This is a genomic window from Kocuria oxytropis, assembly GCF_040981195.1.
In the GTDB taxonomy this organism is placed as follows: domain Bacteria; phylum Actinomycetota; class Actinomycetes; order Actinomycetales; family Micrococcaceae; genus Kocuria; species Kocuria oxytropis.
The window spans coordinates 1-55,616 of the sequence record NZ_JAVFXA010000006.1; the positions used below are offsets into that span (position 1 = coordinate 1).

The following is a 55,616-nucleotide window of genomic DNA, read 5'->3' on the forward strand; positions in this document are numbered from 1 at the left end:
ACCCATCAACCGAAAATAAAAAATCGGTATCAACAAACATGGCACACTATTGAGTTCTCAAACAACAGACCAGCAACCAGGCACCAACACCCGGAAACCGTGTCGAAAATTTTTTGTCCGCCCCGGCCGGAACGTTCCGTTCCCCGCCTCAGGCAGCTCGATCATCCTACGCAGTCCGTTCTCGGCGTGTCAACTTGCGCTGACCCGGGTCCGGACCGACCGGGACGGTCGATCCCGCATGAACTAGGCAGGACCCGGAGGACCTGCTGCTCTTTGCGGTGGTGTCGTCCGCCGGCCTCTCGGCCCTGCCTGACGACTCGATGAACATTACACCCCCGCCCAGGGGCCTGCAAGCTCGGCTCCCGGACGGGGGTGAGGGGTGCTCGGTCGCGCGGACCGCGCCGGGGTCAGGCCTCCACAGTGACGGCGGCGAGGTGCTTCTTGCCGCGCCGCAGCAGCGCCCACCGCCCGTGCAGCAGCTGGTCGGGTCCGAGCTCGGCGTCCTCGCCGACGACCTTCTCGTTGTTGACGTAGGCCCCGCCCTCCTTGAGGGTCCGGCGCGCGGCGGACTTCGACTCCGACAGCCCGGTGGCTACGAGCAGGTCGGCGACCTGCAGCGATCCGGATCCCACGCTCGCGCCCGGCAGCTCGCGGGCCACCGAGCCGAGGGTCTCGGCGTCGAGTTCCGCGAGCTCGCCGCGGCCGAAGACCGCGGCCGAGGCCGCGATCGCCTTCTCGGTCGCCTCGACCCCGTGCACCAGGGTGTTGACCTCCCAGGCCAGGACCTTCTGGGCCTCCCGCTTGTAGGGCTCCTCCGCCACCGCGCGGGCCAGCTCCTCGATCTCCTCGCGGGTCCGGAAGGTGAAGACCTTCAGCCGGTCGACCACGTCGGCGTCGGCAGTGTTGAGCCAGAACTGGTAGAAGGCGTACGGCGAGGTCAGCTCCGGGTCCAGCCACACGGCGTTGCCCTCGGACTTGCCGAACTTCGTGCCGTCCGAGTTCGTGATCAGCGGGGTGCCGACGGCGTGCACGGACCTGCCCTCCACCTTGCGGATCAGCTCGGTCCCGGAGGTCAGGTTCCCCCACTGGTCGGAGCCACCGGTCTGCAGGGTGCACCCGTGCTCGCGGTAGAGGTTCAGGTAGTCCAGCCCCTGCAGGATCTGGTAGCTGAACTCGGTGTAGGAGATGCCCTCCTCCGAGTGCAGCCGCTTGGCCACGATGTCCTTCTTGATCATCGTGCCGACCCGGAAGTGCTTGCCGATGTCGCGCAGGAAGTCGATGGCGGAGAGCGGGGAGGTCCAGTCCAGGTTGTTGACCATCACGGCCCGGTTCTCGCCCTCGAAGGACAGGAACCGCTCGACCTGGGCCCGCAGCAGCTCCACCCACTGCCCGACGGTCTCCTTCGAGTTCAGGATCCGCTCGGAGGTCTGCCGGGGATCGCCGATCAGTCCGGTGGAACCGCCCACGAGGCCGATGGGGTGGTGGCCGGCCAGCTGGAGCCGGCGCATGAGCAGCAGCTGCACCAGGTGACCGAGGTGCAGGGACGCCGCGGTGGGGTCGAACCCGCAGTAATAGGTGACCGTCTCCTCCGACAGCGCCCGCTCGAGGGCCGCCTCGTCGGTCGACACGTGCACGAGCCCGCGCCACTGCAGCTCCTGCCAGACGTTGGCGAAGGACGGATCGTTGTGCTGGGAGTCCAGGTCTATAGCGTTCGACACGGCTTCCAAGGTACCAGGACGCGGAGACGGATCCGCCTCCGCGGCCCCCGGGGCTCCCGGGGGCCGCGGGCTCAGAACCGGTCGAGGCCGGCGGGGAGCCGGCGGGCGGCGACGACCCGCAGCCGCTGGGTGGGGCGGGTCATGGCGACGTAGAGGTTGCCGACGCCGCCGCCGACCTCCTCGACGAGGGCCTGGGGCTCGAGGACCACGACCGAGTCGAACTCGAGTCCCTTGGCGTCCCACGCGGAGAGCACCACGACCTGCCGGTCCAGCCGGCGGACCCCGGCGCCCACGAGGCCGGGCAGGGCCCCGGCCAGCGCGGTGCCGATCTCCTGCACCCGGTCCTCGGGCACGATCACGGCCACGAGCCCGCCGTTGACGACCTCGAGCTCGGCGCGCACCTGGTCGAGGACGGCCTCGGCCGCGTCCGCCGGGTCGACGCGCTGCACGATGGGCGCCTCCCCCTCGCGGACGGCCCGCGGGGCGGAGAGCTCCAGGCCGGCGGCCCGGGCGACGTCGACGGCGGCCTCCGCGATGGCCGCCGGGGTGCGGTAGTTGACCGTGAGCTCGTCGAGGACGAACCGCTCCCCCACGAAGGGCTCGAGCGCGTCCTGCCAGCTGCGGGCGGCGGTGGCGGAGCCGGCCTGGGCGATGTCGCCGACCACGGTGAACGACTTCATGGGGCACCGGCGCATGAGCACGCGCCACTGCATGGGCGAGAGCTCCTGGGCCTCGTCGACCACGACGTGCCCGTAGGCCCACGTGCGGTCCGCGGTCGCGGCCTCGGCCGCGGTCATCCGGTGCTGGGTCACCGCGTTGAAGTCCGTGAGCTGGGCGGCGGTCACGATGCCGTCCGCGCCGACGTCCTCGAGGCTCTGGTGCATGTTCTGCAGCGCGTGCTCGGCGTTGTCGGTGGCCTTGCGGTGCTCCCGGTCCGCCTCGGCCCGCCGGCGCACCCCCGCCTGGTCGAGGTCGCCCAGCAGCTCGGCCGCCTCGTCCAGCAGCGGGACGTCCGCCACGGTGAAGGGGGCGTCGGCCGGGCGCAGCAGGGCCTCGATCTGCGCGGCGTCCAGGTGCGGGGCGGCGGACTCGAGGTAGTGGCGCTTGCTGAACAGCTGGCCGACGAGCGTCTGCGGCGTCATGGGCATCCACGCGAGGTTGAGCGCGATCCGCACGTCCCGGGCCTGGCGGATGTCCTCCGCCAGGTAGGACCGGTCCATGACGTTGCCGCTCGTCGTGTTGAGGTGCTCGCCGAGCTGCTCGGTGAGCTCGCGCAGCACGATCTTCACGAAGGTGTTGCGCGCCTCGTTGTGGGGCTTGCCGGTGGCGCGAGCCTTGTCCCGGGCGCGCTTGACCGTGCGCGGGGTCAGGGTCACGCGGTGCGTGTCGACGTGCAGGACCTGTTCCCGCGCGGGCACCTTCTGCCGGTCCCGCACGGCGCGGGCGACGACCTCGGCCATGTCCAACCCTGCCTTGAGCCGGGCGGTGCGCGGGTCGCGCTCCGGGACGGCGGCCACACCCGGGAAGAGCTCGGACAGGGAGGACATCACCACCCCGGTCTCCCCCAGCGCCGGCAGCACCCGCTCGATGTACCACATGAACGACGACGACGGACCGACGATGAGCACCCCGGCCTTGCGCAGCCGCTCCCGGTGCTCGTAGAGCAGGTACGCCGCCCGGTGCAGCGCCACGGCGGTCTTGCCGGTGCCGGGCCCGCCCTGCACCACGCGCACGCCGGGCAGAGGGGCGCGGATGATCCGGTCCTGCTCGGCCTGGATCGTCGCGACGATGTCCGACATCCGCCCGGTGCGCTTCTGGTTCAGCGCCGCCAGCAGGGCGCCCTCCCCGTGCAGGACGCCCTCGTCCTCGAGCATGTCGGGGTCCAGGACGTCGTCCTCGAGCGCCGCCACGTCGCGGCCCTCGAGGATCAGGTGGCGGCGGCGCCGGACGCCCATCGGGCTCTGCGCGGTGGCCTGGTAGAAGGCGGCCGCCTCGCGGGCGCGCCAGTCCACCATGAGCCGCTGGTGGTCCGCGGTGGCCAGACCGATGCGTCCCACGTAGCGGCGGTCGCCGTCCTGGCCGTCCAGGCGGCCGAAGACCAGCCGGTGGTTCACCGCCTCGAGCTGGGCGAGGCGGTCCTCGTAGTGGGACGCGAACGCGTCCCGCTCGGCGCGGTTCTGGTGGTTGCCGAAGGACTCGCTCCGGCGCACCGCCGCGAGCTCCGCGGTCTTCTCGGCGCGCAGCTCGTCGAGCCGGTCGTAGAGCATCGCGACGTACGCGCGTTCGACGGCCAGTTGCTCGGCCGCCATCGTGGCAACGGTCTCTGCCATGGGGGGACACCTCGTTCCGGATCGAACAGACCATCGATTCTACCGGTCCGCGGGCGCCGCCACGGCGACCGGGCCGCACCGTGCGTAACAGGCGTTCGCCCCGCGGCGACGCCCCTGGTCAGACGCGGTACAGCGCCCGGACGCGGTGCCCGCCCAGCCGGCTGCGGCCCCGCAGGTCGGTGAGCTCCATGATCAGTCCGAAGCCGGCCACGTGCAGCCCGGCCCGGTGCAGCAGCTGCGCCGTGGCCCCGAGCGTGCCGCCGGTCGCGAGGATGTCGTCGAGCACGAGCACGCGGGCCCCGCGGGGGACGTCGTCGGTGTGGATCTCCAGCACCGCCGAGCCGTACTCCAGGACGTACTCCTCCCGGTAGGTCTCCCGCGGCAGCTTCCCGGCCTTGCGCACCGGGATCAGGCCCACGCCGGAGGTGTAGGCCACGGCCCCGGCCATCAGGAAGCCCCGGGCCTCGATGCCGGCCACGTAGTCGAACTGGCCGCGGAACGCATCGGCCAGCGCGTCGGCGGTCCGCCGGAATCCGGGGCCGTCCGCGAACAGGGGCGTCAGGTCGCGGAAGAGGATCCCCGGCTCCGGGTGGTCGGGGATCTTCACGCACAGGCGCTCGATCATCTGCTCAACGGATTCAGTCACGCCGCTCATGCTAGCCGCCCGGGCTCAGCGGCGGCGCCGCGGGGCCGCGGCACGGTACGGGGAGACGGAGGGCTCACCCGGCAGCCACCAGCGCCAGGGGAACACGGAGGTCCCGCCGGCGCCGGAGACCCCGGTGCGCGGTCCGCTCGCGGCCGCCGCGCACTCGCCCGGCGGGGGCAGGCGCAGGAAGAAGCCCGGCGCCGCGGCGTTCTCCTGCGCCGTGAGCGGGGCGCCGTCGTGGCTCCGGTCGATCCCCAGCGCCTTGGCGAGGTTGCCGGGTCCGCGGGCCAGCGCGGCGTCCGGCACGGGCCCGGACCGGCCCGCCAGACGGCGGGCGCGGGCCAGGTCCGTGCCGCCCACCACCTCGCCGGCCCGGAGCAGGCACCCGCCGGCGGTGCCCTCGGGGCGGCAGACCAGGTTCACGGCGTGGTGCATCCCGTACGTGAAGTAGACGTAGACGTGGCCGGGCGGGCCGAACATCGAGGCGTTGCGCACCGTCCGGCCGCGCCACGTGTGCGCCCCGGGGTCCGGGAGGTCGGAGCCGTCCGGGCCGCCGTAGGCCTCGACCTCCGTGATCCGCAGCGTCACCGTGCCCTCGGGGCTCCGGCGGCCGAACAGGGCCCCGAGCAGCCGGGGCGCCACCTCGGGGGCCGGCCGGGACAGCAGCTCGAGCAGCGCCGGCTCCGGGCCCTGCCCGCCGACCGGCCCGGTGCGGCTCATCCGGCGACGACGGGGGCCCGCCGCGAGAACTCCGCGGCCGCGGCCACCTGGCGCTCGAGCTCACCGATCTGCGCCGCTACGGCCGAGGGGGCCGTGCCGCCCTGGGCGCTGCGGGAGGCCAGCGATCCCTCGACGGTGAGCACCTCGCGCACCCCGGGGGTGAGCCGCGGGGAGATCGCGGCGAAGTCGGCGTCGGAGAGGTCCCACAGCTCGATCCCGCGCTGCTCGCAGACCCGCACCGTGTCCCCGGCGATCTCGTGGGCGTCCCGGAAGGGCACGCCCTGGCGCACGAGCCACTCGGCGACGTCGGTGGCCAGCGCGAAGCCCTGCGGGGCGAGCTCGGCCAGGCGCGCGGTGTGGAACGTCAGCGTCCCGATCATCCCGGCCACGGCGGGCAGCAGCACCTCGAGCTGGTCGATGGCGTCGAAGACGGGCTCCTTGTCCTCCTGCAGGTCCCGGTTGTAGGCCAGCGGCAGGCCCTTGAGCGTGGCCAGCAGTCCCGTGAGATCGCCGATCAGCCGGCCCGCCTTGCCGCGGGCGAGCTCAGCGATGTCCGGGTTCTTCTTCTGCGGCATGATCGAGGATCCGGTCGAGAAGGCGTCGTCGAGGGTGACGAACGAGAACTCCTTCGTGGCCCACGTGGTGATCTCCTCGGAGATCCGGGACATGTCCACGGCGATCATCGCGGTGACCCACGAGAACTCGGCGTAGACATCCCGGGACGCGGTGCCGTCGATGGAGTTGTGCACCGCGGAGTCGAAGCCCAGCTCGGCGGCGACGGCGCGGGGGTCCAGCCCCAGGGAGGACCCCGCGAGCGCGCCGGAGCCGTAGGGCGAGACGGCGGCGCGGGCGTCCCAGTCCACGAGCCGCTGGACGTCGCGCAGCATCGCCCAGGCGTGGGCGAGCAGGTGGTGGGACAGCAGCACCGGCTGGGCGTGCTGGAGGTGCGTGCGCCCGGGCATCGGGGCCTCCGGGTGGGCCTTCGCCTGGTCCAGGAGGGCCTGCACCACGTCGAGGACGTTGCGGGCGATGATCGAGGCGTGGTCGCGCAGGTACATCCGCCCCAGGGTGGCGATCTGGTCGTTGCGGGAGCGGCCCGCGCGCAGCTTGCCGCCCAGCTCGGGCCCGGCGCGCTCGATCAGCCCCCGTTCGAGGGAGCCGTGGACGTCCTCGTCGGAGGGGGCCGGCACGTAGGCCCCGGAGCGGACGTCCGCCTCCAGCCGGTCGAGCGCTGCGAGCATGCCCTCCAGCTCACCGTCGGTGAGCAGCCCGGCGGTGCGCAGCACGCGGGCGTGGGCGCGGGAGCCGGCGATGTCGTAGGGGGCCAGCCGCCAGTCGAAGTGCGTCGACCGGCTCAGCTCCGCGAGGGCGTCGGCCGGTCCCCCGGCGAAGCGCCCGCCCCAGAGCGCGCCCTCGTTGGTCCCGTGCTTGTCCTGCTGCGCCATGTCTCTCCTCGTTCCGTCCTGGCCGTGCGGTCCCGGCCGCACCCGGCCGCCGGGGCCGGGTGCTCCGGCGTGCGCGGAGGGCCCCACCGCCGGGATGGGGCCCTCCGTGGTCGTGCCCGTTCCTGCTCGGCACGAGCCTACGTGCTCCTGGTCTACTTGCCCTCGGCCGCGAGCCGCTGCTCGCGGGACGCGGCGACCTTCGAGGACATGCCGAACAGCTCGATGAACCCGCGGGCCTGGGACTGGTCGAACGCGTCGCCCTCGTCGTAGGTGGCGAGGTTGAAGTCGTACAGGGACGTGGCGGAGCGGCGGCCGGTGACCGTGGCCTGACCCGCGTGCAGGGTCATCCGGATGTCGCCGTCCACGTACTTCTGGGTGTCCTGGATGAAGGCGTCGAGGGACTGCTTGAGCGGGGAGAACCACTGGCCGTCGTAGACCAGCTCGGTCCAGCGCTGGGTGGCGATCCGCTTGAAGCGGGCCTGCTCGCGCTCGACCGTCACGTTCTCGAGCTCCCGGTGCGCGGCGATCAGGGCCATGGCGCCGGGGGCCTCGTAGACCTCGCGGGACTTGATGCCCACGAGCCGGTCCTCCACGATGTCGATCCGGCCCACGCCCTGGGCCCCGGCGCGCCGGTTCATCTCCTGGATCGCCTGCAGCGGGGTGACGGGCTCGCCGTCGAGGGCCACCGGGATGCCGCCCTTGAAGCTGATCACGACCTCGTCCGCCGGCGGCGGGAACGTGGGGTCGTCCGTGTAGTCGTAGACGTCCTTGGTGGGGGCGTTCCAGATGTCCTCGAGGAACCCGGTCTCCACGGCGCGGCCCCAGACGTTCTGGTCGATGGAGAACGGGTTCTTCTTGGTGGTGGCGATCGGCAGGTGGTGCTTCTCGGCGTAGTTGATGGCCTTGTCGCGCGTCAGGGCGAGGTCGCGGACGGGGGCGATGCACTTGAGCTCCGGGCCCAGCGTCTGGATGCCGACCTCGAAGCGGACCTGGTCGTTGCCCTTGCCCGTGCAGCCGTGGGCCACGGTGGAGGCCCCGAAGCGCTTCGCCGCGGCCACGAGGTGCTTGACGATCACGGGCCGGGACAGGGCGGACACCACCGGGTAGGCGTCCATGTACAGGGCGTTCGCCTGCAGAGCGGGCATGCAGTACTCCGCGGCGAACTCGTCGCGGGCGTCGGCCACGTAGGCCTCCACGGCGCCGCAGTCCAGCGCCCGGCGGCGGATGGTCTCGAGGTCCTCCCCGCCCTGCCCGACGTCGACGGCCACGGCGATGACCTCGGCCCCCGTCGCCTCGCCGATCCAGCCGATGGCCACGGAGGTGTCGAGGCCTCCGGAGTAGGCCAGCACAACGCGCTCGGTCACGGTGTTCTCCTTCGTCGGTGGTCCGGGCGCCACGACGTGGCCCCGCCTTCTGTGCATGACTATACACGCTCACTTGTATTTATGCATCACGCCCCCGGGGGCCGGAAGGCCGGCGGCGCCCACCCACGGCCGGCCTGCCACCCTCCGGTCCGGGCGGACGGCCGGGAACGTCCGCCACGGGCCCGGACCGCGGCCCCGCACCGGGCCGGCGCCGCGTCCCCGCACGCCAGAACGCCGCGACCGGCGCGCCACTCCGCAATTATGAGTCGCTAGCAATAGCCGGGAGGTTCCGACATACTGGTCCCGAGGTGTCGTCCTCACCGATGAGCACACCCGGGCAGGACGGAGCGCACGCGCCCCGGCCCTGTCCGACACCCGGTCCCTACCCCGAGAGGAACCCCATGACGAACGTTCCCGACCAGACCCTGACCACGCGCCAGGGCCACCCGGTCCGCGACAACCAGAACACCCGCACGGTCGGCTCGCGAGGCCCCGCGACCCTCGAGAACTACGCCTTCCTCGAGAAGATGAGCCACTTCGACCGCGAGCGCATCCCCGAGCGCGTGGTGCACGCCCGCGGCACCACCGCCTTCGGCTACTTCGAGGCCTACGGCGCGTACGGCGACGAGCCCATCGAGAAGTTCACCCGCGCCAAGGTCTTCTCCGAGGCCGGCAAGCGCACCGACGTGGCCGTGCGCTTCTCCACCGTGGCCGGCGGCCGCGACTCCTCCGAGGTGGCCCGCGATCCCCGCGGCTTCGCCGTGAAGATGTACACCGAGGAGGGCAACTGGGACCTCGTCGGCAACAACCTGGGCGTGTTCTTCATCCGTGACGCCATCAAGTTCCCCGACTTCATCCACTCCCAGAAGCCGGACCCCGTGAACTTCGAGGCGTCGGTGGCCAACCGCGCCTTCGACTTCTTCAGCCAGTCGCCCGAGGCGATGCACATGATCACGATCCTCTTCTCCCCGCGGGGGATCCCGGCGGACTACCGCCACCAGCAGGGCTTCGGCGTCAACACCTACAAGTGGGTCAACGCCGCCGGGGAGTCCCTCCTGGTGAAGTACCACTGGATCCCGAAGCAGGGCGTGAAGTCCCTGACCTCGGCCGACGCCGCCAACATCCAGGCCCAGACCCTGGGCTCCCACACCAAGGACCTCTACGACGCGATCGAGGCCGGCGACTACCCCGAGTGGGAGCTGCAGGTCCAGGTCATGGAGGACCACGACCACCCCGAGCTGGACTTCGACCCGCTGGACGACACCAAGGTCTGGCCGGAGGAGATCTTCCCGCCCCGGCCGGTCGGGCGGATGGTCCTCAACCGCAACGCCGAGAACTTCTTCGCCGAGAACGAGCAGATCGCCTTCGGCACCGGCGTGCTGGTGGACGGCCTGGACTTCTCCGACGACAAGATGCTCGTGGGGCGGACCTTCTCCTACTCGGACACCCAGCGCTACCGGGTGGGCCCGAACTACCTGCAGCTGCCGGTCAACGCGCCGAAGGCCCCCGTGGCCACCAACCAGCGCGACGGCTCGATGGCCTACGGCGTGGACCACGCCCCGGGCCAGAACCCGCACGTGAACTACGAGCCCACCATCACGGGCGGTGTCCAGGAGGCCCCGAAGGGCGAGGACTACCACCCCGAGGTCGGCCCGGAGATCACCGGCCGCGTGACCCGCGCCCGGATCGAGCGGACCAACGACTACCAGCAGGCCGGTGAGCGCTTCCAGCTCCAGGAGGAGTGGGAGAAGGAGGAGCTCATCGCCAACCTGGTCGACGCGCTCTCGCAGTGCGACCGCCCGATCCAGGAGCGCATGGTCTGGCACTTCTACATGGTGGAGGACGAGATGGGCCGCCGCGTGGGCGACGGCATCGGCGTCTCCCTCGAGGACGTCAAGGACCTGGGCCCGCTGCCCACCCAGCGCCTGTCCGAGGCCGAGCTGCAGCGCGTGGCGAACCTGGGCAACAACGGCCCGCGCAGCGTGGAGGGGCTCACCATGACCCACTGCGTGCCCAACGAGCGCGTCGTCGTCGAGCGGGAGCCCCAGCAGAGCCCCGCGATGATGTCCAGCTGACCCGGTGACGGGAGGCGCCCCGCCGGGGCGCCTCCCCGGGGTCCGAGGGACCCGCGCACGAGAGAAGGGGCCGGCCGCTGACCAGCGGCCGGCCCCCTCTCTCACGCGCTGCGGGCGGGCTCAGCCGCGGCGCCCGGCGCCCTCGAGGTCGAGGGAGCGCTTGAGGATCTTGCCCGTGGGGCCCTTCGGCAGCTCGTCGACCACCTTGTAGTAGCGCGGGTGCTTGTACTTGGCCACCCGCTCGCGGACGAAGGCGTCCAGCTCGTCGACCGTGGCGTCCCGCTCCTCCTCGGGCACGTCGCGGAAGGCGACGACGGCGGCGACCTCCTCGCCCATCGCCTCGTCCGGGACCCCGACGACCGCGGCCTCGGCGATGCCCGGGAACTGGTAGATGACCTCCTCCACCTCGCGCGGGTACACGTTGTAGCCCCCGCGCAGGACCATGTCCTTCTTGCGGTCCACGATGTAGTAGAAGCCGTCCTCGTCCACCCGGGCGAGGTCCCCCGTGTGGAACCAGCCGTCGCGGATCGCGGCCGCGGTGGCCTCGGGATTGCGCCAGTAGCCGGCCATCACGTACTCCCCGGCCACGACGAGCTCGCCGACCTCCCCGGCCGGGAGCTCCTCGCCGAGGTCGTCCACGATCCTCAGCTGCGCCCCGCGCACCACCGTGCCGATCGAGCCCGGCCTGCGGCCGTGCTCCTTCTGGTTGAAGCACACCACCGGGGAGGTCTCGGAGAGCCCGTACCCCTCGTAGATGGGCGCCCCGAAAACCTGCTCGAAGCGCTCCAGCACCTCGACCGGCAGGGGGGACCCGCCCGAGACCCCGGCCCGCAGGTGCGGGAGCTCCACGGGGCCCTCGCCCGCCGCGGAGAGCAGGGCCACGTACATGCTCGGCACCCCGGCGAAGACGGTGACCTCGTCCCGCGCCAGGATCTCCAGCGCCCGGGCCGGGTCGAAGCGCGGCAGGAGGGTGACGGCCGCCCCGGCCTGGACCACGCCGTTGAGCGCCACGGTCTGGCCGAAGACGTGGAAGAACGGCAGGGCCCCGAACATGACGTCCCCGGGACGCAGATCGAAGAGGCTCGCGGACAGCTCCGCGTTGGTGCGCAGGTTGTGGTGGGTCAGGACGGCGCCCTTGGGCCGGCCCGTGGTGCCCGAGGTGTAGAGCAGCACGGCGGGCTCGTCGTCGTCCCGGTCGGCCGTCCCGGGCCGGGGCGGGACGTCGCCGAGCGCCTGCAGCGTGCCGGCGGCCGAGATCTCGACGACCGGGACGTCGCGCTCCGAGTCGGCGATCGCGCTCCGGGTGGCCTCGGCCATGGCCTCCCACACGAGCACCAGGGACACCTCGGCGTCCTCGAAGTGGTAGGCGAGCTCGCGGGGGCTGAGCAGGGGGTTCAGGGGCACGACGACGCCGCCCGCGCGCAGGATCCCGTAGTAGGCGATCGGCATGTGCGGGACGTTGGGCAGGATCATGGCCACCCGGTCCCCCTCGCCGATGCCCCGGGCGGCGAGCATCGACGCGACCCGTGCGGAGAGGTCGTCCAGGGCCCCGTAGCTCAGGACCCGGTCGTCGAGGACCACGGCCGGGGCTTCCGGCCGGGCCGCGGCCGTGTCGGTGAGCAGGGTGGCGAGATTCGTCATGGGGGAACTCCGGATCCCCGGTGCCCGGGCACCGGCGCGAGGAAGGGACGGGTGGTGAGCTGTGTCACACGAGCGTGCCAGCCGGTTACTGCGACGTCAAGACCCGGATATCCGGAGCGGGGCGCGCCGCGGGGCCCGTCCCCGTTAAACTGCCCTGCAGGCCATCATCCGATCCAGCGCGAAGGACCACCGTGAGCGAGCACCCTCAGCACCCCCAGCACCCCCAGCAGCCGCAGCAGCCGCAGGCGTCCCCCGAGGGGGCGGCGCCGCAGCTGACCGAGGACGAGATGGCCTACGTGCTGTCCCTGTTCGAGATGGCCCGCACGGGCGACGCCGAGAACCTGCTGCCGGCCGTGCGCGCGGGCGTGCCGGTCAACCTGACGAACAGCAAGGGCGACACCCTGCTGATCCTCGCCGCCTACCACCAGCGCGAGGAGACCGTCACCGCCCTCCTCGAGGCCGGTGCCGACCCGGACCGGGTCAACGACAACGGTCAGACGGCGCTGATGAGCGCCGTCTTCCGGGGCAACGAGCCGATCGTCCGGGCCCTGCTGGCGGCCGGCGCCTCCCAGACGGCCGGCGCCCACTCCGCCCTGGACTTCGCCCGGGTCTTCGAGCGCACGGAGCTCGTCCCCGTCCTGGAGGAGCACACGGCGCGCTGAGGCCGCCGCCCGTCCCTGCCCGGACGGCCCCGGCTCACTCCGCGAGCTCGAGAAAGCGGCGGGCCACCGCGGGCCCGCCGTCGGCGTCCCGGCACACGACCATGATCGTGTCGTCGCCGGCGATGGTCCCGAGCACCGCGGGCAGCACCGACGTGTCGATGGCGGACGCGAAGTACTGGGCCGCCCCCGGCGGGGTGCGCAGCACCACGAGGTTCGCGCTCGCCTCGGCCGTGACCAGCAGCTCCCGGCACAGCGCCGCCAGGCGGGCGTCGAGGATCTCCTGGGTGATCCCCGAGGCCGGCGAGCGGTCCGCCCCGGCCTGCGGGACGGCGTAGACGAGGGCGCCGGAGCCGTCGCGGACCCGGGCCGCGCCGAGCTCCACGAGATCGCGGGAGAGGGTCGCCTGGGTGACCTGGACGCCGTCCTCGGCCAGGCGGGCGGCCAGCTCGGCCTGCGAGTGGATCACCCCGCCGGTCACGAGGGCCACGATCCGGGCCTGCCGCGCGGTCTTGGTGGCGGGGATGCTCATGCCGGGACGGCGGGGGTGTCGGCGGCGTCCAGGTCGTAGCGCCCGGAGCGGGCCATGAGCCACACCAGCAGCGCCTTCTGGGCGTGCAGCCGGTTCTCGGCCTCGTCCCACACCACGGACTGCGGGCCGTCGATGACCTCGGCCGCGACCTCGGAGCCGCGGAACGCGGGCAGGCAGTGCAGGAACAGCGCACCGGGCGCGGCCCGGTCCATCGCCGCCGCGTCCACGGCGTAGGCCCGGAAGATCTCCGCCCGGGCCTCGGTCTCGGCCTCCTGGCCCATCGACACCCAGGTGTCGGTGCACACCACGTCCGCCCCGGCGAGCGCCTCGGCCGGGTCCGCGGTCACGAGGACGGAGCCCCCGGTGCTGCCGGCGCGCTCCTCGGCGGCCCGCACGACCTCCGGGTCCGGCTGGTGGCTCGCCGGGCCGGCCACGCGCACGTGCATCCCGGCGGTGGCCCCGCCCAGGAGGTAGGAGTGGGCCATGTTGTTGGCGGCGTCCCCGAGGTAGGCGAAGCTGAGCCCCGCGAGGTCCCCCCGGTGCTCCCGGACGGTGAGCAGGTCCGCCAGGATCTGGCACGGGTGGTAGGCGTCGGAGAGCCCGTTGACGACCGGCACGGTCGAGACCGCGGCCATCTCCTCCAGGCCGGACTGGGCGTAGGTGCGCCACACGATGGTCGAGACCATCCGGGAGAAGACGCGGGCGGTGTCCGCGATGCTCTCCTTGCCCAGCTGGGACTCCCCCGGGTTGATCACCAGGGGGTGGCCGCCGAGGTCGACGATCCCCGCGGAGAACGAGACGCGGGTGCGGGTCGAGGTCTTGTCGAAGACCACGGCCACGGTCTGCGGCCCCGCGTAGGGGCGGTGGGCCCAGCGGTCGGCCTTGAGGCGGGCGGCGAGCTCGAGCACCTCGGCCTGCTCCTGCTGGGAGAGGTCGGTGTCGACGAGGAAGTGGCGGGGGGCGGTCATGGACGGGTTCATGCTTCTTTCGGCGGGGTCTCGGCCGTGGTCGCGGCGGGGGCCGTGACGGCGGCGGTGGCGGTGCGGAGGATCGCGGGGAGGGCGTCCAGGAAGGAGCGGGCCTGCTCCTCGGTGAGGATCAGGGGCGGGGCGAGGCGCAGGGTGCCGGGCCCGGTCGCGTTGACGATGAACCCGGCCTCCCGGGCGGCGTCGACCACGGCGGGGCCGAACGGGGCGCCGGCGCCCTCGGGGACCTCGAGGTCGGCCCCGATCAGCAGCCCGCGCTGGCGGACCTGCCCGATGCCGGGGACCGAGCGCAGCCCCTCCCCCAGCACGGCGCCCACGGTCCGGGCGTGCTCGAGCAGGCCGTCCTCCTCGATCACCGTCACGGTCGCGAGGCCCGCGGCGGTGGCCGGCGGGTTGCCGCCGAAGGTGGTGCCGTGCTGCCCGGCGCCCAGCAGCGCGGAGACCTCGGCGCCGACGGTCAGCATCGCCCCGATCGGGAAGCCGCCGCCGAGCCCCTTGGCCAGCGTGATCGCGTCCGGCAGGTCGGCGCCGGTGAGCTCCGCGGAGGAGGCGAACCAGCGGCCGGTGCGGCCCATCCCGGTCTGCACCTCGTCCACGACCAGCAGCGCCCCGTGCCGGCGGGTGAGCTCCCGGGCGGCCCGGAGGTAGCCCTCGGGCAGCTCGCGCACACCGGCCTCGCCCTGGACGGGCTCCACGATGAGCGCGGCGACGGTCCCGTCGAGGTGCTCCTCGAGGGCCTCGACCGTCGCCGGGATGTGCTGCACCCCGCCGGGCAGGGGCTCGAAGGGCGCCCGGTACGCCTCCTTGGCGGTCAGGGCGAGCGCGCCCATGGTGCGGCCGTGGAAGGCGGACTCGAGGGCGAGGACGGTGCCGCGGGGCCGGCCGTCCGGGCCGGGGTGCTCCTGGCCGTGGCGGCGGGCCAGCTTGAACGCGGCCTCGTTGGCCTCCGCCCCGGAGTTCGCGAAGAAGACGTGCGAGCCGGCCGGCGCCCCGGCCAGGGCCAGCAGCTTCCCCGCGAGGGCGATCTGCTGCGGGGACGTGAAGAAGTTGGAGACGTGGCCGAGGGTGCCCAGCTGGCGGGAGACGATCTCCACCCAGCGCGGGTGGGCGTGGCCGAGGGCGTTCACGGCGATGCCGGCGAGCAGGTCGAGGTAGTCCCGGCCGTCGGCGTCGGTGACCACGGCGCCCTTGCCGTGGGTGAGCACGAGCGAGGGCTTGCCGAAGACGCCGAGCAGCGAGTCGGCGTACTCGCCGAGCAGGGCCGTCTGGGCCGAGTACCGGGAGGTGGTGTGCTGGGCGGTGGTGTGCTGGGCGGTCATGACGATGCTCCGTGGTCGGGGACGAGCTGGGTGCCGATGCCGGTGTCGGTGAAGATCTCGAGCAGGCAGGAGTGCGGGCTGCGCCCGTCGACGATGGACGCCCGGCGCGCCCCGCCCTCCACGGCCCGCAGGGCCGCCTCCATCTTGGGGATCATCCCGGCCTGCAGGTCCGGGAGCATCGCGCGCAGCTCGGAGGCGGACAGGGACGCGATGAGGGAGTCCCGGTCCGGCCAGTTCGCGTAGAGGCCCTCGACGTCGGTGAGGGCCACGAACTTCTCGGCGCGCAGGGCCACGGCCACGGCGGCCGCGGCGGTGTCCGCGTTGACGTTGAGGATCTCCCCGGTGGGGCGTCCCTGCGCGTCGACCTCCGGCGCCACGGAGGAGATGACGGGGATCCGCCCGGCCTCGAGGAGCTGGGTCACGGGCTCGGCGTTGACGCCCACCACCTCGCCGACGTGGCCGAGGTCCACCTCCTCGCCGTCCACCACCGTGCCCCGGCGGACGGCGCGGAACAGCTCGGCGTCCTCCCCGGAGAGGCCGACGGCGTACGGGCCGGTGGCGTTGAGCAGGGACACCAGCTCCCGCTGGACCTGACCGGTGAGCACCATCCGGATGGCGTCCACGGCCTCCCGGGACGTGACCCGCAGGCCTCCGCGGAACTCGGACTCGATGCCCAGGCGCTCCAGCATGCGGTTGATCTGCGGCCCGCCCCCGTGCACCACGACCGGCTTGATCCCGACGTGGCGCAGGAACACCATGTCCTCCGCGAAGGCCTGCCGCAGCGGTTCGGACACCATGGCGTTGCCGCCGTACTTGAAGACCATCACGGAGCCGGCGTAGCGCTGGATCCACGGCAGGGCCTCCATCAGGGTGCCCGCCTTCAGCCGGGCGGTCTCGTAGCGGGTCGGGTCACTGGGGTCGGTCATGGTTCTCCTGCGCCGGGGTCGGGGGCTGTCCTGGTGGGCCGGTCAGCTCGAGTAGGCGCTGTTCTCCTCGACGTAGTCGTGGGTGAGGTCGTTGGTCCACACGGTGGCGTCCGCGTCCCCGGCCTTGAGGTCCACCAGGACGGTCACCCGGCGCCCGGCCGCGAGGTCCACGCCCTCGCGCGGGTCCCCGATCATGCCGTCGCGGCAGACCATGACGCCGTTGATGGTGACGTCGAGCCGGTCGGGGTCGAACGCGGCGTCGGTGGTGCCGACGGCGGACAGGACGCGCCCCCAGTTGGGGTCGTTGCCGAAGATCGCGGCCTTGAAGAGGTTGGAGCGGGCCACGGAGCGGCTCACGTCCTCCGCCTGCCGTTCGGTCGCGGCGTTGACCGTGGTGATCTCGATGTCGTGGGACGCGCCCTCGGCGTCCGTGATCAGCTGCTGGGCCAGCGAGTGGCACACCGCCGTGACGGCCTGGCTGAACTCGAACTCGTCCGGGGTGACCCCGGAGGCGCCCGAGCCGAGCAGGACCACGGTGTCGTTGGTCGACATGCAGCCGTCGGAGTCGGTGCGGTTGAACGTGACCTTCACCGCGTCCTCGAGCGCCCACTGCAGGGCGTCCGAGGAGAGCTCGGCGTCGGTGGTGAGGACCACGAGCATCGTGGCCAGGCCGGGGGCGAGCATGCCCGCGCCCTTGGCCATGCCGCCGACCGTCCACCCGTCGCGCACGTAGGCGGCCTGCTTCGAGACGGAGTCGGTGGTCATGATGGCCCGGGCCGCGGCGGCCCCGGCGTCGTCGTCGGCCCCGAGCGCCTCCACGACCCCGGGCAGGCCGCGCTCCATGACGTCCATGGGCAGCTGGACGCCGATGAGCCCGGTGGAGCACACCACCACGTCGCCGGCGCCGACGCCGAGCGCCTCGCCGACGAGCTCCGCGGTCCGGTGGGAGGCCTGGAAGCCCTGCGGGCCGGTGCAGGCGTTGGCCCCGCCGGAGTTGAGGACCACGGCGGCGGCCTTCCCGTCCGCGGTCGCGGCCTTCGACCACTGGATGGGGGCGGCGGAGATCCGGTTGGTCGTGTACACGGCCCCCACGTGGTGCTGCGGACCGTCGTTGACCACAAGGGCGAGGTCCGGGCCCCCGGAGTCCTTGAAGCCCGCCGCGGTGCCGGCCGCGCGGAAGCCCTGGGCGGCGGTCACGCCGCGGGTGGTGTCGACCTGCAGGGTGCCGGCCGGCTGCTGGGACGGGTACGTTCTCACGGTGCGACTCCTTGGAGGTTCAGGCCGGTGTCCTCCGGCAGGCCGAGGGCCAGGTTCATGGACTGGACGGCACCGCCGGCGGTGCCCTTGACGAGGTTGTCGATGACGCAGGTGACGACCACCCGGCCCGCCCGTGCGTCGAGGGCGAGCTGGAGCTGGGCGTGGTTGGAGCCGGCCACCGACTTCGTGGCCGGCCACCGGCCCTCGGGCAGGACGGTGACGAACTGCTCGTCCGCGTAGGCGGACTCCCAGGCCTCCCGCAGCTGAGCGGCGCCCACGCCCTGGGCGACGCGCGCGGTGGCGGTGGTGAGGATGCCCCGGGGCATGGGGGCCAGGGTCGGCGTGAAGGAGATCCGCACGCGCCGCCCCGCGGCCTTGGACAGGCCCTGCTCGATCTCGGGGGTGTGCCGGTGGGCTCCGCCGACCCCGTACGGGCTCATCGAGCCCATGACCTCCGAGCCCAGCAGGTGCGCCTTGACGGCCTTGCCGGCCCCGGACGTCCCGGACGCCGCGACGATCACGACGTCCTCGGGCTCCAGCAGCCCGGCGGCGAACCCGGGCCCGAGCGCGAGCAGCGCGCTGGTCGGGTAGCAGCCCGGGACCGCGATGCGCCGGGCGCCGCGCAGCTGTTCGCGCTGGCGGGTCCCGGCGGTGTCGACGACCAGCTCGGGCAGGCCGTACGGCCACGTCCCGGCGTGCGGGGAGCCGTAGAACTGGTCCCACTCCTCGGCGGAGTCCAGCCGGTGGTCGGCGCCGGCGTCGACCACCACCGTCTCCGGCGGCAGCTGCGCGGCGATCGCGGCCGAGGCGCCGTGCGGGAGCGCGAGGAAGACCACGTCGTGCCCGGCGAGGTTCTCCACCGTGGTGTCGACGAGCACCCGGTCGGCGAGCGAGTGCAGGTGCGGCTGCAGCTCCCCCAGCCGCTGGCCCGCGTTGGAATGGGCTCCCACGGCCCCGATCTCGATCTGGGGGTGGCCGGCGAGGATCCTCAGGACCTCGCCGCCGGCGTAGCCGGAGGCCCCCGAAACTGCTGCGCTGAACGTCATACGGCCCACTCTAGCTCAAAGTTATGCATGGTCTTCAATATTTATGCATGCTACGGGGAGGACTGGCGGTGCACGGGAGCGGGTGCGCCCGCCCCGGGGCGCGTCGGAACCCCCTACCCTGCCGGCCACGGCCGCCCTTGCATCCCCCCGGAGCGGCTCTGCCTCCGAATCTACGCTTCCCGTGTGCAAATCTCGATGATGACGGGACGCCCCCGTGCCCCCACTTGTGCTCACGCTACCCCTGTGCCGCCCCCGGAGGGAGGGTGCGGACGGGTGCGCCGCCTACCATGGCAGGAGTTCCCGTCCGCTACTCCAGGAGGTACCCGTCATGGTCCGCAGCGTCATGGTCGAGCGAGCCGGAGGCCCCGAGGTGCTCACCCTCGGCGAGCGCCCGGACCTCGCACCGGGCCCGCGCCAGCTGCTCGTCGAGACCCGCGCCGCGGGGGTGAACTTCATCGAGGTGTACCAGCGCGAGGGCGTCTACCCCGTGGAGCACCCCTTCACGCCGGGCTCGGAGGGCATGGGGGTCGTGACGGGGGTGGGCGCCGAGGTGGAGCACTTCGCCCCGGGCGACCGGATCACCACGTCCCAGGCCTCCCGCACCTACGCCGACGCCTTCGTGGTGGACGCCGAGAAGGCCCTGCGCGTGCCCTCCGGCGTCTCCGACGAGGTCGCCGCGGCCGTCCCGCTGCAGGGTCTGACCGCCCACTACCTGGTCCGCTCGACGTACCCGGTGCGGGAGGGCGACGTCGCCGTGATCACCGCCGGCGCGGGCGGGGTGGGCGGCCTGGCCGTGCAGCTGCTGAGGTCCCTCGGGGCCACCGTGATCGCCCTGGTGGGCTCGCAGGACAAGGCGGAGACCGCGCGCTCGCTGGGCGCCGACCACGCCCTGGTGGGCTACGAGGGCTTCGCCGAGCAGGTCCGGGAGCTCACCGGCGGCCGGGGCGCCGACGTCGTCTACGACTCGGTGGGCAAGGACACCTTCGACGAGTCGCTCCGGGCCCTGCGCACGCGCGGGATGCTGGTGCTCTTCGGCGGCTCCTCCGGGCAGGTGCCCCCGTTCGACCTGCAGCGCCTCGCCCGGCACGGGTCCCTGTACGTCACCCGGCCCACGCTCAACGACTACCTGCTCGGCGAGCGGGAGCGGAGCTGGCGGGCGGGCGAGCTGTTCGACGCGGTGCTCGACGGGTCCCTGACCGTCCGGGTCGCCGGCACGTTCCCGCTCGAGCGGGCACGGGAGGCGCACGAGGTGCTCCAGTCGCGGTCCGCCCAGGGCAAGCTGCTGCTGGTCCCGTGAGCCCGGCACCGATGCACCGCTTCCTCGGCGCGGACGGCGCGCGGGACCCGTACACCCCGTCCGTCGGGTGCTGCGCGGCCACCGTGGAGCACTACGACCTGGACCTCGACTACGACGTCGAGGACAACGGCCTCGAGGCGAGGGCGACCCTGACCTGCCGGGCCCTGCAGGACACGGACCGCATCGAGCTGGACCTCACCGAGCTCGCCGTGACCGACGTCCGGTTCGGCACCGGGGGGCTCGGCGGTCTGCTGGGCGGACGCAAGGTCCGCGCGGAGCACCGCGGCAGCCGCCTCGTGCTGACCCTGCCGCGCAGGGTCCCCGCCGGGGAGGCGTTCACCCTCACGGTGGCCTACGAGGGCTATCCGGAGTCCCTGGACGGCCCCTGGGGCGAGATCGGCTGGGCCGAGCTCGACGACGGCGTGCTCGTGGCGGGCCAGCCCACCGGCTCCTCCACCTGGTTCCCGTGCGTCGACCACCCCTCCCACAAGGCCACCTACCGGGTGGCGGTGCACGCGGACGCGGACTACGAGGTGGTGGTCCACGGCGAGCTGGAGTCCGTGGTGGAGCGGGACGGCGAGCGCCACTGGGTCTACACGTCACGGGTGCCGCTGCCGCCCTACCTGGCGACCGTGCAGATCGGCCCCTACCAACGGCACGAGCTCACCGGCTCGCGGGTCCCCCAGCACCTCGTGTGCTCCAAGAAGCGGCGCAAGAAGGCGGAGCGGACGTTCGCGGAGCAGGGCCGGATGATCGAGGTCTTCAGCGACTGGTTCGGCCCCTACCCGTTCCCGAGCTACACCGTGGTGGTGGTCGACGAGTCGCTCGAGGACCCGTTCGAGTGCTACGCGTGCTCCGTGTTCGGCAAGAACCAGCTCGGCACCGACTGGGAGGAGCAGCGGCTCGTGGCGCACGAGCTGGCCCACCAGTGGTTCGGCAACAGCCTGGTCCTGTCCGCCTGGCAGGACATCTGGCTCAACGAGGGCTTCGCGTCCTACGCGGAGTGGATCTGGTCCGAGGCCTCCGGCGGCCGGCCCGCCCGGTGGCACGCGGAGAAGGCCCACCGGACGCTGTCGAAGATGCGCCAGGACCTCCTCATCGGGGATCCGGGGCAGGTGCGGCTGTTCGACGACGTGGTCTACGTCCGGGGCGCCCTCACCGTGCACGCGATCCGGCAGGCCGTGGGCGAGGAGGCCTTCCGTGCCCTGCTGCGGGGCTGGGCCACCACCCACCGGGACGGGTGGGTGAGCACGGACGGCTTCCGGGAGCACCTGCGGGGCTTCGTGCCCCAGCACCGGTGGGGGGAGGTCGACGGCCTGCTCGACGCGTGGCTGCTCCGGCGGGAGCTGCCCGCCCTGCCGTGACCCGCGTCCGGGAGACGTTGCGCTGCGGCGCCCCCGGGCGCCGGAGCCGCGCCCGGGCCGGTCCCCGCCCGGTGCCGGCCCGCTCCGGGCGGGGACGGGCCGCCGCCCGGAGTCGTGGCCCCGGGCGGCGGACAGCACCCGGCGCTCCGTTGAACTGAGACCACGACAGTCCTACGGTGGTGGGCACGGACCGGCAGCCCCGCGACCGAGGAGACGAACCCGTCATGCTGGAGACCACCGTGCAGCCCGGCACCAACATCGTCACCCTCGACTACCGGGGCGGGCTCTCCGTCGAGGACGAGCAGCGGATGCGCCAGGTGCTCGACGGCGTGATCCGCGACCACGGCAGCATCAGGATGCTGGCCGTCCTGGGCAGGATCGACGTCTCGGACATCTCACCGAGAGCGGCCTGGATGGACCTGAAGGCCGCCGGCTACCTCACGAAGCTGGACCGCCTGGCGGTGGTCACCGACGCCGCCTGGGCGGCGAAGATCTCCGAGTGGACCGCCGAGCTGGTCCACGTCACCGTGCGCACCTTTCCCGCCGACCGGCGGAGCGCCGCACTGGCCTGGCTCGCCCAGCCCTGAGCGCCGGCCCCGGCAGGAGACCGGAGCCGGATCACGGCGGCCCGACGGCCGGGGACGACCCCGGCAGGGCGGATCGCCGGCTCAGTTCTCCCGGCGGTAGAGCCGGCGGGCGAACCAGATCCCGCCCACGGCCGCGCCGAGGCCCGCGATCAGCAGCAGAGCCGCCTGCGTGCGCTGCCACGCGATGGTGCCCGCGGTGACACCGTCCCCGAACTCGCCCGCCTCCGCGGTCTCGACCACCTGGAGGGTGCCGTCCTCCACGGCGAGCAGGGCGTCGGCCTCCTGGTGGAAGTCGTCCTCGGAGGAGCCCGTCTGCGTGCCGCGGAAGACGATCTCCTCCCCCGCCTCCGGGACACGCGGGTCGGCCAGGCCCGAGTCGAAGGGCTGCTCGGTGACGGCCTCGTCGGCGGGCAGCACCCCGCGGTAGATCGGGTTCCAGGTCTTGGTCCGCAGGTCGTTGGTGAGGTCCTGGTACTGCCCGGAGATCACCCAGGACCGGTCCGCGTAGCCGGCCAGCCGCCGGGAGTCGTCCCAGGCGAGGGCGGCGCTGACCACCAGGACCAGACCCAGCAGGAGCCCGAGCAGTCCCACGGCCGTGGGCTTCCAGGCGATGGACCGGCGGGCGCGCCCACCGCGCTCGTCCGGTTCCTCCTGCTCGTCGTCGAAGGCGAAGAAGGTGTCCTGGCGGTCGGTGGTCTCCTCGGTCATGCTGAGCTCCTGGAACGGGGTCGGGGAAGGGGGGTGCGGCCCGGGGCGCCGTGGTCGCGGCCGGTGACCCGGTGCCACAGTACCGAAGTCCATCCCTCCCCTCCCGCGTTCGCAATTGTTACCTCGGCGGCCGGGAGGGACGGACGGCCCGCACCCGTGGGGGCGGGCCGTCCGGGGGCGGACCGGCTCAGCCGCGGAGCACGGCGCCGTGGCGCTCGGCGGCCACGGCGACGGCCGCCTCACGGGCGGCGGAGGCCTCCTCCGCCGTCAGCGTGCGGTCCGGGGCCCGGAAGCGCAGCGCGAAGGCGACCGACTTGCGGCCCTCCTCGATGCCGGGTCCCCGGTAGACGTCGAAGACGCGGACGTCCTCGAGCAGCTCCCCGGCGCCCTCCTCGAGCGCGGCGCGCAGGTCGGCGGCCGGGACGGAGGCCTCGACCACGAGCGCCACGTCCTGGGTGGCGGCCGGGTAGCCGGAGATCGGGCGGGCCTGGACCACCTCGACCTCGGCGTCGACGAGCGAGCTGAGGTTCAGCTCCATCGCCACGGTGCGCTCGGGCAGGTCCTGGGCGGCCACGAGCTGCGGGTGCAGCTCGCCCGCGTAGCCCAGGGGGGTGCCGTCGGCGGTGGCGAGCACGGCGGTGCGGCCGGGGTGGAACGCCTGGTGGGTGCCCTGGCGCACGGTCAGCTCGACCCCCAGCACCTCGGCGGCCAGCCGGGCGGCGTCGAGGGCGTCCTGCCAGTCGAACGCCCGCGGGGCCGTCCACGGGCCCTCGGCGGCGTCCCGGCCGGCCAGGACCGCGGCGAGGTGCCGCGGCTGGGCGGGGATGCCGGCCTCGATCTCCTCGAGCACCGCCGGGCCCGGGTTCGCCCCCAGCGGCGGGATGCTCGCGCTGCCCAGCTGCTCGCCGGGGCGGAACACCCGCCCGATCTCGTAGAGCGCCAGGTCCCGGAAGCCGCGGGACGTGTTGCGCCGCAGCACCTCCAGCAGGCCCGGCAGCAGGGACACGCGCAGCATCCCCTGCGCCTCGCTGATCGGGTTGGCCAGCTCGACCGAGGGCACGGGCACCCCGGGCTCGGGGGCGCCCCAGAGCTCGTTGTCCGCCTGCGCGACGAACGGATAGGCGAGCACCTCGGTCAGCCCGGCGGCGGCGAGCGCGTCGGCGACCCGCTTGCGGGCCTGCTGCTCCGCGGTCAGCCCGCGCCCCGGGGGCGCCACCGGCAGCCGCGACGGGATCGTGTCGTAGCCGACGAGGCGGGCGATCTCCTCGACCAGGTCCTCCTTGGCGACCAGGTCCGGGCGCCAGGACGGGGGCACCACGCGCCACCCGTCGTCGGTGGTCTCGACCCGGGCGCCGAGCTCGGTGAGGGGGCCCACGACCTGCTCCGGGGTGTAGTCCACGCCCACGCGGCGGCTCGGGTGGTCCCACGGCAGCTCGATGGGCTCGGGGGCGGTGGTGCGGTCCACGTCGGTGACGCCCGGGCCGGGCGTGCCGCCGGCCAGCTCCGCGAGCAGCTCCACGGCGCGCTGGGCCGCGATCGGGGCGATCTGCGGGTCCACGCCGCGCTCGAAGCGCTTGGACGCCTCGGAGGGCAGCCTGTGCCGGCGGGTGGTGCGGGCGATCGAGACCTCGTCGAAGCGGGCCGCCTCCACCAGCACGTCGACGGTGCCGTCGGAGACCTCGGTGGCCGCACCGCCCATGACCCCGGCCATCCCGATCGGGCCGGAGCCGTCCGTGATCAGCAGGTCCTCGGGGTCCAGCGCGCGCTGCTTGCCGTCGAGCGTGGTCAGCGTCTCGCCCGGCGCCGCCCGGCGGACCCCGATGCCGCCGGTCAGCCTCCCGAGGTCGTAGAAGTGCAGCGGCTGGCCCAGCTCGAGCATCACGTAGTTGGAGATGTCCACCGGCAGGGAGATCGAGCGGATCCCCGCCAGGCGCAGCCGCGCCGACATCCACGGGGGCGTCGGGGCGGTCGCGTCGATGCCGGTCACGGTGCGGGCGACGAACCGGGTGCACCCGGGGTTGCCGTGGATCGGTGCGTCGTCGTCGAGCGCCACGGGGAAGCCGTCCGCGGTGGGCGCCGGCACGCGGGCGGCCACCGTCCCGGCCGGGTCCGTGAAGGGCGCGTGCACGGCGTGGCAGTACTCGCGGGCCACGCCGCGGATCGAGAACGCGTAGCCGCGGTCCGGGGTCACGTTGATCTCCGCGGCCTCGTCGTGCAGCCCCAGCAGCTCGAGGGCGTCCGCGCCGATCTCCGGGTCCAGGCCCAGGGTCGAGAGCACCAGGATGCCGTCGTGGTCCTCGCCGATGCCGAGCTCGCGCACCGAGGCGATCATCCCGGCCGAGGTGTGGCCGTAGGTCTTGCGCGCCGAGATCCGGAAGTCCCCGGGCAGCACCGCACCGGGCAGGGTCACCACGACCTTGTCCCCGACCTCGAAGTTGTGGGCGCCGCAGATGACGCCCTGCACGCCGGAGGGGTCGATGCCCTTGCCGGTGAGCGTCTGCTCCCGGCCCTCGGGCACCACGCGCACGGTGCACCAGTTCACGGTCTTGCCGTTGGAGTGGGTCTCCGGCTCCTTGGAGAGCACCTGGCCGACCACGACCGGGCCCTTCAGGTGGTCCGCGGGGCGGTGCACGTCCTCCTCCTCGAGGCCGACCCGCACCAGGGTCGCCAGGACGTCCTCGGCGGTGGCCTCCGCCGGGACGGGGGCGTGCTCGCGCAGCCATGACAGGGGTACTCGCATGTCTTAGATCTCCATCCCGAAGTGCTCGCTGAAGCGGACGTCGCCCTCGACCATGTCGTGCATGTCGGGGACGTTGTTGCGGAACATCAGGGTCCGCTCGATGCCCATGCCGAACGCGAACCCCGAGTACACCTCGGGGTCGATGCCGGCCGCGCGCAGCACGTTCGGGTGGACCATGCCGCAGCCGCCCCACTCGATCCACTGCGGACCGCCCTTGGCGTTCGGGTGCCACACGTCCAGCTCGGCGGACGGCTCGGTGAAGGGGAAGTAGTTGGGGCGCAGCCGGATCCTCGCCCCGGGGCCGAACATCTGCCGGGCGAAGTGCTCGAGCGTGCCCTTGAGGTCGGCCATGGACAGGCCCTTGTCGACGGCCAGACCCTCGACCTGGTGGAAGACGGGGGTGTGCGTGGCGTCGAGCTCGTCGGTGCGGTAGGTGCGGCCCGGGACGACGACGTAGACCGGCAGCTCGCGGTTCAGCAGCGTGCGCATCTGCACCGGCGAGGTGTGCGTGCGCAGCACCAGGTGCGCCTCGGGCGGGTCCACGAAGAAGGTGTCCTGCAGCTCCCGGGCGGGGTGGTCCGGCTTGAAGTTCAGGGAGTCGAAGTTGTACCACTCGGACTCGACCTCGGGTCCGTCGGCGACCTCCCAGCCCATCGCCACGAACGTCTCGCCGACGCGCTCCATGAGGTTCGTCAGCGGGTGCCGCCCGCCCAGGCGGCGGCGCCGGCCGGCGGCCGTGACGTCCACGGCCTCCTCGACCAGGATCCGGGCGTCCCGCTCCTGCTCGAGCACCGTGGTGCGGGCGGCGATCGCCTGGTTCACGCGGCCGCGGGCCTGGCCCACCAGCTTGCCGGCGGCGGCCTTCTGCGTCTTGTCGAGCGAGCCGATCCGCCGGTTGGCCAGCGCCAGCGGGGACCGGTCCCCCGCGTGGGCGAGCCGGACCTCCTTGAGCTCGTCCAGGTCCTGGGCGGTTCCGACGGCGTGCAGCGCCGCCTCGACGGCGGCGGCGACCGCGGCCTCGTCGGTCGGGTCGACCGCGCCGCTCGGGGCGGTCTCGGGTGGCAGTTCAGACATCAGCTGGCGACTTCTTCGGCTCGGGGACGGCTTCGTCCGGGCACGCCGTTCCCCGGAACGGGGGCCGTGTGCCACGGGAAAGCCCGGATCGGCACGGATCGCGGGCGGGTCCCAGTCTATGGCACCGGCCCCGGGCGCCGCCCAAGTGGTCGCCACGTCCCTGCTGAAGCTCACCGACGGGTTCACCCGGCTGTGGCCCACCGTGGGGAGCCCGGGCATGTACGGGGTGGCCTTCGCGCTCCTGGCGCAGACGCTCCGCTCGATCCCGGTGGGCGTCGCCTATGCCCTGTGGGCGGGTCTGGGCACCGCAGCGATGGTCGCGACCGGCGCCGTGGTCCTGGGCGAGCCCCTCACCGCGACCACGGTGGCCGGGATCGGCCTGGTGATCGCCGGCGTCGTGGTCCTCAACCTGGGCGGGGCGCACTGAGCGGTCCTAGGCTGGGGGCATGACTCCCCCGCTGAGCCGCGCGGCCCGGGTGCGGCAGGTCTGGAACGTGCTGAACCTGTCCACGCCGCTGGGCCTGCTGGTCGCCGCGGCCACCCGCACCAGGGTGGTCCGCGGCCCCGAGGGGCTGGTCCTGGGCTTCGGCTACCGGCCACGGCTGCCGCGGGCCGGGGCCTTCACGGTGGGCAACGTGGTCCTGTTCCGGGCCGGCGCCGAGGACGTGGCGGCCCGCCCCCGTCTGCTGGCCCACGAGTCGCGCCACGCGAGCCAGTGGGCGCGCTGCCTGGGCCTGCCGTTCCTGCCGGCCTACCTCGTGGCCGCGGGGTGGTCGCTGCTGCGCTGCGGGCATCCCGCCCTGCACAACCCCTTCGAGGTGCGCGCGGGCCTCGCCGACGGCGGCTACCGCCCACTACGGTCGCCCGGGCCGTGACTGACCACGATGGCCTCGACTGACCACGGGATCCCACGGGATCCCGTGGTCAGTCACAGCTTCCGTGGTCAGTCGGCGAGGTGGGCGAGCAGGGCGTGCACGATCGGCAGGTCGGCCGGGATCCAGGGCAGCGCGAGCGCGGCGGCGGGGTCGTCCAGCGGGAGCCACCGCACTGCCAGGTGGTCCTCCCCCACCACCGGCCGGGGGTGGCCGCCGACCGCCACAGCCGTCCAGACGCGCATCGCCGCGGTGTCGGTGAGCGGCCAGCCCTGCGGGTGCGGACCGTGCACCTCCGCGAGGAGCCGCACGTACACGCCGAGCTCCTCGGCGCACTCCCGCACCAGGGCCTGCTCGCAGCGCTCGCCCGGCTCCTGCTTGCCGCCGGGGAACTCCCACAGGCCGCGCAGGGCCTCGGGGTAGGCCCGCTGCGCGGCGAGGAAGGCCGTGGGGCGCTCGGCGTCGTCGAGCAGGGCGGCGCCCACCACCTGGGTGCGGTACGCGGCCGGCAGCGGCACGGTCATCGGTTCGGCTGCCCGGCCCCGGGGCGCCGCTGGGCGCGCGCGGAGGCGTAGAGGCACACGGTGGCGGCGGTGCCCACGTTGAGGGACTCCGCCCGGCCGTGCACCGGCACGGCGACGCGGTGGTCGGCCAGCGCCTTCTCCTCCTCCGACAGCCCCCGGGCCTCGTTGCCGAACAGCCACACGGTGGGCCGGGCCAGATCGTAGCCGCCGGGCACGCCGTCCGCCCCGGCGGCGCGGGCCGCAGAGGCGTCCTGGAGGGCGTCGAGGTCGACGTCCCCGTGGCCGTCGGCGGCGAGCACGCCGCAACCCGCCGCGCGGGCGGCCTCCAGCAGCGACGGCAGGTCGGCGCCGACGACCACCGGCAGGTGGAAGAGGGACCCCGCGGTGGAGCGGACGGTCTTGGGGTTGTAGACGTCCACGCTGCCGGCGCTCAGGACCACGGCGTCCGCGCCCGCGGCGTCCGCGGCGCGCAGCACGGTGCCGGCGTTGCCGGGGTCCTGGACCCGGGCCAGCACGGCCACGAGCCGCGGCCGGGCCGCGAGCACGGCGCCGAGGTCGGCGTCCAGGGGACGGCACACGACGACGACGCCCTGCGGGGTCACCGCGTCGCTCATGGCGGCGAGGACCTCCCGGGTCACGAGGCGGACGAACACGGAGCGGTCCTGGGCCACGCGCTCGAGCAGGGCCGTGATGTCCGGGTGGCGCTCCAGGGCGTCCTCGGTGACGTAGACGGCGTCCACGCACGGGGACTCCAGGTGCCGGGCCAGGGCCTCCCGGGCGTTCTGGGGCCCCTCGGCGAGGAACAGCCCGCGCTTGGAACGCGCGGAGCGCCCGGCCAGTCCCGCGACGTCCCGGACCCGATCGGCTCGGGGGTTGGACATCGGCTGGGCGGCCAGGCGCTCCGTGAGGTTCACTGCTCCGACTGGGCTCAGGCGGCGGCTTCGCGCGGCGCGGAGGTGTCCTCGGGCAGGGCGTTCTTGGCGATCTCGACCAGACCGGCGAAAGCCTTCTCGTCGTTGACGGCCAGCTCGGCCAGCATGCGGCGGTCGACCTCCACCTCGGCGGCCTTCAGGCCCTGGATGAAGCGGTTGTAGGTCAGGCCGTTGGCGCGGGCCGCGGCGTTGATGCGCTGGATCCACAGCCGGCGGAAGTCGCCCTTGCGCTTCCGGCGGTCGTTGTAGCTGTAGACGAACGAGTGGGTGACCTGCTCCTTCGCCTTGCGGTACAGGCGCGAGCGCTGGCCGCGGTAGCCGGAGGCCTGCTCGAGGATTTCCCGGCGCTTCTTGTGGGCGTTGACCGCCCGCTTCACACGTGCCACGTGTGTACTCCTTCACTTCGGTCCCGGCCGCTCGGCCGGGAGGTCAAATCTGTGCGGGGCGGGGAGGCTGGCTCCCCGGAGGATGCGGAGGGGTCTACTTGCCCAGCATCTTCTTGATGACCTTGGCGTCGCCGGGGGCCACGATCTGGTCGGAGGCCAGGCGGCGGGTCAGCCGGGAGGACTTGTGCTCCAGGTAGTGGCGGCGGTTGGCCTGCTGGCGCTTCACCTTGCCGCTGCCGGTGAGCTTGAAGCGCTTCTTCGCCCCGCTGTGGGTCTTCATCTTCGGCATCTGGGCCGCTCTCCTTACGATTCGTCCGGTGGTGGCCACCGGAGGGCACGGCGACGTCCGCCGCACCTCCACGGTGCCCCTGCTGCACGGCCGGGACCGGCCGCTCAGCGCGGGGCGCTGTCAGTTCTGCTCCGCTCGCGCGGAAGGTTTCGTGCTCCGCTCAGGCCTGGGGGCCGGGCTTGGCACCCGGCTTGGGCCCGGGCCGGGGGGCCTTCGGCGCCGCGGCCGGAGCCTGGGGCGCCGGGGCCTTGGGTGCCGGCGGCTTCGGGGCGGCCTTCGGCGCCGGGGTCTCGACGACCTCGGGCTCCGGGGCCGGGGCCTCGGCGACCGCGGGCTCCTCGACGTTCTCGGGGGCCGGCACCGTCTCCTGGACCTCGGGCTCCGGTGCCGGCTGCTGCACCGGCTCCTCGGCCTGTCCGGCCCGCTCCCGCAGCTCGGCCGGGAACGCGTCCCCGATCGACTGGGTCACGGGCTCCGCGGAGGACGTGTCGACCTTGTCCTTGGCCTTGCGCTCGTTCTCGGCCTTCGCCTCGTCGCGCTGCTTCTGGCGGCGCGCCTCGGCCTTGGCCTCGGCCTTGTTCTTGAGCGGGCCCACGACCATCACCATGTTGCGGCCGTCCACCCGGGGGCTGGACTCGACCGCGCCGACCTCCGCGACGTCGTTCGCGAAGCGCTCGAGCAGGCGGACGCCCATCTCGGGGCGCTGCTGCTCGCGACCGCGGAACTGGATCATGGCCTTGACCTTGTCGCCGGCCCCGAGGAACCGCTTGGCGTGGCCGACCTTGGTCTCGTAGTCGTGGGTGTCGATCTTGAGCCGGAACCGGACCTCCTTGAGGACCGTGTTCGTCTGGTTCTTGCGCGACTCCCGGGCCTTGACCGCGGCCTCGTACTTGTACTTGCCGAAGTCCATGAGCTTGGCCACCGGCGGCTTGGCGTTGGGCGCCACCTCGACCAGATCGAGATCCGATTCGCGGGCCAGCCTCAGTGCGTCCTCGACGCGGACGATGCCGACCTGCTCGCCTGCGGGTCCGACGAGACGGACTTCGGGGACTCGGATTCTGTCATTGATACGTGGATCGCTAATGCCGTGCTCCTGATGTTCTGCGTGATCGCCCGGAGGTTTCCGGGGACCTCATGGTCCGGACCGGTCCGCAACGACAAAAGCCCCCGCTGCGGTCGGCAAGCGGAGGCTCATCGGTGCGCCGCCCGGGGGTGGCGCGCTGCGCGGCGGAGCGGACGGGAGGTGTCCCGGCCGTGCCGTCGTGCGGACGATGTCGTCGCGGACCCGGTGGCCGTGCTGCGGTCCGCCGAGGGATCGGGGGCCGTGGCCGGCGCGGGTGGGAGTCTCCTCCACTTGCACACTGCCGACCAGTCTAGCCCATGGGCCGCCGGTTCGGGAAACGGCGGGCGGGCGCGGAGTCACTCGTCCTCGGTGCTGTGCAGGGCCCGGCGGGCCGAGAGCAGCTCGGTCTCCGGCCGGGCGGCGACGAAGCGCTCGACCTCGTCGAGCACCTCGACGAGCCGGGCGGCGTCGGCCGCGACCACGGCGGTGCCCACGAGGGCGCGGCGGTGCAGGTCGAGGTGGCCGACCTCGGCGGCCGTCACCGGGAACCGGCGGCGCAGCTCCGCGACCAGGGGCCGGACCACCGAGCGCTTGCCCTTGAGGGAGTGGACGTCCCCGAGGAGGACGTCGAACTCGATCCAGCCGATCCACACGGTGCCCCACCTCCCGGTCTCCCCTGCAGGATAGTGCGGGGAGCCCGCGGGCGGGTCCGGGCGGCGCCCGGCGGTGTGGCAGAGTTGGGCCATGACTTCCGAGAACACCTTCCGCTTCGACGACGACGCCGCACGGTCCGGCCAGGAGATCCCGCAGGAGACGGTCAGCGCCGTCGACGAGCAGATGCGCGACATCGCGGAGGTCCCCGCCATCGAGGTCATCACGACCGCTGCCGTGCACCTCATGAGCGCGGCCGCCGTGAAGTGCGGGCTCGCCGCGGGCGAGGACGCCGAGGAGCTCAAGGACCTCGACGAGGCGCGCAAGCTCATCACCGCGCTGGCCGGGTTCGTCACGGCCGCGGCCCCGGAGATCGGCTCGCAGCACGCCGCCCCGCTGCGCGACGGCCTGCGCACCCTGCAGCTGGCGTTCCGCGAGGCCTCGGTCTACCCGGACGCCCCCGGCCAGGGGCCCGGCGAGCGGTTCACGGGCCCCGTCAGCTGAGAACCCTCGGCACGCGTGCGGCGGGCTGATCCGGGATCCCCGGGTCAGCCCGCTGTCGTGAGGCGCAGCTGCATCGAGTCCACGTCCTCCGCGAGGGCCGGCTCCACGCTCAGCCGGGCCTGGAAGCGGGCGAGGACGTCGTCCAGCCGCGCCCGGTCGAGGCCGGCCCGCAGGGAGAGCACCACCGCCAGCTCGGGGCCGGTCCCACCACCGCTGACGACCGATCCGTCCGCGGCGCGCGCCGCCACCCCGTCGCCGGGGGCCGTGCCCACCGCGAGGACCCCGGGCAGGTCCTCGGCGCAGCGCAGGACGGCCGCCTCGACCGCCGGGCTGCGGTAGGAGGGCGTCCAGGTCCTGCCCTGGGCCAGCGCCCAGAGCGCCGGGCGGCGCACGACGAACGGCAGGTCCGCGCCCGGGTCGAGCACCAGCAGCTGGGTGCCGTCCTGGACCGCGGCCACGGCGGCCCGGCGGACGTCCGTGGCCACGGGCCGCGCCCGGTCGTGCCAGCGCGCGAGGGCCGCCGTGGAGGAGAAGACGGGCAGCACCGCACGGCCGTCCGCCGACCGCAGGGACACGAGCGCCATGTCGGCCTCCTTGTCGGCCACCAGACCGGCCTCCGTGACGGTCGAGGCCGAGACCTCGGCCACCACGGGCACGAACACCCGGGTCCCGGCGAGCGCGGCGACCACCGCGGCCTCGTCCCCCGTGCCCGCGCGCAGGGCCCGGAGGGCCTCGAGCACGGCCGGGGCGGCGGTGCCGTCGTCGTCGGGGAACCGGTGGGTGTGGCTGGTGCCCTCCCCCAGGTCGCGCCCGGCCCAGGCCTGGCCGCCGGTGTCCTCCGTGCCGCCCGCGCCCGCGAGCTGGGCGGCGATGTGCGCCGGCAGGGGCCGCTCCGTCACCGCGCCCCCGGGCGGCCCGCCACGTCGAGGGCCTCCTCGAGGGTGAACCGGCCCGCGTAGAGGGCCTTGCCCACGATGGCGCCCTCGACGCCCGAGGGCACGAGGGTGCGCAGGGCGGCGAGGTCCTCGAGGGAGGAGATCCCGCCGGAGGCGACCACGGGCTTGTCGGTGCGGGTCGCGACCTGCTGCAGCAGCTCCAGGTTGGGGCCCTTCAGCGTGCCGTCCTTGGTGACGTCGGTGACCACGTAGCGGGCGCAGCCGTGGTCCTCGAGGCGGTCCAGGACCTCCCACAGGTCCCCGCCCTCCTCGGTCCAGCCGCGGGCGGCGAGCACGGTGCCCCGCACGTCCAGGCCCACCGCGATGACGTCCCCGTGCTCGGCGATGACCTTCCGCGTCCACTCGGGGTTCTCGAGGGCCGCGGTGCCCAGGTTGATCCGGGCGGGGTCCAGGGACAGGGCGCGCTCCAGCGAGGCGTCGTCGCGGATGCCGCCGGACATCTCCACCTTCAGCTCGAGCTCGGCGGCGACGCGGCGGAGCACGTCGATGTTGTCGCCGCGGCCGAAGGCGGCGTCGAGGTCCACGAGGTGGATCCACTCGGCGCCGGCCTCCTGCCAGGCGAGGGCCGCCTCGAGCGGGTCGCCGTAGCCGGTCTCGGAGCCGGCCTCGCCCTGGACCAGGCGCACGGCCTGGCCGTCCGCGACGTCGACGGCGGGCAGCAGCTGGAGGCGGGGGGTCTCGCTCAGGGGCATGGGATCTCTCTTCTCGGGGTCGGGGTGTGGGACGGGTGGGCGGTGCTCAGCGGCCCTGGAACCAGGCGTACCAGCCGTAGCCGATCAGGGCGAGAGCCACGGTGGCCAGGAGGACGACGGTCCAGACGGGCTTCTTCTGCTGCTGGAAGGAGATGGCCCCGCCGGCGAAGAACGCCCCGAGCACCATCACGAGGACGGCGGCGGTCACGCCGCGCCGTCCCCGGTCCCCGGGGCCGGCCTGCCGGCCAGGGTGTCCCCGCCGAGGGGGTCGCCGGCCTTGAGGTGGTCGAGCCGTCCGGTGCGCGGCAGGGTGCCGAGCCAGTTGCGCAGCAGCTGGATGCCGGCCGCGGAGGACTTCTCGGGGTGGAACTGGGTGGCGCACAGGGGGCCGTTCTCCACGGCCGCGACGAAGCGCCCGCCGTGGTCGGACCAGGTCACCTGCGGCGGCCGCATCTTCTCGATGCTCTGCGGGAAGTCCCACTCCTGCACGCCGTAGGAGTGCACGAAGTAGAACCGCTCGTCCTCGATCCCCCGGAACAGCACGGAGCCCTCGGGCGGGTCGACCGTGTTCCAGCCCATGTGCGGGACCACGTCCGCCTTGAGCCGTTCGACGACGCCGGGCCACTCGCCCATGCCCTCGGTCTGCCGGCCGTGCTCCACCCCGGACTCGAAGAGGACCTGCAGGCCCACGCAGATGCCGAGCACGGGGCGGCCCCCGGCCAGGCGGCGGCCGATGAGGCGCAGCCCGTCCACGGAGCGCAGCCCCTCCATGACGGCGGCGAACGCCCCGACGCCGGGGACCACGAGGCCGTCGGCGTCGAGCACCGCCTCGGGGTCGGCGCTGAGCACCACGTCCGCCCCGGCGGCCTCGAGGGCGCGCACGGCCGAGCGCACGTTGCCGGCCCCGTAGTCGAGGACCGTGACGGTGGGCCGGGAGCCGCCGGGGCCCGTGGTGTCGTCCTCGGTGCTCACAGGGCTCCCTTCGTGGACGGGATGCCGTGCACCCGGGGGTCGGGCTCCACGGCCTGGCGCAGGGCGCGGGCCAGGGCCTTGAACTGGGCCTCGGCGATGTGGTGCGGGTCCCGGCCGGCCAGCAGGGTCACGTGCAGGCAGATCCCGGCGTGGTGGGCCAGGGACTCGAAGACGTGCTGGACCATGGAGCCGGTGAAGTGCCCGCCGATGAGGTGGTACTGCTGGCCCTCCGGCTCACCGGTGTGCACCACGTAGGGCCGCCCCGAGATGTCGACCACGGCGTGGGCCAGGGCCTCGTCCAGGGGGACCGTGGCCTCGCCGAAGCGGCGGATCCCGGCCTTCTCGCCCAGCGCCTGGCGCAGGGCGTCCCCGAGCACGATCGCGGTGTCCTCGACGGTGTGGTGGACGTCGATGTGGGTGTCGCCGGTGGACCGGATCCGCATGTCGATCAGCGAGTGCTTCGACAGCGCGGTCAGCATGTGGTCGTAGAACGGCACGGAGGTGTCGATGTCGTTCTTGCCGGTGCCGTCGAGGTCGATCTCGACGGACACCGTGGACTCGCTCGTGCGCCGCTCCAGGGCGGCGCGGCGGGACGCCCGGGGGCCGGTGGTGGTCTGGTCGCTCATTCGGTGGGAACTCCTCGCGGGCGCGGCCCGGCCGTCGGCGGGCCGCGGGTGGTCCGGGCCGGGCCGCGCGGCGGCGCCCGGGATCCGGTGGTGGTGGTCTGCTTCCATGCTATCCGGGACGGGAGGGCCCCTGCCCGGGGGCGGTCAGCGGCCGGAGACGATCCGCTCCATGCTGGCCAGGAACGCGGTGGTCTCCTCCTCGGTGCCGGCCGTGACCCGCAGGTGGCCGGGGATCCCGACGTCCCGCACGAGCACCCCGTCCTGGAGCAGCGCCTCCCACATGCCCCGGGAGTCGTCCATGCCGCCGAAGAACACGAAGTTCGAGTCGGACTCGGCCGGCCGCAGACCGAGCCGCACCAGGCCCTCGACGATCCGGTCGCGCTGGCGCTTGATGTCCTCCACGGTGGCCAGCAGCGACCCCGAGTGGCGCAGCGCCGCCAGGGCCGTGGCCTGGGTGACGGCCGAGAGGTGGTAGGGCAGCCGGACGAGGCGCACGGCGTCGGCGACCTCGGGGGCCGCCGCGAAGTAGCCCAGCCGGGCCCCCGCGAGCGCGAAGGCCTTGCTCATGGTGCGGGAGACGATCAGCCGGGGACGGCCCTCGAGCAGCGACAGCGCGGTGGCGGTGCCGCGGTGGGAGAACTCGGCGTACGCCTCGTCGACGACCACGACCGTGCGGAACTCCTCCCCCGCCTCGTACACGGCGGTGACCACGTCCGTGCCCAGCGCCGTGCCGGTCGGGTTGTTGGGCGAGCACAGGAAGACGACGTCCGGGCGGTGCCGGCGCACCTGCTCGGCCGCGGACTCCGCGCTCAGCCCGAAGTCCGCCGCGCGCTCCCCGGCCACGAAGCCGGTGTGCGTGCCGGAGGCCAGCAGCGGGTACATGGAGTAGGTGGGCACGAAGGTCAGCAGGGAGCGCCCGGGGCCGCCGAAGGCCTGGAGGATCTGCTGCAGGATCTCGTTGGAGCCGTTGGCCGCCCACAGGTTCTCGGGTCCGAGGCCGTGGCCGAGGTACGCGGCGAGCTCCTCGCGCAGGGCGGTGAACTCGCGGTCCGGGTACCGGTTGAGGGACCGGGCCGCCTCGGTCACCTCCTGGACGATGGCCGCGTGCACGTCGGCCGGGACCGGGTGGGTGTTCTCGTTGGTGTTCAGCGCCACGGCGACGTCGAGCTGCGGGGCGCCGTACGGGGCGCGGCCGCGCAGGTCGTCGCGGAGCGGGAGGGCGTTGAGTCGGTCCAGGTTCTGCGTCACCCGGACAGTTTAGTGCTCCGCTCAGCCGGCCGGGACCTCGAGGAGCTGACCGGCCACGAGCACGGAGCTGTCCAGGTCGTTGAGCTCCACGATCTCGTCCATGACGTCCCGCGGGTCCCGGTCGGGGTCGGCGGCCACGGCCAGCTCCCACAGGCTCTGCCCGGGGAACACGGTGGCCTGCTCGGTGCCGGCGCCCGGGACCGGCGCGCTCGTGGCGGTGGCCGTGGAGGGGACGAGGAAGACGACCGCGAGCACGACCAGGGCGGCGGAGCCGGCCAGGACGGGCAGCCCCAGGAACACGAGGCGGCCGCGGCGGGTCAGGGTCAGCGGGGTGCGGGGGCGCGCGGGGCGGGCACGGCGGAGCGCGCGGCCGAGACCCCGGGCGGGCCCCGCGGGCTCGCGGCGGCGGGTGACGACGGCGCTGAGGGTGGCACTGGCACTCATGACATGAACTCCTTGACGTTCCCGCACGGGGCGGGCGATCTCGAACACCGGTTCGCTCGACGGCCTCTGCGGGCCTGCATTCGATCGAACATACTTTCGAACACCGATGACCCATGTCTAGCACGTGTCTGCGAACGCTGTCGACACCGGTTCGTACAGATGTTTGAACACCCACGGCGTGTCGCCTAGGCTGAGGGCAGGTTCAGGCCTCCGGCCGGCGCGCGCTGCGGACCCCCGGCGCCTGCCGACCGGGATCCATCGAACCACCCGGGTCCGACATCGGAACCGGGACCGCGCAGACCGGCGGCGGCACCAGCGGCCGGACGGGAAAGGACGACGCCCCCATGGCCCAGCCCCCCACCCCCGAGGAGTCCCCCGCCCGGGGCTCCCGCCCCGGGGCGCGCTCGCGCGGCCGCGGGCTCAGCGTGCGCCAGCGCACGATCCTCGAGGCCATCCAGCGCTCCATCGCCGAGCACGGCTATCCGCCGTCCATGCGGGAGATCGGGGACCTCGTGGGCCTGGCCTCCCTCTCGAGCGTCACTCACCAGCTCTCCCAGCTCGAGAAGCTGGGCTACCTGCGCCGCGACCCCAAGCGCCCGCGGGCGATGGAGGTGCTCACCCCCCTGCGGCTGAGCGGCAGCGGCGCCGAGGAGACCACCGGGGCCGCGGCCGAGCCCTCCGAGCGCACGGCGCGCCCCGCGGTTCGCGACTCCGTGGCGGAGCTGTCCACCTCCGCGGACGTGACGATGGTCCCGCTGGTCGGCCACATCGCCGCCGGCGGGCCGATCACGGCCGAGCAGGCCGTCGAGGACGTCCTCGCGCTGCCCCGCCAGCTGGTCGGGCACGGCGAGCTGTTCATGCTGCGCGTGAAGGGGGACTCCATGATCGACGCCGCGATCTGCGACGGCGACTGGGTGGTGGTGCGCCGGCAGAGCGCGGCCGACAACGGGGACATCGTGGCGGCGCTGCTCGACGACGAGGCCACGGTCAAGACCTTCCGGCAGCGGGACGGGCACACGTGGCTGCTGCCGCAGAACACCCGCTACGAGCCGATCCTCGGAGACCACGCCACCGTCATGGGCAAGGTCGTCTCGGTGCTGCGCAGCCTCTGAGCCGCATCCCGCCCCTGCCGGGCCCCCCGCCGACGGCGGGGGCCCGGCGGCCCGTGGAGAGCCGCTAGCTAGCTAGCCCGTGGCGAGCCGCTGCAGCGCCCCGAGCACCACCGAGCGATCGGTGGTGGTCCACAGCGGCGGCAGGGACCCGCGGAGGAAGCCGCCGTAGCGGGCGGTGGCGATCCGGGAGTCCAGGATCGCCACGACGCCGCGGTCCCCGCCCGCGCGGATGAGCCGCCCGGCCCCCTGGGCCAGCCGCACGGCCGCGTGCGTGGCGGAGACGGACATGAAGCCGTTGCCGCCGGCCCGTTCCGCGGCGCGGGCGCGAGCGCTGGCCAGCGGGTCGTCCGGGCGCGGGAAGGGGATCCGGTCGATCATCACGAGCCGGCACGAGGCGCCGGGGACGTCGACGCCCTGCCACAGGCTCATCGTGCCGAACAGGCTCGTGGACGGGTCCTCGGTGAACTCCTGGACGAGGCCGGCGAGCGAGGACTCCCCCTGGCACAGGATCGGCAGGTCGGTGCGCGCCCGCAGGGCCTCGGCCGCCTCCTCCGCGGCGCGGCGGGAGGAGAAGAGCCCCAGGGCCCCGCCCCGGGAGGCCTCCAGGAGGGCGAGCATCTCGTCCAGCTGGGCCTCCGTGAGCCGGCGGCCGGGCTTCTCCAGGTGCCCGGCGAGGTAGAGGATGCCCTGCCTCGGGTAGTCGAACGGGCTGCCGACGTCCACGCCCTCCCAGCGCGGTGCGCCCTCGCCGCGCAGGCCGAGGGCGCCGGCGGCGGAGTCGAAGGACGAGCCGACGGACAGGGTCGCCGAGGTGAGGACCACGGTGCGGCCGTCGAACAGGCCCTCCCGCAGGGTGCCCGCCACGCTGAGCGGCGCCACGTGCAGGGTCGCCGGGTCGGTGACCTCGGCGGGCACGTAGCCGCGGCTGGGCTCCCAGCCGCCCTGCCGGGAGATCCACAGCACCTCGCGGTGCTCCTCGGCGGCGAGGAGGCGCTCGGCCAGGTCGAGCACGTCGCTCACCCGGGAGCGGGCCATCTGCCGGCCCGCGTCCGCGTCCTTCTCCCCGGGACCGGCCTTGGACTCGGTCATGACGGTGCGGGCGGCGTCCCGGATCTCGGCCACGGCCGCCGCCTGGGCCTCCCCCAGGCCGCGGTGGAGCAGCTCGGCGGGAGCACCGGCGAGGGCCGCCTCGAGACGGGCGGCGCCGGCTGTGAGGGCGTCGGGGCTCGCCGAGGTGTGCTTGCGCACGGACGCGGCGGCCGAGCGGACCGTGGCCGCCGAGAGCTGACCGGTGACGGCGCCCGTCACCCGGTCCTGGAGCTCGTGGGCCTCGTCGATGACCACGACGTCGTGCTCGGGCAGCACGGTGACGCCCTCGAACGCGTTGATCGCGAGCAGGGCGTGGTTGGTGATGACGATGTCGGCCTCGCCCGCCCGCTGCTTGGCGAGCTCGGCGAAGCAGTCCTCGACCAGGGGGCAGCCGCGGCCCAGGCACTCCTTGGCGGTGACCGACACCTGGCGCCAGGCGCGGTCGCTGACGCCCGGGAGCACGTCGTCCCGGTCCCCGGTGGCGGTGTCCCGGGCCCACTCCCGCAGCCGCTGGACCTCCTGGCCCAGGCGTCCCGGGTTCTCGGCGGCCTCCGGCTGCGCCGCGCCGGGGTGCGGGGCGGCGTCCGGCAGGGTGAACAGCGCCCCGGGGTCGTCGTCGGACGGATAGCCACCCTCGATCTTGTGCAGGCACGCGTAGTTGCTGCGCCCCTTGAGCAGGGCCACGTCCACGTCGCGCTCGAGCTCGCCCTCCAGGGCCGCCAGCAGGCGCGGCACGTCCCGGCCCACGATCTGCGACTGCAGCGCGAGCGTGGCCGTGGCCACGACCACCGGCTTGTCCGCGTGCTGGGCGTGCGCCACGAGCGGGGCCAGGTAGGCCAGGGACTTCCCGGTGCCCGTCCCCGCCTGGACCAGCAGGTGCCGGCCGCGGTCCAGGGCCTCGGCGACCTTGGCGGTCATCAGGCGCTGGCCGTCCCGGACCTGCCCGCCCATCGCGGTGACGGCGGTGTCCAGCAGGGTCAGGGCGTCCTGGGCTCCGGGCAGGGTCTCGGGGCGCACGTCCGGCAGATCGTGCCCGGCCCCGTCCACGACGGCGGTGGCCACGCGCTCAGGCGCTCTCGGCGCCGAAGCCGGGAGCGTCCTCGGGGGCGAACTCCGCGAGCTCGGCGGCGAGGTCCTCGCGGACCTTCACGAGCAGGTGGGTGCCCTCGGCCAGGTGCTCGGTGCGCAGGATCTCGGCGTCCCACTCGTGGAGCCGGCTGACCACGTCCCCGCGCCGGTACGGGACCAGCAGCTCCAGCACCGTCTCGGGGCGCGGGATGGACTCGCTGATCCGCTGCCGGAGCTCGTCGATGCCCTCCCCGGTGCGGGCGGAGACCACCACCACATTGCGCTCGCGCTGCTTGATCCGCTCGACCACGAACGGGTCGGCGGCGTCCACCTTGTTCAGCACGATGATCTCGGGGATGTTCTGGGCGTCGATGTCCGCGAAGACCTGGCGCACCGCGCGGATCTGCCCCTCCGGGTCCGGGTGGGAGGCGTCCACCACGTGCAGGATCAGGTCGGAGTCGGCGACCTCCTCCAGGGTGGAGCGGAACGCCTCGACGAGCTGCGTGGGCAGGGAGCGGACGAAGCCCACGGTGTCGGAGAGCGTGTAGCCGATGCCGTCCGGGGTCTGCGCCCGGCGGACCGTGGGGTCCAGGGTGGCGAACAGGGCGTTCTCCACCAGCACCCCCGCGTCCGTGAGCCGGTTCAGGAGCGAGGACTTGCCCGCGTTGGTGTAGCCGGCGATCGCCACGGACGGCACGGAGTGCCGGCGGCGGTTGAGCCGCTTGGTCTCGCGGGCCGGTTTCATGGCGGCGATCTCGCGCCGCAGCTTCGCCATGCGGGTGCGGATCCGGCGGCGGTCCAGCTCGATCTTGGTCTCGCCGGGGCCGCGGGAGCCGATGCCCTCACCGGCCGCGGCCCGGCCACCGGCCTGCCGGGACAGGGACTCGCCCCAGCCGCGCAGGCGCGGGAGCAGGTACTCGAGCTGGGCGAGCTCGACCTGGGCCTTGCCCTCCTTGGACTTGGCGTGCTGGGCGAAGATGTCGAGGATCAGCCCGGTCCGGTCGATGACCTTGACCTTGACGACGTCCTCCAGGGCGCGCCGCTGGGAGGGGGCGAGCTCGGAGTCGACGACGACGGTGTCCGCGCCGGTCGCGGCGACGATGTCCCGCAGCTCCTTGGCCTTGCCCGAGCCCAGGTACGTGGCCGGGTCCGGCTTGGTGCGGCGCTGGACGATGCCGTCGAGCACCTCGGAGCCCGCGGTCTCGGCGAGCGCGGCCAGTTCCCGCAGGGAGTTCTCGGCCTCGGCGAGCGGGCCCTCCGTCCACAGCCCGGCGAGCACCACGCGCTCGAGGCGCAGCTGACGGTACTCGAGCTCGGTGACGTCCTCGAGCTCGGTGGACAGGCCCGCGACGCGGCGCAGGGCGCGCCGCTCCTCGAGGTCCTGCTGGTCGCCGTCGTGGACGGTGTGCCCGTCCTCGGCGTCGGCGAGCTCGCGGGCCCGGCCGGAGAGCCGGCCGGTCGCCGGGGAGCCGTCCTCGGGGGCGGCGTCCTGGCCGGCCTCCTGCCCGGCGGCCTGCTCCCGGGCGCGGGCCCGGGAGAGCACGCGCTCGACGACGTCCTCCAGGTCCTGCCGGCTCAGGCCGTTCTCGGGCTCCGCGGCGGTGCGGGGCTCGGCAGGGGTTTCACGGGGGTGGGTCATGGTTCCTTTCGGACGGGCTGCTGATCGGTCCATTCTAGGGTCGGCGCCGGACATCCCGGCGGCGGAGGCGGAGCGTCCCGCCGGAGCGGGGCGGGACCGGCGGCGGGCGCCGTCGGCGGCACCGGACGCTGTCGGTAGCATGGGACGCTATGGCACCGCCTCCCGACTCCCCCGATCCCCTGGCCGGCCCGGTGAGCCCGAACCCGGCGACCGAGCACTACTTCTCCGAGGACCCCTCGGCCCCCGAGGTCCGGCGCTCCGTGGCCGTGACCCTGCGGGGACGGGAGGTCGTGCTGCAGACCGCGAACGGGGTGTTCAGCCCGCGGGGCCTCGACAAGGGAACGTCCGTGCTGCTGGAAAATGTTCCCGATCCCGCCGGCACGGAGCTCCTGGACATCGGCTGCGGATGGGGTCCGATCGCCCTGAGCCTGGCCGGGGCGGCCCCGGGGGCCCGCGTCACGGCCGTGGACGTCAACGAGCGCTCGCTGCGGCTCACCCGGGACAACGCGGCGGCCCTGGGGCTGAGCGCCGTGGAGGCCCTGCTCCCGGAGCAGGTGCCCGCGGACCGGCGGTTCGACACCATCTGGTCGAACCCGCCCGTGCGGATCGGCAAGCAGCAGCTGCACGAGCTGCTCCTGCGGTGGCTGCCGCGGCTGGCCCCCGGCGGGTCGGCGTGGCTGGTGGTGCAGAAGAACCTCGGTGCCGACTCCCTGCAGCGGTGGCTGGCCACCGCGCTGGGCGGCGGTTTCCGGGTCTCCCGGCACAGCACCGACAAGGGGTTCCGCGTCCTGCTGGTCGAGCGCCCGGCCTGAGCCGGGGCCGGACGCCGTCCGGGCCCCGTGGCCGGGTTCCGGGCACGGGCCCCGGCCGCCGGCGGGGCCGAGCGGACGGGACGCACCGGCCGGTGCGGCCGGTGCGGCCGGTGCGGCCGGGGCCTCAGACGAAGGTGCCGTCGGCCACCAGCACGGCCGGTCCCGCCAGCACCACGTGCTCGGCGCCGTCGGGCGCCGGGACGAACGTCACGGACACGACGCCGCCGGGCACCTGCACCAGCCACTGGTCGGGGGCGGTGGCGCCGCCCCAGAAGCGGGTCGCGGCCGCCGCGGCGCACGCTCCGGTCCCGCAGGACTGGGTCTCGCCCACACCGCGCTCGTGCACGCGCATCCGGACGCGGCCCACTCCGTCGTCGTCGCCGTCGGCGGGGACCACGAACTCGACGTTGGTCCCGTCCGCGGGCTCGGGGCGCACCACCGGGGCGGTGTGCAGTCCGAGCTGGTCGAGCTTCTCCCCCTCCGCGAGCGCCACGACGGTGTGGGGGTTGCCCATGCCGATCGACAGGGCCGGGCGGGGCACCTTCAGCCCCTCGGCGGTCACGACGGCGTCCGAGCCGCGGGACCGGGCCGCCTCGCCGTCGAGGAAGGTCCACGGGCCCATGTCCACGGCGTAGCCGGAGTCGGTGCGGGCCACGGTCTTCACGCCGGCGCGCGTGCCGATGCGCAGGACCTCCCCCTCGGGGACCTCCGCGAGGCCGCGCCGGAGCAGGTAGTGGACGAAGACCCGCACCCCGTTGCCGCACATCTCGGCGACGGAGCCGTCGTTGTTGCGGTAGTCCATGTACCACTCGGCGTCGGGCGCCGTTTCCAGCAGGGCCCGTCCCTCCGGGATGGCCTCGGAGCGCACGGCGCGGATCAGCCCGTCGCCCCCGATGCCGCGGTGGCGGTCGCACACCAGGGTCACCAGCTCGGCGTCCAGGACCAGGTCCGCCCGCGGGTCGGTGAGCAGCACGAAGTCGTTGCCCGTGCCGTGGCCCTTGGTGAAGTCACGGCCCCGGAGCTCCCCCCACGGGCCGGTGTCCGTGGCGGGGTCGGTGTCCGCGGCGGAGACGTGTGCGGGGTCGGTGTCCGTGGCGGGAGCGGGAGCGGTGTCCGTGGCGCGGCCGGTGTCCGCGGCCGGGCCGGAGACCGGTGCGGTGGCGGGGGCGGCGGGGGCGGGGTCGGTGTCCTCGGGCGGTGCGGTGCGGGGCTGGGCGGAAGTCACCCGGCCATGATACGCGGCGCCCGCCGGGCGCCCCGCGGAGCGGGGCGGCTCACCGGTGGTCCGGGTGCTCCTCCACCAGCCGTGCGGCGCGGTCCACGAGCCTTGGCCCGGCCGGGTCCAGCCAGTGCACCCGCGGGTCCGCGCGGAACCACGTCCGCTGGCGGCGGGCGAAGCGGCGGGTGGCCACCACGGTGGCCTCGGCGGCCTGCGCCGCGGTGGCCCGGCCGTCCAGGACGTCCAGGAACTGCCCGTACCCCAGGGCCCGGGAGGCCGTGCGTCCCTCGCGCAGTCCGCGCGCCGCCAGGGCGCGGACCTCGGCCTCGAGCCCGGCCTCGACCATCGCCCCGACGCGCCGGGCCAGCCGGTCGTGCAGCACGGACCGCTCGAGCTCGAGGCCGATCTGCACCGTGGGCCGCACGTGCTCCCGGCGGGGCATGAACGCGGTGAAGGGGCGGCCGGTCAGCTCCCAGACCTCCAGGGCGCGCACGAGCCGCCGGTCGTCCCGCAACCGGGCGGCCGACTCCGGGTCCACCTGCCGCAGCCGCTCCCGCAGGGGACCGGGGCCCCGCTCGGCGAGCTCGGCCTCGATCCGGGCCCGCACCGCGGGGTCGGTGCCGGGCAGCTCGAGCACGTCGAGGGCGGCGCGCACGTAGAGCCCGGACCCGCCGACGAGCACCGGGATCCGCCCGCGGGACAGGATCCGGTCGAAGCACGCGCGGGCGTCCCGCTGGAAGTCCGCGACGGAGGCCTCCTCGGTGACGTCCAGGACGTCCAGGAGGTGGTGGGGCACGCCGCGCCGCTCCTCCGCGGTCGCCTTGGCGGTGCCGATGTCCATGCCGCGGTAGAACTGCATGGAGTCCGCGTTGACCACCTCCCCGCCCAGCCGCAGGGCGAGCTCCACGCCCAGCGCGGTCTTGCCGGTGCCCGTGGGCCCCACGACGGCGACGACCGGCAGCTGCGCCCGGGTCACCGGACGGGCAGGCCCGGCATGCCCAGGCTCACGGGGCCGGGTGCGGTGCCCCCGGGGGCGGCCGGGACGCCGCAGGACGCGGCCTCGCGGCGGTCCCACGCGGTCCCGGCCCGGGAGCGCCGCAGCGCGTACTCGTGCGGGGACCGGGGATCGGCGATCAGGTGGTAGGCGGCGGCGCCGGTGACGGTGACCGTCACGAAGTCACCGGGCCGCGGGACCTCGGCGCCCTCCGGGACCGAGAAGTGCACGAGCCGCTGGTCCCGGGCGCGGCCCGAGAGCCGGTGGGTCTGCCCGGACTTCTTGCCGGCCTCCGCGGTCACGAGCAGCTCGACCTGCCGGCCGACGACCGCCCGGTTCTCCTCCGCCGCGATCCGGTCCTGCAGGGCCACGAGCCGCTCGAAGCGCTCCTGCACCACCGCCTTGGGCACCTGCTCGGCCATCTCGGCGGCGGGGGTGCCGGGGCGCACGGAGTACTGGAACGTGTAGGCGGAGGAGAACCGGGAGGCGGCCACGACGTCGAGGGTGGCCTGGAAGTCCTCCTCGGTCTCCCCCGGGAAGCCCACGATGATGTCGGTGGTGATCGCGGCCTCGGGGATGCGTTCGCGGACGGTGTCCAGGATGCCGAGGAACCGCGCCGAGCGGTAGGAGCGCCGCATCTGCTTCAGGATCCGGTCGGAGCCGGACTGCAGGGGCATGTGCAGCTGCGGCATGACGTTCGGGGTCTCCGCCATCGCGTCGATGACGTCGTCGGTGAACGCCGCCGGGTGCGGGCTCGTGAAGCGCACGCGCTCCAGGCCCTCGATCTGCCCGCAGGCGCGCAGCAGCTTCGCGAAGGCGCCGCGGTCCCCGAACTCCACGCCGTAGGAGTTCACGTTCTGCCCCAGCAGGGTGACCTCGACCGCGCCGTCGTCGACGAGCGCCTGGACCTCGGCGAGCACGTCCCCGGGCCGGCGGTCCTTCTCCTTGCCGCGCAGCGACGGGACGATGCAGAAGGTGCAGGTGTTGTTGCACCCCACGGAGATCGACACCCACCCGGAGTAGGCGCTGTCCCGCTTGGTCGGCAGGGTCGAGGGGAAGACCTCGAGGGCGTCGAGGATCTCGAGCTGGGCCTCGGCGTTGTGCCGGGAGCGCTCCAGCAGGGTGGGCAGGGCGCCGATGTTGTGCGTGCCGAAGACGACGTCGACCCAGGGGGCGCGCTCCAGGATCGTGTTCTGGTCCTTCTGCGCGAGGCAGCCGCCCACGGCGATCTGCAGGTCCTTGTTGCGCTTCTTGGCGGGCACGAGCTGGCCGAGGTTGCCGTAGAGCTTGTTGTCCGCGTTCTCGCGCACGGCGCAGGTGTTGAAGACCACCAGGTCCGGCTCGCCGCCGTCGGCGGGGACGTAGCCGGCGGCCTCGAGCAGACCGGTGATCCGCTCGGAGTCGTGGACGTTCATCTGGCACCCGAACGTGCGCACCTCGTAGGAGCGCGGGGCGGGTGCGGCGGAGGACGCGGTCGGGTCCGGGGTCAGGGCTGCGGGGGTCGACATCACCGGTCAATTGTACCGGCGGGCACGGTCACGGCGTGTCGAGGGACTCCCCGCCGAGGTCCTCGTCCTGGACGGCGGCGCCGGTCCGCGCCTCGAGCTCCTCCTTGACCACGGCGAAGGCCAGGCCGGGCGGGTAGCCCTTCCGGCCCAGCATCCCCGCCAGCCGCCGCACGGCCTTGTCGCGGGCGGCGCGGTCGGCGGGGTCGAGGCCGGCGGGTAGCTTGCGGCGGACCAGCTCGGCGGCGTCCTCCCGCTCGTCCTCGTCGGTGCGCTGCTCGAGCGCCGACTCGGCGAGCTCCCCGGTCACCCCGCGGGTCGCGAGCTCCCGGCGGATCGCGGAGCGGGAGAGCTTGCGGGAGCTCGCGCGGGAGCGGACGTAGGACTCCGCGAACTGGGCGTCGTCGACGAGGTCGACCGCCTCGAACCGGTCGAGCACCTCGCGGGCGACGTCCTCGGGGACGTTGCGGTCGGCGAGCTTGTCCTCGAGCTGCTTGCGGCTCTTGGCCGAGGCGGTGAGCTGGCGCAGGACGATCGCCCGGGCCACCTCCCGGGGGTCCGGCTCGGGGTCCTGGGACGGCGACGACGCCGCCTCCGGGTCCGCCGGCCCGTGGTGGCGGGCGGCGGACCGGCGGCGGCGTCGTGCGTACGGGCTCTCGGTCACGGACCCGCTCAGAAGGCCGGCCCGGCGACCTCGGTGGGCAGCCCGGCCACGGGCGGCTCCTCCGCGGTCTCCTCGGCCGCCTCCTCGACGACCCCGAGCTTCACCAGGATCCGGCGCTCGATCTCCTCGGCCAGCTCCGGGTTGTCCTTGAGGAACCGGCGCGAGTTCTCCTTGCCCTGCCCGAGCTGGTCCCCCTCGTAGGTGAACCAGGCCCCGGACTTCTTCACGATGCCGTGCTCCACGCCCATGTCGATGAGCCCGCCCTCGGTGGAGATGCCCACCCCGTAGAGGATGTCGAACTCGGCCTGCTTGAAGGGCGGGGCCATCTTGTTCTTGACGATCTTGGCCCGGGTCCGGTTGCCCACCGGGTTGGCCCCGTCCTTGAGGGTCTCGATGCGGCGCACGTCCACGCGGACGGAGGCGTAGAACTTCAGCGCCTTGCCGCCGGTGGTGGTCTCGGGGCTGCCGAAGAACACACCGATCTTCTCGCGCAGCTGGTTGATGAAGATGGCGGTGGTGTTCGAGTGCGAGAGCCGGCCGGTGATCTTGCGCAGGGCCTGGCTCATCAGGCGCGCCTGCAGGCCCACGTGGCTGTCGCCCATCTCGCCCTCGATCTCGGCCTTGGGCACGAGGGCCGCGACCGAGTCGATGACGATGATGTCGATGGACCCGGAGCCCACGAGCATGTCCATGATCTCCAGGGCCTGCTCGCCGGTGTCCGGCTGCGAGACGAGCAGGCTGTCGGTGTCCACGCCCAGCTTCTCGGCGTAGGCGGGGTCGAGCGCGTGCTCGGCGTCGATGAAGGCCGCGATCCCGCCGGCCTTCTGCACGTTGGCCACCGCGTGCAGGGCCACGGTGGTCTTGCCGGAGGACTCCGGGCCGTAGATCTCCACGACGCGTCCGCGCGGGAAGCCGCCGATGCCCAGCGCCACGTCCAGCGCGATGGAGCCGGTGGGAATTGTCTCGATCTTGGTCGCCGGGCGGTCGCCCAGGCGCATCACCGAGCCCTTGCCGTAGTTCTTGTCGATCTGCGCGAGAACGGTCTCGAGCGCCTTCTCACGGTCGCTGCCGAACTGCTGGTCGGAGCTCTGCTTGTTGCCCTTGGCTGCCATGGTTCACCTCGTGTTCGGGGGGCTCCGCCGGTGCGGCCGGAACCGTTGCTGCTGGTCTTCTCGTGGTCCACGGTATCGCCGGGGTCGGACACCGTAAGGCTGTCGCGCGGGCTCCGGGGAGGAGGGGTCGGCACCGCTCCGGGACGGGACGTGCTGTGCAGTCCGGGCCGCGGTCTCGAATATACCTTCGAATGCCGTCCGGGTCCACGGCGGCGCCGCGGAGCGGCCCGCGCGTCAGTCCCGCGGCGGGCGGTCCGCGCCCCACCACCGGTTCTCCGGGACGTCCTGGGCGCGGCACAGGGCGAACCACACGGTCCGCGGGTCGACCCCGGCCTCGATCGCCTCGGTGGCCGTGCGGTGGTCCAGCTCCCCCAGGACCAGGTCCCGGGCCAGGACCTTGCTGTAGCCCGCGCCGAACTCCTCGGCCATGAGCTGCCAGAAGCTGCTCAGTCTCATCCGCGTCCTCCTTCGTCCCTCCGCCCGGCGGCGCCCGTGCCCGGCGCCGCGCCGGTCCGTGCTGCCGTCGTGCCGGTCCATCCTGTCATCCGCGCGCCCCGGACGCAGACCGGAGGGCCCGCCGGTCCTGGGACCGACGAGCCCTCCGGGTCGTCGTGGGCGGGCGGCGGACCGCCCGGGCGGATCAGCGGGCGCCGGCCGCGGCGGCCTCGCCGCCGTTGACCCGGCCGAACTCCCGCGAGTACTGCTCGGTGAGATCGCTGGGCACGGTGTCCGGGACCAGGAGGCCCTCGGCGTAGGCGAGCCGGTCGGCGACCTCGCGCAGCATCTGGGACATCGGGATGTCGAGCGCGGCGCAGATCGACGCGAGCAGCTCGGAGGAGGCCTCCTTCTGGCCGCGCTCCACCTCGCTGAGGTAGCCGAGCGACACCCGGGCACTGTGCGAGACCTCTCGGAGGGTGCGGCCCTGGCGCTGGCGGACGCTGCGCAGCACCTCACCGATCTCCTGGCGGAGTACGCCCATCTTCATGTCCTTCGTCTCGGTGCTCTCGTCCTCGTGCAGGCCCACGTCCTTCCAACGAACGACGCCATTGACGGACACGGGTTGCTTGGTCATGTGAATCGCTTGTCTCCTCGTGTGTGCGGCAGTTCCACCGCCTGGTGCGGACGGTGCCCCGGCGCCGGCCGGTCGACATCTTGACTTCGATCGGCTCAACTCGAGCCTGCGATCATTGCTAACCCCGCTGACGGTCCCATTCTTCCCCCCGGGAGGCGTTTTTTCACTGGGAGTTGACTGGGAGCACGACCGCCGCGGTGAGACGCTCGAGCGCGGCCCGCACGGCGGCCGCCCGGACCTGCGCGCGGTCCCCCGTGGCGGCCAGCTCGTGGACGGTGGTGCCGGTCGGGCCCGCCACCCCCAGGAAGACCGTGCCCACCGGTTTGCCGTCGTGCGGCTCGGGGCCGGCGACGCCCGTGGTGGAGACCGCCCAGTCCGTGCCGAGGCGGCGGCGGGCACCCTCGGCCATGGCGGCGGCGACGTCCGGGTCCACGGAGCCCCGCTCGGCGAGCAGCCGGGCCGGGACCCCGAGCACCTCGGTCTTCACCCGGTTCGAGTAGGACACGACCGCGCCCTCGAAGCAGGCCGAGGCCCCCGGCACGTCGACGACGGCGGCGGCCAGCGCGCCGCCGGTGAGCGACTCCGCGGTGCCCACCGTGACCGCCCGCCGGACGGCCTCCTCGACCAGCGCCCGGGCGGCGGTCAGCGGGTCCGTCACGCCGTGTCCCGCTCGGCCAGCGCCCGGCGGCGCAGCTGCAGGGCCTTGACGACGTAGTCCACCCCGGTCACCACGGTGACCACGAGCGCCGCGGCCATGGCGGTCCAGCCCAGCCACGGCCACCAGGCGCCGACCAGCGGCACGAGCGGGAGGAGCAGGAGCAGCAGCGCCACGGTCTGCAGGACGGTCTTGAGCTTGCCGCCCTTCGAGGCCGCCATGACCCCGTAGCGGATGACCACGAAGCGCAGCACGGTGATCCCCCACTCGCGCACGAGGATCACCACGGTCACCCACCACCACAGCTCCCCGAGCATGGAGAGCACCACGAACGCGGCCCCGGTCAGCAGCTTGTCCGCGATCGGGTCGGCGATCTTGCCGAAGCTCGTGATCAGCCCGCGCGCCCGGGCGATGTCGCCGTCGAGCTTGTCGGTGTACATCGCCACCGCGAAGACCGCGAGGGCGGCCCACCGCATGCCGAGGGAGTCCTCCCCCTGGGTGCCCCCCGCCCACAGGAACCAGACGAAGAAGGGCACCAGCACGATGCGCAGGGCGGTCAGCGCGTTGGGCAGGTTGAGGTTGGACGCCGGGTCCGCGGAGCTCATCGGGTGCTCACTTCCTGGTGGGTCGGGGGCCGGCTCAGCGGCCGGTCAGCTGCCAGGCGTCCTCGGACCCCTCGGGGTCCTCGGCGCCGTCGCCGTGGTCGGTGGCGGTCCCGGCCAGCGAGGCCTCGACCGGGTCCTCGCCGTAGTCGACGGATCCGCCCTGCGGGGCGGGCGGGTCCTCGCCCCGGATCACCGCGAGGGTCGCCGCGAGGTCGTCGGGCTTGACCAGCACGTCGCGCGCCTTGGACCCCTCCGAGGGCCCGACGACGCCGCGGGACTCGAGCAGGTCCATGAGCCGGCCCGCCTTGGCGAAGCCGACGCGCAGCTTCCGCTGCAGCATGGAGGTGGAGCCGAACTGGGTGGTCACCACGAGCTCGGTGGCCTGCAGCAGGACGTCGAGGTCGTCCCCGATGTCCTCGTCGATGGTCTTCTTGGGTGCCTCCTGCACCACGTCCTGGCGGTAGCGGGCCGCCATCTGCCCCTTGACGTGGTCGACGACCTCGTGGATCTCCGACTCCGAGACCCAGGCGCCCTGCACGCGCATCGGCTTGGAGGCGCCCATGGGCAGGAACAGGGCGTCGCCCTGCCCGATCAGCTTCTCGGCGCCCGGCTGGTCCAGCACCACGCGGGAGTCGGTGACCGAGGACGTCGCGAACGCCATCCGGGACGGGACGTTGGCCTTGATCAGGCCGGTGACCACGTCCACCGAGGGCCGCTGGGTGGCGAGCACCAGGTGGATGCCGGCGGCCCGGGCCAGCTGGGTGATCCGCACGATGGCGTCCTCGACGTCGCGCGGGGCGACCATCATGAGGTCCGCGAGCTCGTCGACGATGACCAGCAGGTACGGGTAGGGCCGGATCACCCGCTTGGACCCCGGCTCGGGCTGGACCTTGCCGTTGCGCACGGCCTTGTTGAAGTCGTCGACGTGCTTGTACCCGTAGTGGGAGAGGTCGTCGTAGCGGGCGTCCATCTCCCGCACGACCCACTGCAGCGCCTCGGCGGCCTTCTTGGGGTTGGTGATGATGGGCGTGATCAGGTGGGGCACGCCCTCGTAGGCGGTGAGCTCGACGCGCTTCGGGTCGACCATCACCATCCGCACCTCGTCCGGGGTGGCGCGCATCAGCAGGGAGACGATCATCGAGTTCACGAAGCTGGACTTGCCCGCCCCGGTGGCGCCGGCCACGAGCAGGTGCGGCATCTTCGCGAGGTTGGCCACCACGTAGCCGCCCTCGACGTCCTTGCCGACGCCCATCACCATGGGATGCTCGGTCTTGCGGGCGTTGTGCGAGCGCAGGACGTCGCCCAGGGAGACGGTCTCGCGGTCGGTGTTCGGGATCTCGATGCCGATCGCGGAGCGGCCGGGGATCGGCGAGAGGATCCGCACGTCCGCGGAGGCCACGGCGTAGGCGATGTTCTTGGACAGCGCCGTGACGCGCTCGACCTTGGTGCCGGAGCCCAGCTCGATCTCGTACCGGGTGACGGTGGGCCCCCGGGAGAAGCCCGTGACCACGGCGTCCACGTTGAACTGCTCCAGCACGCTGGTCAGCGCGGCCACGACGGCGTCGTTGGCCTCGGAGCGCTCCTTCGGCGGAGGTCCCTGCACGAGCGCGCCGGGCGCCGGCAGGGAGTAGGCGATGTCGCCCTCGAGCGTGAGCTGCTCGGCGCGGGCCGGGATGGGCGAGTCGGGGGTGTGGGTGCGGGCGGTCACGGACGTGGAGCCGGTCGGCTCGGCGGAGACGTCCTCGAGCGCCGGGGACCCGGAGCCGGCGGCGGTGTCCGCGGCGGGCTCGAGGCCCTGCTCCCGGCGCAGCCGGCGGGCCGCGAGCTGCTCCTGGGTGGGCCGCTTCTGGCCCGGGCGCAGCGTGTCGCCGGCCTCCTCGGCGGCCGCCCCGGCCGCCGGTGCTCCTGCCCCGGTCGCGGTCCCGGTCGCGGACCCGGCGGCGCTGCCGGCGGCACCGTCGGCGGCGGTCCCGGCCGCGGCGGCCCGCTGCCGGGCGGCGCGCGCGGAGTCGACGTCGAAGACGCGGGTGGGCGCCTGGCCGTCGGCGGTCTCCTCCTCCACCACGGCCCGCTCGAAGGCCTCGTCCCCGCGGTAGCCGTCGAGGGCGCGCCGCTCGGCCTCGGCCGCCTTGCGCTCGCGGCGCTTCTCGCGGCGCGTCTTGGCCGCCTCGGCGCGGGCGTGGTGCTCGTCGAGGTAGGAGCGGTCGTGCCGGGGGGCCGAGACGTCGGTCGCGGAGACCGGTCCGTCCTGGCCCATGAGCCGCCAGTAGCCCTGCCGCAGCCGCGGCAGGATGAGGTTCACGGGGGTGGCGGTGACCACGAGGACCGACAGGAACAGGGCGGCGACGAACAGGGCCCCGGCCCCGGCGGGGGTGATGAGCGCGCTCAGGGGGTCGGCGGCCAGGAAGCCCACGTAGCCGCCGGCGGCGCGCAGCGCGTCCTGGCCCTGGCTCGGCGACGGCGCGCCCAGGAGCACGTGCGCCAGGCCCGAGCCGGCGACGACGGCGGCCCCCAGCCCGATCGCGATGCGGTTGTTGGCGGAGGTGTCCTCGGGGTGGCGGAAACGGCGGAGGGCGAAGCCCACCAGCGGCAGCGGCAGCACCAGCGCCGTCCAGCCGAAGGTCCCGGCGAGGACCTCGTGCACCGCGGCCGCGGGCAGCGCCAGCCACGGCGCCGGTGCCCCGGGCAGGTTCCACCACTCGACGGCGGCGGCGAGCAGGCCCAGCAGCAGCAGGAACAGGGCGCCCCCGTCCCGCAGCGACTCGGCGGGGACGTCGGTGCGCAGGGTGCCCATGCGCCGCACGGCGCCGCCCACCACGTGGGCGAGAGCCGTCCAGACGCCTCCGACCACGCGGGCGCACCACGTGAGGGCCGCCCCGAGCCCGTGCAGCAGCCGCGGGGGGCTGCCGGCGGACGCCGTGGAGCCCCGTCCGGCGGTCGAGGGACGGCGGGAGGAGGTGGACCGGCTGGATCCCGACGACCGCGCAGAAGACGTGCTGTTCTTGCCACGCGACGTCGAGGCGCCCTTGCGGGCAGGGGAAGTACGAGTCGCCATGCTCCCAGGGTAGACCACCGTCTCCCCCCGTCCGCGGTGCCGCACGGGCGGGAGGAGACCGGGGGCTCAGGCCTCGATGACGACCGGCACGATCATGGGCTTGCGGCGCAGCCGGCGGCTCACCCACGAGCCGATCGTGCGGCGCACCACCTGCTGGAGCTGCTGGGTGGTGTGGTTCTTGCCCGAGTGGTTGATGGCGTCCTCGAGCGCGGCGGTGATCTTCGGCTTGATCTCGTCGAACACGCTGTCGTCCTCGGCCACGCCCCGGGCGTGCACGTCCGGACCGGTCACGACCTTGCCGGTGTCCCGGTTCACCACGGTGATGACCGAGATGAAGCCCTCCTCGGCGAGCACCAGCCGGTCCTTGAGGTCGGCGTCGGTGACGGTGCCCACGGAGGAGCCGTCCACGTAGACGTAGCCGCACTCGATCTGGCCCGTGATCCGGGCCGCGCCGGCGGCCATGTCCACCACGGTGCCGCCCTCGGCCAGGAGGACGTGGTCGGAGGGCACGCCGGTCTCCTCGGCGAGCTTGCCGTTGGCGATGAGGTGGCGGACCTCGCCGTGCACAGGCATGACGTACTCCGGCTCCACGATGTTGTAGCAGTACAGCAGCTCGCCCGCGGCCGCGTGCCCGGAGACGTGCACCTTGGCGGTGCCCTTGTGGACCACGGTGGCGCCCAGGCGCATCAGCCCGTTGATGATCCGGAAGACGGAGTTCTCGTTGCCGGGGATCAGCGAGGACGCGAGGATCACGGTGTCGCCCTCGGTGAGCTGGACCTTGTGGTCGCCGTTGGCCATCCGGGACAGCGCGGCCATCGGCTCGCCCTGGGACCCGGTGCACATGATGACCAGCTGCGAGTCCGCGTGGTCGTCGATGCGCTTCTGGTCGACGAGGGTGTTCGGCGGGACCTCGAGGTAGCCGAGCTTCTCGGCGATGGTCATGTTGCGCACCATGGACCGGCCCATGAACGCGACCTTGCGCCCGTGCTCGGCGGCGGCGTCGAGCACCTGCTGCACCCGGTGGACGTGGGAGGAGAAGGACGCCACCACCACGCGCTTCGGCGCCCGCCCGATGACGTCCGCGAGGACGGGGCCGATGTGCTTCTCCGTGGGGGTGAAGCCCGGGACCTCGGCGTTGGTGGAGTCGGTGAGGAACAGGTCCACGCCCTCCTCCCCCAGCCGGGCGAAGTGGCGCAGGTCGGTGATCCGGCCGTCGAGGGGCAGCTGGTCCATCTTGAAGTCGCCGGTGTGCAGGACGGTGCCGGCCTTCGTGCGCAGGAACACCGCGAGCGCGTCGGGGATCGAGTGGTTGACGGCCACGAACTCGCACTCGAACTCGCCGAGCCGCTCGACCTGCCCCTCGCGCACCGCCATGGTGTAGGGCTTGATCCGGTGCTCCTGCAGCTTCGCCTCGATCAGGGCGAGGGTGAGCCGGGACCCGATCAGGGGGATGTCGGGCCGGCGCTTGAGCAGGTACGGGACCGCGCCGATGTGGTCCTCGTGCCCGTGGGTCAGCACCACCGCCACGACGTCGTCGAGCCGGTCGACGATGTGGTTGATGTCCGGGAGGATGAGGTCCACCCCCGGCTGGGTCTCCTCGGGGAAGAGCACGCCGCAGTCGACCACGAGCAGCTGCCCGTTGATCTCGAAGACCGTCATGTTCCGTCCGACCTCGCCCAGCCCGCCGAGGGGGACGATGCGCAGGACGTCCTGGTCGAGGGCGGGGGGAGCCGACAGGTCGGTGTGCCACTGGGTCATGGGACCCCTTTCGTCAGTCGATGGTCTCGAGGAGGGTGTCCGCGACGACCGAGCCCGCCAGGTCCGCGCGGATCAGGGCGGCTTCGGCCTCGGTGGGCGGGACGTGCGGCAGCCGCACGGTGGGGTGCGGCAGCCGGCCCTGCCACGCGAGGATCGTCTTGGCCGCGACGGCGCCGGGGACCCGGGTCATGGTGGCGCGCACCACGGGCTCGAGCTCCTCGTGGATCCGCCGGGCCGTGCCGAGGTCCTGGTCGAGGACCGCGTCGACGAGACGGCGGTACCGTGCGGTGGCCACGTGGGTGGTGACGCCGATCAGCCCGGCGGCGCCGATCGCCATCCAGGGCAGGGTCAGCCCGTCGTCGCCCGAGTAGTAGAGCAGGTCGGTCTCGGCCAGCACGCGGGTCGCGGCGACCAGGTCCGCCTTGGCGTCCTTGACGGCCACGATGTTGGGGTGCCCCGCCAGGGAGATCAGGGTCTCGGTGGCGATCGGGATCCCGGCGCGCCCCGGGATGTCGTAGAGCATGATGGGCAGGTCCACGGAGTCGGCGAGGCTGCGGAAGTGGGCCTCGACGCCGGCCTGGGAGGGCTTGTTGTAGTAGGGGCAGACGATCAGCAGCCCGTCCATGCCGATCTTCTCGGCCGCCCGGGAGAGGTGGCGGGAGTG

53 protein-coding genes (1 of these 53 running past the window's edge) are annotated in these 55,616 nt (G+C 73.7%); 10 read left to right on the top strand and 43 right to left on the bottom strand.

Annotation, left to right across the window (positions count from 1 at the left end):
* Positions 1-407 precede the first annotated feature (407 nt).
* From tyrS to QYM41_RS07695, 6 genes are all read right to left on the bottom strand, one after another.
* Positions 408-1,718, bottom strand: coding sequence for a tyrosine--tRNA ligase (gene tyrS / locus QYM41_RS07670; RefSeq protein ID WP_368799151.1), 1,311 nt, complete (start codon positions 1,716-1,718; stop codon positions 408-410).
* A gap of 71 nt (positions 1,719-1,789) precedes the next feature.
* Positions 1,790-4,048 carry a HelD family protein gene (locus QYM41_RS07675; RefSeq protein ID WP_368799152.1) on the bottom strand — a complete coding sequence of 753 codons (2,259 nt, stop codon included), beginning with the start codon at positions 4,046-4,048 and terminating at the stop codon, positions 1,790-1,792.
* A 118-nt stretch (positions 4,049-4,166) separates the two neighbouring features.
* Positions 4,167-4,673: an adenine phosphoribosyltransferase gene (locus tag QYM41_RS07680; protein WP_438612565.1), complete on the bottom strand. Its 507-nt coding sequence runs from the start codon at positions 4,671-4,673 to the stop codon at positions 4,167-4,169.
* Positions 4,674-4,718: 45 nt separating this feature from the next.
* Positions 4,719-5,414, bottom strand: coding sequence for a DNA-3-methyladenine glycosylase (locus QYM41_RS07685; protein ID WP_368799154.1), 696 nt, complete (start codon positions 5,412-5,414; stop codon positions 4,719-4,721).
* Positions 5,411-6,859, bottom strand: a complete 1,449-nt coding sequence (gene argH / locus QYM41_RS07690) for an argininosuccinate lyase (protein WP_368799155.1) — start codon at positions 6,857-6,859, stop codon at positions 5,411-5,413. The genes QYM41_RS07685 and argH overlap by 4 nt, the downstream gene beginning before the upstream one ends.
* A 152-nt stretch (positions 6,860-7,011) precedes the next feature.
* The gene (locus QYM41_RS07695) at positions 7,012-8,223 is read right to left on the bottom strand and encodes an argininosuccinate synthase (RefSeq protein WP_368799156.1); all 1,212 of its coding nucleotides are present in this window, start codon (positions 8,221-8,223) and stop codon (positions 7,012-7,014) included.
* Between the two features lie 401 nt (positions 8,224-8,624).
* Between QYM41_RS07695 and QYM41_RS07700 the strand changes: the two genes are divergently transcribed.
* Positions 8,625-10,298, top strand: a complete 1,674-nt coding sequence (locus QYM41_RS07700) for a catalase (RefSeq protein WP_368799157.1) — start codon at positions 8,625-8,627, stop codon at positions 10,296-10,298.
* 120 nt (positions 10,299-10,418) lie between these two features.
* On the opposite strand, the gene QYM41_RS07705 is transcribed toward QYM41_RS07700, so the two are convergent.
* Positions 10,419-11,939: a long-chain-fatty-acid--CoA ligase gene (locus QYM41_RS07705; RefSeq protein WP_368799158.1), complete on the bottom strand. Its 1,521-nt coding sequence runs from the start codon at positions 11,937-11,939 to the stop codon at positions 10,419-10,421.
* 191 nt (positions 11,940-12,130) lie between these two features.
* On the opposite strand from QYM41_RS07705, the gene QYM41_RS07710 reads away from it, so the two are divergent.
* On the top strand, positions 12,131-12,601 hold the full coding sequence (locus tag QYM41_RS07710; protein ID WP_438612561.1) for an ankyrin repeat domain-containing protein: 471 nt from the start codon (positions 12,131-12,133) through the stop codon (positions 12,599-12,601).
* 34 nt (positions 12,602-12,635) lie between these two features.
* On the opposite strand, the gene QYM41_RS07715 is transcribed toward QYM41_RS07710, so the two are convergent.
* Genes QYM41_RS07715 through argC form a run of 6 tightly spaced genes read right to left on the bottom strand, consistent with a single transcriptional unit; the run spans position 12,636 to position 18,664 of the window.
* Positions 12,636-13,130 (bottom strand): arginine repressor, encoded by a 495-nt coding sequence (locus tag QYM41_RS07715; RefSeq protein WP_368799159.1) that lies wholly within the window; start codon positions 13,128-13,130, stop codon positions 12,636-12,638.
* Positions 13,127-14,098, bottom strand: a complete 972-nt coding sequence (gene argF / locus QYM41_RS07720) for an ornithine carbamoyltransferase (protein WP_438612562.1) — start codon at positions 14,096-14,098, stop codon at positions 13,127-13,129. Before argF ends, QYM41_RS07715 begins: the two co-directional genes overlap by 4 nt.
* Before the next feature lie 8 nt (positions 14,099-14,106).
* On the bottom strand, positions 14,107-15,435 hold the full coding sequence (locus QYM41_RS07725) for an acetylornithine transaminase (RefSeq protein ID WP_368799161.1): 1,329 nt from the start codon (positions 15,433-15,435) through the stop codon (positions 14,107-14,109).
* The gene (gene argB, locus QYM41_RS07730) at positions 15,432-16,361 is read right to left on the bottom strand and encodes an acetylglutamate kinase (protein WP_368799162.1); all 930 of its coding nucleotides are present in this window, start codon (positions 16,359-16,361) and stop codon (positions 15,432-15,434) included. The genes QYM41_RS07725 and argB overlap by 4 nt, the downstream gene beginning before the upstream one ends.
* A gap of 42 nt (positions 16,362-16,403) precedes the next feature.
* The gene (gene argJ / locus QYM41_RS07735; protein ID WP_368799163.1) at positions 16,404-17,618 is read right to left on the bottom strand and encodes a bifunctional glutamate N-acetyltransferase/amino-acid acetyltransferase ArgJ; all 1,215 of its coding nucleotides are present in this window, start codon (positions 17,616-17,618) and stop codon (positions 16,404-16,406) included.
* Positions 17,615-18,664 carry an N-acetyl-gamma-glutamyl-phosphate reductase gene (gene argC, locus QYM41_RS07740; protein ID WP_368799164.1) on the bottom strand — a complete coding sequence of 350 codons (1,050 nt, stop codon included), beginning with the start codon at positions 18,662-18,664 and terminating at the stop codon, positions 17,615-17,617. Before argC ends, argJ begins: the two co-directional genes overlap by 4 nt.
* A 328-nt stretch (positions 18,665-18,992) precedes the next feature.
* On the opposite strand from argC, the gene QYM41_RS07745 reads away from it, so the two are divergent.
* The 3 genes from QYM41_RS07745 to QYM41_RS07755 all read left to right on the top strand — a co-directional run bounded on the left by QYM41_RS07745 (position 18,993) and on the right by QYM41_RS07755 (position 21,912).
* Positions 18,993-19,961 (top strand): quinone oxidoreductase family protein, encoded by a 969-nt coding sequence (locus QYM41_RS07745; protein WP_368799165.1) that lies wholly within the window; start codon positions 18,993-18,995, stop codon positions 19,959-19,961.
* Entirely contained in the window at positions 19,958-21,325 is a 1,368-nt protein-coding gene (locus tag QYM41_RS07750) for a M1 family metallopeptidase (protein ID WP_368799166.1), read from the top strand. The genes QYM41_RS07745 and QYM41_RS07750 overlap by 4 nt, the downstream gene beginning before the upstream one ends.
* A 224-nt stretch (positions 21,326-21,549) precedes the next feature.
* The gene (locus QYM41_RS07755; RefSeq protein ID WP_368799167.1) at positions 21,550-21,912 is read left to right on the top strand and encodes a SpoIIAA family protein; all 363 of its coding nucleotides are present in this window, start codon (positions 21,550-21,552) and stop codon (positions 21,910-21,912) included.
* 81 nt (positions 21,913-21,993) lie between these two features.
* Here the strand turns inward: QYM41_RS07755 and QYM41_RS07760 are convergent, their stop codons facing one another.
* The 3 genes from QYM41_RS07760 to pheS form a co-directional block, all read right to left on the bottom strand.
* Positions 21,994-22,620, bottom strand: a complete 627-nt coding sequence (locus QYM41_RS07760; RefSeq protein ID WP_368799168.1) for a hypothetical protein — start codon at positions 22,618-22,620, stop codon at positions 21,994-21,996.
* A gap of 187 nt (positions 22,621-22,807) precedes the next feature.
* Entirely contained in the window at positions 22,808-25,360 is a 2,553-nt protein-coding gene (pheT, locus tag QYM41_RS07765) for a phenylalanine--tRNA ligase subunit beta (RefSeq protein WP_368799169.1), read from the bottom strand.
* Between the two features lie 3 nt (positions 25,361-25,363).
* Positions 25,364-26,434 carry a phenylalanine--tRNA ligase subunit alpha gene (pheS, locus tag QYM41_RS07770; RefSeq protein WP_368799170.1) on the bottom strand — a complete coding sequence of 357 codons (1,071 nt, stop codon included), beginning with the start codon at positions 26,432-26,434 and terminating at the stop codon, positions 25,364-25,366.
* A 118-nt stretch (positions 26,435-26,552) separates the two neighbouring features.
* Between pheS and QYM41_RS07775 the strand changes: the two genes are divergently transcribed.
* Both QYM41_RS07775 and QYM41_RS07780 read left to right on the top strand, forming a co-directional pair.
* Positions 26,553-26,861 (top strand): DMT family transporter, encoded by a 309-nt coding sequence (locus QYM41_RS07775; protein ID WP_368799171.1) that lies wholly within the window; start codon positions 26,553-26,555, stop codon positions 26,859-26,861.
* 19 nt (positions 26,862-26,880) lie between these two features.
* Entirely contained in the window at positions 26,881-27,309 is a 429-nt protein-coding gene (locus QYM41_RS07780) for an eCIS core domain-containing protein (RefSeq protein ID WP_368799172.1), read from the top strand.
* A 68-nt stretch (positions 27,310-27,377) separates the two neighbouring features.
* Here QYM41_RS07780 and QYM41_RS07785 read toward each other — a convergent pair whose 3' ends face one another.
* From QYM41_RS07785 to QYM41_RS07810, 6 genes are all read right to left on the bottom strand, one after another.
* A complete protein-coding gene (locus QYM41_RS07785; protein WP_368799173.1) occupies positions 27,378-27,830 on the bottom strand; it encodes a (deoxy)nucleoside triphosphate pyrophosphohydrolase in 453 nt (150 codons plus the stop codon).
* Positions 27,827-28,744 (bottom strand): TrmH family RNA methyltransferase, encoded by a 918-nt coding sequence (locus QYM41_RS07790; protein ID WP_368799174.1) that lies wholly within the window; start codon positions 28,742-28,744, stop codon positions 27,827-27,829. The genes QYM41_RS07785 and QYM41_RS07790 overlap by 4 nt, the downstream gene beginning before the upstream one ends.
* A gap of 14 nt (positions 28,745-28,758) precedes the next feature.
* Positions 28,759-29,148 carry a 50S ribosomal protein L20 gene (gene rplT / locus QYM41_RS07795; protein ID WP_058873525.1) on the bottom strand — a complete coding sequence of 130 codons (390 nt, stop codon included), beginning with the start codon at positions 29,146-29,148 and terminating at the stop codon, positions 28,759-28,761.
* 94 nt (positions 29,149-29,242) lie between these two features.
* Entirely contained in the window at positions 29,243-29,437 is a 195-nt protein-coding gene (gene rpmI / locus QYM41_RS07800; protein ID WP_058873524.1) for a 50S ribosomal protein L35, read from the bottom strand.
* Between the two features lie 160 nt (positions 29,438-29,597).
* Positions 29,598-30,521 (bottom strand): translation initiation factor IF-3, encoded by a 924-nt coding sequence (gene infC / locus QYM41_RS07805; RefSeq protein ID WP_368799334.1) that lies wholly within the window; start codon positions 30,519-30,521, stop codon positions 29,598-29,600.
* Positions 30,522-30,856: 335 nt separating this feature from the next.
* On the bottom strand, positions 30,857-31,153 hold the full coding sequence (locus QYM41_RS07810) for a DUF503 domain-containing protein (RefSeq protein ID WP_368799335.1): 297 nt from the start codon (positions 31,151-31,153) through the stop codon (positions 30,857-30,859).
* Positions 31,154-31,244: 91 nt separating this feature from the next.
* Here QYM41_RS07810 and QYM41_RS07815 point away from each other — a divergent pair, with 91 nt between their 5' ends.
* Complete coding sequence (locus QYM41_RS07815) at positions 31,245-31,655, top strand: DUF1844 domain-containing protein (RefSeq protein WP_368799175.1); 411 nt, start codon at positions 31,245-31,247, stop codon at positions 31,653-31,655.
* Positions 31,656-31,699: 44 nt separating this feature from the next.
* On the opposite strand, the gene QYM41_RS07820 is transcribed toward QYM41_RS07815, so the two are convergent.
* The 7 genes from QYM41_RS07820 to QYM41_RS07850 all read right to left on the bottom strand — a co-directional run bounded on the left by QYM41_RS07820 (position 31,700) and on the right by QYM41_RS07850 (position 36,593).
* The gene (locus QYM41_RS07820) at positions 31,700-32,554 is read right to left on the bottom strand and encodes an SseB family protein (RefSeq protein WP_368799176.1); all 855 of its coding nucleotides are present in this window, start codon (positions 32,552-32,554) and stop codon (positions 31,700-31,702) included.
* Entirely contained in the window at positions 32,551-33,303 is a 753-nt protein-coding gene (priA, locus tag QYM41_RS07825) for a bifunctional 1-(5-phosphoribosyl)-5-((5-phosphoribosylamino)methylideneamino)imidazole-4-carboxamide isomerase/phosphoribosylanthranilate isomerase PriA (protein WP_368799177.1), read from the bottom strand. Before priA ends, QYM41_RS07820 begins: the two co-directional genes overlap by 4 nt.
* 46 nt (positions 33,304-33,349) lie before the next feature.
* The gene (locus tag QYM41_RS07830; protein ID WP_368799178.1) at positions 33,350-33,511 is read right to left on the bottom strand and encodes a CG2302 family histidine operon protein; all 162 of its coding nucleotides are present in this window, start codon (positions 33,509-33,511) and stop codon (positions 33,350-33,352) included.
* Positions 33,508-34,275: an imidazole glycerol phosphate synthase subunit HisH gene (hisH, locus tag QYM41_RS07835; RefSeq protein ID WP_368799179.1), complete on the bottom strand. Its 768-nt coding sequence runs from the start codon at positions 34,273-34,275 to the stop codon at positions 33,508-33,510. The genes QYM41_RS07830 and hisH overlap by 4 nt, the downstream gene beginning before the upstream one ends.
* Positions 34,272-34,901 (bottom strand): imidazoleglycerol-phosphate dehydratase HisB, encoded by a 630-nt coding sequence (gene hisB / locus QYM41_RS07840; protein WP_368799180.1) that lies wholly within the window; start codon positions 34,899-34,901, stop codon positions 34,272-34,274. The genes hisH and hisB overlap by 4 nt, the downstream gene beginning before the upstream one ends.
* 144 nt (positions 34,902-35,045) lie before the next feature.
* Positions 35,046-36,149: a histidinol-phosphate transaminase gene (locus QYM41_RS07845; protein WP_368799181.1), complete on the bottom strand. Its 1,104-nt coding sequence runs from the start codon at positions 36,147-36,149 to the stop codon at positions 35,046-35,048.
* A 21-nt stretch (positions 36,150-36,170) separates the two neighbouring features.
* On the bottom strand, positions 36,171-36,593 hold the full coding sequence (locus QYM41_RS07850) for a LysM peptidoglycan-binding domain-containing protein (RefSeq protein WP_368799182.1): 423 nt from the start codon (positions 36,591-36,593) through the stop codon (positions 36,171-36,173).
* A gap of 344 nt (positions 36,594-36,937) precedes the next feature.
* Between QYM41_RS07850 and lexA the strand changes: the two genes are divergently transcribed.
* Entirely contained in the window at positions 36,938-37,705 is a 768-nt protein-coding gene (gene lexA, locus QYM41_RS07855; protein WP_368799183.1) for a transcriptional repressor LexA, read from the top strand.
* A gap of 72 nt (positions 37,706-37,777) precedes the next feature.
* On the opposite strand, the gene QYM41_RS07860 is transcribed toward lexA, so the two are convergent.
* Positions 37,778-39,856 (bottom strand): ATP-dependent DNA helicase, encoded by a 2,079-nt coding sequence (locus tag QYM41_RS07860; protein WP_368799184.1) that lies wholly within the window; start codon positions 39,854-39,856, stop codon positions 37,778-37,780.
* A 4-nt stretch (positions 39,857-39,860) separates the two neighbouring features.
* Complete coding sequence (gene hflX, locus QYM41_RS07865) at positions 39,861-41,501, bottom strand: GTPase HflX (RefSeq protein ID WP_368799185.1); 1,641 nt, start codon at positions 41,499-41,501, stop codon at positions 39,861-39,863.
* Positions 41,502-41,650: 149 nt separating this feature from the next.
* Here hflX and QYM41_RS07870 point away from each other — a divergent pair, with 149 nt between their 5' ends.
* On the top strand, positions 41,651-42,313 hold the full coding sequence (locus QYM41_RS07870; protein ID WP_368799186.1) for a class I SAM-dependent methyltransferase: 663 nt from the start codon (positions 41,651-41,653) through the stop codon (positions 42,311-42,313).
* A gap of 124 nt (positions 42,314-42,437) precedes the next feature.
* Here the strand turns inward: QYM41_RS07870 and dapF are convergent, their stop codons facing one another.
* From dapF to dapA, 12 genes are all read right to left on the bottom strand, one after another.
* Positions 42,438-43,538, bottom strand: a complete 1,101-nt coding sequence (dapF, locus tag QYM41_RS07875; RefSeq protein ID WP_368799187.1) for a diaminopimelate epimerase — start codon at positions 43,536-43,538, stop codon at positions 42,438-42,440.
* A gap of 49 nt (positions 43,539-43,587) precedes the next feature.
* Positions 43,588-44,508: a tRNA (adenosine(37)-N6)-dimethylallyltransferase MiaA gene (gene miaA / locus QYM41_RS07880; RefSeq protein ID WP_368799188.1), complete on the bottom strand. Its 921-nt coding sequence runs from the start codon at positions 44,506-44,508 to the stop codon at positions 43,588-43,590.
* A complete protein-coding gene (gene miaB / locus QYM41_RS07885; RefSeq protein ID WP_368799336.1) occupies positions 44,505-46,034 on the bottom strand; it encodes a tRNA (N6-isopentenyl adenosine(37)-C2)-methylthiotransferase MiaB in 1,530 nt (509 codons plus the stop codon). Before miaB ends, miaA begins: the two co-directional genes overlap by 4 nt.
* Before the next feature lie 28 nt (positions 46,035-46,062).
* A complete protein-coding gene (locus QYM41_RS07890) occupies positions 46,063-46,695 on the bottom strand; it encodes a regulatory protein RecX (protein WP_368799189.1) in 633 nt (210 codons plus the stop codon).
* 8 nt (positions 46,696-46,703) lie between these two features.
* On the bottom strand, positions 46,704-47,807 hold the full coding sequence (gene recA, locus QYM41_RS07895; RefSeq protein WP_368799190.1) for a recombinase RecA: 1,104 nt from the start codon (positions 47,805-47,807) through the stop codon (positions 46,704-46,706).
* 234 nt (positions 47,808-48,041) lie between these two features.
* Positions 48,042-48,263: a DUF3046 domain-containing protein gene (locus QYM41_RS07900; protein ID WP_368799191.1), complete on the bottom strand. Its 222-nt coding sequence runs from the start codon at positions 48,261-48,263 to the stop codon at positions 48,042-48,044.
* A gap of 184 nt (positions 48,264-48,447) precedes the next feature.
* Positions 48,448-48,879, bottom strand: a complete 432-nt coding sequence (locus QYM41_RS07905) for a helix-turn-helix domain-containing protein (RefSeq protein ID WP_368799192.1) — start codon at positions 48,877-48,879, stop codon at positions 48,448-48,450.
* Between the two features lie 163 nt (positions 48,880-49,042).
* On the bottom strand, positions 49,043-49,537 hold the full coding sequence (locus tag QYM41_RS07910) for a CinA family protein (protein WP_368799193.1): 495 nt from the start codon (positions 49,535-49,537) through the stop codon (positions 49,043-49,045).
* Complete coding sequence (gene pgsA, locus QYM41_RS07915; RefSeq protein WP_368799194.1) at positions 49,534-50,139, bottom strand: CDP-diacylglycerol--glycerol-3-phosphate 3-phosphatidyltransferase; 606 nt, start codon at positions 50,137-50,139, stop codon at positions 49,534-49,536. Before pgsA ends, QYM41_RS07910 begins: the two co-directional genes overlap by 4 nt.
* 34 nt (positions 50,140-50,173) lie before the next feature.
* Positions 50,174-53,194: an FtsK/SpoIIIE family DNA translocase gene (locus QYM41_RS07920; protein WP_368799195.1), complete on the bottom strand. Its 3,021-nt coding sequence runs from the start codon at positions 53,192-53,194 to the stop codon at positions 50,174-50,176.
* Between the two features lie 66 nt (positions 53,195-53,260).
* The gene (locus tag QYM41_RS07925) at positions 53,261-54,952 is read right to left on the bottom strand and encodes a ribonuclease J (protein WP_368799196.1); all 1,692 of its coding nucleotides are present in this window, start codon (positions 54,950-54,952) and stop codon (positions 53,261-53,263) included.
* Between the two features lie 13 nt (positions 54,953-54,965).
* On the bottom strand, positions 54,966-55,616 hold the 3' portion of the coding sequence (gene dapA / locus QYM41_RS07930; RefSeq protein WP_368799197.1) for a 4-hydroxy-tetrahydrodipicolinate synthase. The gene runs 306 nt beyond the window's last position; 651 of the gene's 957 nt are visible here — the last part of the coding sequence; the start codon falls outside the window, past its right edge; its stop codon occupies positions 54,966-54,968.

Excerpts from the sequence above, each read along its gene's own strand:
- argH (WP_368799155.1), bottom strand. The coding sequence starts at position 6,859 with ATGGCGCAGCAGGACAAGCACGGGACCAACGAGGGCGCGCTCTGGGGC.
- QYM41_RS07760 (WP_368799168.1), bottom strand. The coding sequence starts at position 22,620 with ATGACCGAGGAGACCACCGACCGCCAGGACACCTTCTTCGCCTTCGAC.
- QYM41_RS07785 (WP_368799173.1), bottom strand. The coding sequence starts at position 27,830 with ATGACCGTGCCGCTGCCGGCCGCGTACCGCACCCAGGTGGTGGGCGCC.
- hisB (WP_368799180.1), bottom strand. The coding sequence starts at position 34,901 with ATGAGCGACCAGACCACCACCGGCCCCCGGGCGTCCCGCCGCGCCGCC.
- pheT (WP_368799169.1), bottom strand. The coding sequence starts at position 25,360 with ATGCGAGTACCCCTGTCATGGCTGCGCGAGCACGCCCCCGTCCCGGCG.
- QYM41_RS07685 (WP_368799154.1), bottom strand. The coding sequence starts at position 5,414 with ATGAGCCGCACCGGGCCGGTCGGCGGGCAGGGCCCGGAGCCGGCGCTG.
- QYM41_RS07870 (WP_368799186.1), top strand. The coding sequence starts at position 41,651 with ATGGCACCGCCTCCCGACTCCCCCGATCCCCTGGCCGGCCCGGTGAGC.
- pheS (WP_368799170.1), bottom strand. The coding sequence starts at position 26,434 with ATGTCTGAACTGCCACCCGAGACCGCCCCGAGCGGCGCGGTCGACCCG.
- QYM41_RS07705 (WP_368799158.1), bottom strand. The coding sequence starts at position 11,939 with ATGACGAATCTCGCCACCCTGCTCACCGACACGGCCGCGGCCCGGCCG.
- priA (WP_368799177.1), bottom strand. The coding sequence starts at position 33,303 with ATGCCCCTGAGCGAGACCCCCCGCCTCCAGCTGCTGCCCGCCGTCGAC.
- QYM41_RS07700 (WP_368799157.1), top strand. The coding sequence starts at position 8,625 with ATGACGAACGTTCCCGACCAGACCCTGACCACGCGCCAGGGCCACCCG.
- argF (WP_438612562.1), bottom strand. The coding sequence starts at position 14,098 with ATGACCGCCCCCCGCCACTTCCTCGTCGACACCGACCTCTCCCAGCAG.
- QYM41_RS07775 (WP_368799171.1), top strand. The coding sequence starts at position 26,553 with ATGGCACCGGCCCCGGGCGCCGCCCAAGTGGTCGCCACGTCCCTGCTG.
- QYM41_RS07680 (WP_438612565.1), bottom strand. The coding sequence starts at position 4,673 with ATGATCGAGCGCCTGTGCGTGAAGATCCCCGACCACCCGGAGCCGGGG.
- pgsA (WP_368799194.1), bottom strand. The coding sequence starts at position 50,139 with ATGAGCTCCGCGGACCCGGCGTCCAACCTCAACCTGCCCAACGCGCTG.
- hflX (WP_368799185.1), bottom strand. The coding sequence starts at position 41,501 with ATGACCCACCCCCGTGAAACCCCTGCCGAGCCCCGCACCGCCGCGGAG.
- QYM41_RS07920 (WP_368799195.1), bottom strand. The coding sequence starts at position 53,194 with ATGGCGACTCGTACTTCCCCTGCCCGCAAGGGCGCCTCGACGTCGCGT.
- recA (WP_368799190.1), bottom strand. The coding sequence starts at position 47,807 with ATGGCAGCCAAGGGCAACAAGCAGAGCTCCGACCAGCAGTTCGGCAGC.
- argB (WP_368799162.1), bottom strand. The coding sequence starts at position 16,361 with ATGACCGACCCCAGTGACCCGACCCGCTACGAGACCGCCCGGCTGAAG.
- QYM41_RS07850 (WP_368799182.1), bottom strand. The coding sequence starts at position 36,593 with ATGAGTGCCAGTGCCACCCTCAGCGCCGTCGTCACCCGCCGCCGCGAG.
- QYM41_RS07715 (WP_368799159.1), bottom strand. The coding sequence starts at position 13,130 with ATGAGCATCCCCGCCACCAAGACCGCGCGGCAGGCCCGGATCGTGGCC.
- miaB (WP_368799336.1), bottom strand. The coding sequence starts at position 46,034 with ATGTCGACCCCCGCAGCCCTGACCCCGGACCCGACCGCGTCCTCCGCC.
- QYM41_RS07755 (WP_368799167.1), top strand. The coding sequence starts at position 21,550 with ATGCTGGAGACCACCGTGCAGCCCGGCACCAACATCGTCACCCTCGAC.
- QYM41_RS07925 (WP_368799196.1), bottom strand. The coding sequence starts at position 54,952 with ATGACCCAGTGGCACACCGACCTGTCGGCTCCCCCCGCCCTCGACCAG.
- QYM41_RS07815 (WP_368799175.1), top strand. The coding sequence starts at position 31,245 with ATGACTTCCGAGAACACCTTCCGCTTCGACGACGACGCCGCACGGTCC.
- QYM41_RS07905 (WP_368799192.1), bottom strand. The coding sequence starts at position 48,879 with ATGACCAAGCAACCCGTGTCCGTCAATGGCGTCGTTCGTTGGAAGGAC.
- QYM41_RS07725 (WP_368799161.1), bottom strand. The coding sequence starts at position 15,435 with ATGACCGCCCAGCACACCACCGCCCAGCACACCACCTCCCGGTACTCG.
- argC (WP_368799164.1), bottom strand. The coding sequence starts at position 18,664 with ATGACGTTCAGCGCAGCAGTTTCGGGGGCCTCCGGCTACGCCGGCGGC.
- QYM41_RS07780 (WP_368799172.1), top strand. The coding sequence starts at position 26,881 with ATGACTCCCCCGCTGAGCCGCGCGGCCCGGGTGCGGCAGGTCTGGAAC.
- QYM41_RS07900 (WP_368799191.1), bottom strand. The coding sequence starts at position 48,263 with ATGAGACTGAGCAGCTTCTGGCAGCTCATGGCCGAGGAGTTCGGCGCG.
- rpmI (WP_058873524.1), bottom strand. The coding sequence starts at position 29,437 with ATGCCGAAGATGAAGACCCACAGCGGGGCGAAGAAGCGCTTCAAGCTC.
- lexA (WP_368799183.1), top strand. The coding sequence starts at position 36,938 with ATGGCCCAGCCCCCCACCCCCGAGGAGTCCCCCGCCCGGGGCTCCCGC.
- QYM41_RS07675 (WP_368799152.1), bottom strand. The coding sequence starts at position 4,048 with ATGGCAGAGACCGTTGCCACGATGGCGGCCGAGCAACTGGCCGTCGAA.
- QYM41_RS07745 (WP_368799165.1), top strand. The coding sequence starts at position 18,993 with ATGGTCCGCAGCGTCATGGTCGAGCGAGCCGGAGGCCCCGAGGTGCTC.